The 52,580-nt window shown below is 30.3% G+C and carries 52 protein-coding genes, 1 tRNA gene, 1 rRNA gene, 1 riboswitch and 2 other annotated features (1 of these 57 running past the window's edge); of the genes, 11 read left to right on the forward strand and 43 right to left on the reverse strand.

Annotated elements, in window-relative coordinates:
• From CRN98_RS06580 to murI, 7 genes are all read right to left on the reverse strand, one after another.
• Nucleotides 1-397 carry the 5' portion of an AAA domain-containing protein gene (locus tag CRN98_RS06580; protein WP_179631992.1) on the reverse strand. Its footprint begins 3,692 nt before the window's first position, so only the first 397 of its 4,089 coding nucleotides appear in the window; its start codon is at nt 395-397; the stop codon falls past the left edge of the window.
• Between the two features lie 248 nt (nt 398-645).
• A complete protein-coding gene (locus CRN98_RS06585; RefSeq protein WP_097026626.1) occupies nt 646-1,644 on the reverse strand; it encodes a LacI family DNA-binding transcriptional regulator in 999 nt (332 codons plus the stop codon).
• A gap of 73 nt (nt 1,645-1,717) precedes the next feature.
• Nucleotides 1,718-4,828, reverse strand: coding sequence for an isoleucine--tRNA ligase (gene ileS, locus CRN98_RS06590; RefSeq protein WP_097026627.1), 3,111 nt, complete (start codon nt 4,826-4,828; stop codon nt 1,718-1,720).
• Between the two features lie 84 nt (nt 4,829-4,912).
• Nucleotides 4,913-5,129 (reverse strand) — a binding site (T-box leader).
• 71 nt (nt 5,130-5,200) lie between these two features.
• A complete protein-coding gene (locus CRN98_RS06595; RefSeq protein ID WP_097026628.1) occupies nt 5,201-6,979 on the reverse strand; it encodes an N-acetylmuramoyl-L-alanine amidase in 1,779 nt (592 codons plus the stop codon).
• A 133-nt stretch (nt 6,980-7,112) separates the two neighbouring features.
• Nucleotides 7,113-8,459: a Na+/H+ antiporter NhaC family protein gene (locus CRN98_RS06600; protein ID WP_097026629.1), complete on the reverse strand. Its 1,347-nt coding sequence runs from the start codon at nt 8,457-8,459 to the stop codon at nt 7,113-7,115.
• A gap of 32 nt (nt 8,460-8,491) precedes the next feature.
• Nucleotides 8,492-8,824, reverse strand: a complete 333-nt coding sequence (locus tag CRN98_RS06605; RefSeq protein ID WP_097026630.1) for a DUF3870 domain-containing protein — start codon at nt 8,822-8,824, stop codon at nt 8,492-8,494.
• 137 nt (nt 8,825-8,961) lie between these two features.
• Nucleotides 8,962-9,765, reverse strand: a complete 804-nt coding sequence (murI, locus tag CRN98_RS06610) for a glutamate racemase (protein WP_097026631.1) — start codon at nt 9,763-9,765, stop codon at nt 8,962-8,964.
• A 307-nt stretch (nt 9,766-10,072) separates the two neighbouring features.
• Here murI and CRN98_RS06615 point away from each other — a divergent pair, with 307 nt between their 5' ends.
• Nucleotides 10,073-10,714 (forward strand): MBL fold metallo-hydrolase, encoded by a 642-nt coding sequence (locus tag CRN98_RS06615; protein WP_097026632.1) that lies wholly within the window; start codon nt 10,073-10,075, stop codon nt 10,712-10,714.
• A 28-nt stretch (nt 10,715-10,742) separates the two neighbouring features.
• Here CRN98_RS06615 and CRN98_RS06620 read toward each other — a convergent pair whose 3' ends face one another.
• From CRN98_RS06620 to nrdD, 3 genes are read right to left on the reverse strand one after another with little or no spacing between them, the layout of a single operon-like run.
• Entirely contained in the window at nt 10,743-11,108 is a 366-nt protein-coding gene (locus tag CRN98_RS06620; RefSeq protein WP_097026633.1) for an ArsR/SmtB family transcription factor, read from the reverse strand.
• A gap of 60 nt (nt 11,109-11,168) precedes the next feature.
• Entirely contained in the window at nt 11,169-11,678 is a 510-nt protein-coding gene (nrdG, locus tag CRN98_RS06625; protein ID WP_097026634.1) for an anaerobic ribonucleoside-triphosphate reductase activating protein, read from the reverse strand.
• Entirely contained in the window at nt 11,678-13,798 is a 2,121-nt protein-coding gene (nrdD, locus tag CRN98_RS06630) for an anaerobic ribonucleoside-triphosphate reductase (RefSeq protein ID WP_097026635.1), read from the reverse strand. The genes nrdG and nrdD overlap by 1 nt, the downstream gene beginning before the upstream one ends.
• Nucleotides 13,799-14,112: 314 nt before the next feature.
• Here nrdD and CRN98_RS06635 point away from each other — a divergent pair, with 314 nt between their 5' ends.
• From CRN98_RS06635 to thiT, 3 genes are all read left to right on the forward strand, one after another.
• A complete protein-coding gene (locus CRN98_RS06635; protein ID WP_097026636.1) occupies nt 14,113-15,111 on the forward strand; it encodes a DUF3048 domain-containing protein in 999 nt (332 codons plus the stop codon).
• 45 nt (nt 15,112-15,156) lie between these two features.
• Nucleotides 15,157-15,333 carry a hypothetical protein gene (locus tag CRN98_RS17700; protein ID WP_179631994.1) on the forward strand — a complete coding sequence of 59 codons (177 nt, stop codon included), beginning with the start codon at nt 15,157-15,159 and terminating at the stop codon, nt 15,331-15,333.
• 61 nt (nt 15,334-15,394) lie between these two features.
• Nucleotides 15,395-15,498: riboswitch (TPP riboswitch) on the forward strand.
• Nucleotides 15,499-15,563: 65 nt separating this feature from the next.
• A complete protein-coding gene (thiT, locus tag CRN98_RS06640; protein WP_097026637.1) occupies nt 15,564-16,202 on the forward strand; it encodes an energy-coupled thiamine transporter ThiT in 639 nt (212 codons plus the stop codon).
• Nucleotides 16,203-16,249: 47 nt separating this feature from the next.
• Here the strand turns inward: thiT and CRN98_RS06645 are convergent, their stop codons facing one another.
• The 11 genes from CRN98_RS06645 to metG form a co-directional block, all read right to left on the reverse strand.
• The gene (locus tag CRN98_RS06645) at nt 16,250-16,441 is read right to left on the reverse strand and encodes a ferredoxin (RefSeq protein WP_097026638.1); all 192 of its coding nucleotides are present in this window, start codon (nt 16,439-16,441) and stop codon (nt 16,250-16,252) included.
• 114 nt (nt 16,442-16,555) lie between these two features.
• Nucleotides 16,556-17,401, reverse strand: a complete 846-nt coding sequence (locus CRN98_RS06650) for an Mrp/NBP35 family ATP-binding protein (RefSeq protein WP_097026639.1) — start codon at nt 17,399-17,401, stop codon at nt 16,556-16,558.
• A 91-nt stretch (nt 17,402-17,492) separates the two neighbouring features.
• Nucleotides 17,493-18,335 carry a YhfM domain-containing protein gene (locus CRN98_RS06655; protein ID WP_242960848.1) on the reverse strand — a complete coding sequence of 281 codons (843 nt, stop codon included), beginning with the start codon at nt 18,333-18,335 and terminating at the stop codon, nt 17,493-17,495.
• 17 nt (nt 18,336-18,352) lie between these two features.
• Nucleotides 18,353-19,114: a prolipoprotein diacylglyceryl transferase gene (locus tag CRN98_RS06660; RefSeq protein ID WP_097026640.1), complete on the reverse strand. Its 762-nt coding sequence runs from the start codon at nt 19,112-19,114 to the stop codon at nt 18,353-18,355.
• 84 nt (nt 19,115-19,198) lie between these two features.
• Entirely contained in the window at nt 19,199-19,783 is a 585-nt protein-coding gene (locus CRN98_RS06665; protein WP_179631996.1) for a hypothetical protein, read from the reverse strand.
• A 131-nt stretch (nt 19,784-19,914) separates the two neighbouring features.
• Complete coding sequence (locus tag CRN98_RS06670) at nt 19,915-21,120, reverse strand: hypothetical protein (RefSeq protein ID WP_097026641.1); 1,206 nt, start codon at nt 21,118-21,120, stop codon at nt 19,915-19,917.
• 88 nt (nt 21,121-21,208) lie between these two features.
• Nucleotides 21,209-22,042: a 16S rRNA (adenine(1518)-N(6)/adenine(1519)-N(6))-dimethyltransferase RsmA gene (rsmA, locus tag CRN98_RS06675; RefSeq protein ID WP_097026642.1), complete on the reverse strand. Its 834-nt coding sequence runs from the start codon at nt 22,040-22,042 to the stop codon at nt 21,209-21,211.
• Complete coding sequence (gene rnmV / locus CRN98_RS06680; protein ID WP_097026643.1) at nt 22,035-22,586, reverse strand: ribonuclease M5; 552 nt, start codon at nt 22,584-22,586, stop codon at nt 22,035-22,037. Before rnmV ends, rsmA begins: the two co-directional genes overlap by 8 nt.
• A gap of 43 nt (nt 22,587-22,629) precedes the next feature.
• Entirely contained in the window at nt 22,630-23,667 is a 1,038-nt protein-coding gene (locus CRN98_RS06685) for a G5 domain-containing protein (protein WP_097026644.1), read from the reverse strand.
• 291 nt (nt 23,668-23,958) lie between these two features.
• Entirely contained in the window at nt 23,959-24,723 is a 765-nt protein-coding gene (locus tag CRN98_RS06690) for a TatD family hydrolase (RefSeq protein WP_097026645.1), read from the reverse strand.
• Between the two features lie 132 nt (nt 24,724-24,855).
• Complete coding sequence (gene metG / locus CRN98_RS06695) at nt 24,856-26,799, reverse strand: methionine--tRNA ligase (protein ID WP_097026646.1); 1,944 nt, start codon at nt 26,797-26,799, stop codon at nt 24,856-24,858.
• Nucleotides 26,800-26,863: 64 nt separating this feature from the next.
• Nucleotides 26,864-27,103: a binding site (T-box leader), on the reverse strand.
• Nucleotides 27,104-27,354: 251 nt separating this feature from the next.
• Between metG and CRN98_RS06700 the strand changes: the two genes are divergently transcribed.
• Nucleotides 27,355-28,704, forward strand: a complete 1,350-nt coding sequence (locus CRN98_RS06700) for an MATE family efflux transporter (protein ID WP_097026647.1) — start codon at nt 27,355-27,357, stop codon at nt 28,702-28,704.
• Nucleotides 28,705-28,726: 22 nt separating this feature from the next.
• Here CRN98_RS06700 and CRN98_RS06705 read toward each other — a convergent pair whose 3' ends face one another.
• Together CRN98_RS06705 and CRN98_RS06710 are read right to left on the reverse strand one after the other, a co-directional pair.
• A complete protein-coding gene (locus CRN98_RS06705) occupies nt 28,727-29,245 on the reverse strand; it encodes a spore maturation protein (RefSeq protein WP_097026648.1) in 519 nt (172 codons plus the stop codon).
• A 9-nt stretch (nt 29,246-29,254) separates the two neighbouring features.
• Entirely contained in the window at nt 29,255-29,830 is a 576-nt protein-coding gene (locus tag CRN98_RS06710; RefSeq protein ID WP_097026649.1) for a nucleoside recognition domain-containing protein, read from the reverse strand.
• Nucleotides 29,831-29,952: 122 nt separating this feature from the next.
• On the opposite strand from CRN98_RS06710, the gene CRN98_RS06715 reads away from it, so the two are divergent.
• Complete coding sequence (locus CRN98_RS06715) at nt 29,953-30,195, forward strand: metal-binding protein (protein WP_097026650.1); 243 nt, start codon at nt 29,953-29,955, stop codon at nt 30,193-30,195.
• Nucleotides 30,196-30,224: 29 nt separating this feature from the next.
• Here CRN98_RS06715 and CRN98_RS06720 read toward each other — a convergent pair whose 3' ends face one another.
• The gene (locus CRN98_RS06720; RefSeq protein ID WP_097026651.1) at nt 30,225-31,718 is read right to left on the reverse strand and encodes an N-acetylglucosaminidase; all 1,494 of its coding nucleotides are present in this window, start codon (nt 31,716-31,718) and stop codon (nt 30,225-30,227) included.
• A 139-nt stretch (nt 31,719-31,857) separates the two neighbouring features.
• Between CRN98_RS06720 and rluF the strand changes: the two genes are divergently transcribed.
• The gene (gene rluF / locus CRN98_RS06725; protein WP_179631998.1) at nt 31,858-32,619 is read left to right on the forward strand and encodes a 23S rRNA pseudouridine(2604) synthase RluF; all 762 of its coding nucleotides are present in this window, start codon (nt 31,858-31,860) and stop codon (nt 32,617-32,619) included.
• A gap of 50 nt (nt 32,620-32,669) precedes the next feature.
• Here the strand turns inward: rluF and ispF are convergent, their stop codons facing one another.
• Entirely contained in the window at nt 32,670-33,140 is a 471-nt protein-coding gene (gene ispF, locus CRN98_RS06730; RefSeq protein WP_097026653.1) for a 2-C-methyl-D-erythritol 2,4-cyclodiphosphate synthase, read from the reverse strand.
• Between the two features lie 836 nt (nt 33,141-33,976).
• On the opposite strand from ispF, the gene CRN98_RS06735 reads away from it, so the two are divergent.
• Nucleotides 33,977-34,942: a polysaccharide deacetylase family protein gene (locus CRN98_RS06735; protein WP_242960850.1), complete on the forward strand. Its 966-nt coding sequence runs from the start codon at nt 33,977-33,979 to the stop codon at nt 34,940-34,942.
• Between the two features lie 493 nt (nt 34,943-35,435).
• Here the strand turns inward: CRN98_RS06735 and CRN98_RS06740 are convergent, their stop codons facing one another.
• From CRN98_RS06740 to CRN98_RS06750, 3 genes are all read right to left on the reverse strand, one after another.
• On the reverse strand, nt 35,436-35,819 hold the full coding sequence (locus CRN98_RS06740) for a RidA family protein (protein ID WP_097026655.1): 384 nt from the start codon (nt 35,817-35,819) through the stop codon (nt 35,436-35,438).
• 47 nt (nt 35,820-35,866) lie between these two features.
• The gene (locus CRN98_RS06745; RefSeq protein ID WP_097026656.1) at nt 35,867-37,225 is read right to left on the reverse strand and encodes a sodium-dependent transporter; all 1,359 of its coding nucleotides are present in this window, start codon (nt 37,223-37,225) and stop codon (nt 35,867-35,869) included.
• Between the two features lie 496 nt (nt 37,226-37,721).
• Nucleotides 37,722-39,104 (reverse strand): tryptophanase, encoded by a 1,383-nt coding sequence (locus CRN98_RS06750; RefSeq protein ID WP_097026657.1) that lies wholly within the window; start codon nt 39,102-39,104, stop codon nt 37,722-37,724.
• 343 nt (nt 39,105-39,447) lie between these two features.
• On the opposite strand from CRN98_RS06750, the gene CRN98_RS06755 reads away from it, so the two are divergent.
• Entirely contained in the window at nt 39,448-40,131 is a 684-nt protein-coding gene (locus CRN98_RS06755; protein ID WP_097026658.1) for a helix-turn-helix transcriptional regulator, read from the forward strand.
• Nucleotides 40,132-40,223: 92 nt separating this feature from the next.
• On the opposite strand, the gene CRN98_RS06760 is transcribed toward CRN98_RS06755, so the two are convergent.
• The 11 genes from CRN98_RS06760 to CRN98_RS06810 all read right to left on the reverse strand — a co-directional run bounded on the left by CRN98_RS06760 (nt 40,224) and on the right by CRN98_RS06810 (nt 48,324).
• On the reverse strand, nt 40,224-41,378 hold the full coding sequence (locus CRN98_RS06760) for a C40 family peptidase (protein ID WP_097026659.1): 1,155 nt from the start codon (nt 41,376-41,378) through the stop codon (nt 40,224-40,226).
• A 174-nt stretch (nt 41,379-41,552) separates the two neighbouring features.
• Nucleotides 41,553-42,398 (reverse strand): 16S rRNA (cytidine(1402)-2'-O)-methyltransferase, encoded by an 846-nt coding sequence (gene rsmI, locus CRN98_RS06765; protein ID WP_097026681.1) that lies wholly within the window; start codon nt 42,396-42,398, stop codon nt 41,553-41,555.
• Complete coding sequence (locus tag CRN98_RS06770) at nt 42,391-43,152, reverse strand: tRNA1(Val) (adenine(37)-N6)-methyltransferase (RefSeq protein WP_097026660.1); 762 nt, start codon at nt 43,150-43,152, stop codon at nt 42,391-42,393. The genes rsmI and CRN98_RS06770 overlap by 8 nt, the downstream gene beginning before the upstream one ends.
• Nucleotides 43,153-43,263: 111 nt before the next feature.
• Entirely contained in the window at nt 43,264-43,434 is a 171-nt protein-coding gene (locus CRN98_RS06775) for a DUF362 domain-containing protein (protein WP_097026661.1), read from the reverse strand.
• A gap of 82 nt (nt 43,435-43,516) precedes the next feature.
• The gene (locus tag CRN98_RS06780; protein WP_097026662.1) at nt 43,517-43,720 is read right to left on the reverse strand and encodes a heavy-metal-associated domain-containing protein; all 204 of its coding nucleotides are present in this window, start codon (nt 43,718-43,720) and stop codon (nt 43,517-43,519) included.
• A gap of 9 nt (nt 43,721-43,729) precedes the next feature.
• Nucleotides 43,730-44,635 (reverse strand): PSP1 domain-containing protein, encoded by a 906-nt coding sequence (locus CRN98_RS06785; protein WP_097026663.1) that lies wholly within the window; start codon nt 44,633-44,635, stop codon nt 43,730-43,732.
• Between the two features lie 6 nt (nt 44,636-44,641).
• The gene (locus CRN98_RS06790) at nt 44,642-45,583 is read right to left on the reverse strand and encodes a DNA polymerase III subunit delta' (protein WP_097026664.1); all 942 of its coding nucleotides are present in this window, start codon (nt 45,581-45,583) and stop codon (nt 44,642-44,644) included.
• A 15-nt stretch (nt 45,584-45,598) separates the two neighbouring features.
• Complete coding sequence (locus CRN98_RS06795; RefSeq protein WP_097026665.1) at nt 45,599-45,928, reverse strand: cyclic-di-AMP receptor; 330 nt, start codon at nt 45,926-45,928, stop codon at nt 45,599-45,601.
• A gap of 71 nt (nt 45,929-45,999) precedes the next feature.
• Nucleotides 46,000-46,677 carry a dTMP kinase gene (locus tag CRN98_RS06800; protein WP_097026682.1) on the reverse strand — a complete coding sequence of 226 codons (678 nt, stop codon included), beginning with the start codon at nt 46,675-46,677 and terminating at the stop codon, nt 46,000-46,002.
• A gap of 34 nt (nt 46,678-46,711) precedes the next feature.
• Nucleotides 46,712-48,133: an aminotransferase class I/II-fold pyridoxal phosphate-dependent enzyme gene (locus tag CRN98_RS06805; RefSeq protein ID WP_097026666.1), complete on the reverse strand. Its 1,422-nt coding sequence runs from the start codon at nt 48,131-48,133 to the stop codon at nt 46,712-46,714.
• Nucleotides 48,112-48,324 (reverse strand): sigma factor G inhibitor Gin, encoded by a 213-nt coding sequence (locus CRN98_RS06810; RefSeq protein WP_097026667.1) that lies wholly within the window; start codon nt 48,322-48,324, stop codon nt 48,112-48,114. The genes CRN98_RS06805 and CRN98_RS06810 overlap by 22 nt, the downstream gene beginning before the upstream one ends.
• Before the next feature lie 151 nt (nt 48,325-48,475).
• On the opposite strand from CRN98_RS06810, the gene CRN98_RS06815 reads away from it, so the two are divergent.
• A complete protein-coding gene (locus CRN98_RS06815) occupies nt 48,476-49,645 on the forward strand; it encodes a zinc-binding metallopeptidase family protein (protein ID WP_097026668.1) in 1,170 nt (389 codons plus the stop codon).
• Between the two features lie 6 nt (nt 49,646-49,651).
• Here CRN98_RS06815 and CRN98_RS06820 read toward each other — a convergent pair whose 3' ends face one another.
• Nucleotides 49,652-50,134, reverse strand: coding sequence for a hypothetical protein (locus CRN98_RS06820; RefSeq protein WP_097026669.1), 483 nt, complete (start codon nt 50,132-50,134; stop codon nt 49,652-49,654).
• A gap of 321 nt (nt 50,135-50,455) precedes the next feature.
• Between CRN98_RS06820 and CRN98_RS06825 the strand changes: the two genes are divergently transcribed.
• Entirely contained in the window at nt 50,456-51,406 is a 951-nt protein-coding gene (locus CRN98_RS06825) for a magnesium transporter CorA family protein (RefSeq protein ID WP_097026670.1), read from the forward strand.
• Nucleotides 51,407-51,467: 61 nt separating this feature from the next.
• Here CRN98_RS06825 and CRN98_RS06830 read toward each other — a convergent pair.
• From CRN98_RS06830 to rrf, 3 genes are all read right to left on the reverse strand, one after another.
• Nucleotides 51,468-51,542, reverse strand: a tRNA-Cys gene (locus tag CRN98_RS06830).
• A gap of 78 nt (nt 51,543-51,620) precedes the next feature.
• Nucleotides 51,621-52,367 carry an NAD-dependent protein deacylase gene (locus CRN98_RS06835; protein WP_097026671.1) on the reverse strand — a complete coding sequence of 249 codons (747 nt, stop codon included), beginning with the start codon at nt 52,365-52,367 and terminating at the stop codon, nt 51,621-51,623.
• 96 nt (nt 52,368-52,463) lie between these two features.
• Nucleotides 52,464-52,580, reverse strand: a 5S ribosomal RNA gene (rrf, locus tag CRN98_RS06840).

Below are 52,580 nucleotides of genomic sequence, written 5' to 3' on the forward strand. Positions count from 1 at the left end.
TCTCCATATTACCCTTACTTTTTAAACAAAATATTGCTTTTTCTACTTTAAACTCCAATTCTAACGGTATAGAAAACATTGTATGAACTATGGTTTCTTTTTCTTTTATCCATGTAACAAGCCCCTTCCCTAAAACAATTTCCAAGTTCTTTGACTTATTTTCAATCTGCTGATGTAAATTAAAGAAATAATTATATAGTTCTTTATTCATTTTACTTATTTCTAACACACAATTTTCATCAGTAGTTATTTTGCATCCAGTATGACTAAAAAGCTCCTTTTCAAAGAATACCCTTTCATACTCCCCTATGTGCCTTACTCTTTTTTCTTGAGATTTTTTTAGATTTCCTAGGTAATTAAATACACTTCTTACCTTTTCTCTTGTGTTTAAACTCATAACTTTTACCCCCATAATTTATACTAGATGCTTGTCCTTATTATAAACTATAAGTATATTACTTGTATGTTAAATTATAGCACCCATGTAAATGTTTTTCAAAATTTTTATAATACAATATTTGTTGTGAATTTACAATAATATACACATTAAATACATACTTAAACACTTATCTTAATTATTAGCCATAAAATAATACATAAAAAATAAAACCATGTAGATTTTTCTACATGGTTTTATTTTTAATTTTATTTTTTAGTAGAGTTTCTTTCAATCATCTTATATGGTAGCACATAATGTTTTTCTTCTATTGATTGTTTATTTATTATTTTTATAAGCATTCTCATGCCTACGGATCCCATATCATACATTGGCTGAGCTACAGTTGTAAGTTTAGGATAAAATATTTCTGATGCATATATATTATCAAAACCTACTACCTCTATATCATTTGGCACATCTATTCCCTTTTCCCTTAGTGCATTTATAACGCCCATGGCAATTTCATCTCCAGCACAAAATACTGCATCTACTTCTGCCTCATTTAATATACTTAATATGCCTTCATATCCATCATTAGGTTTCATTCCACCAAAATGTACAAGATGAGGATTTAAATTTATATCTTTTTCTCTTAGTGCTCTTTTATAACCAACATATCTAAGTGCTGCTGCGTTAAAATTTTCTTCATCTGAACCAATATAGGCAATCTTATTATTTCCTTTATCTATTAAATATTTAACTGCATCATAAGCTGCCTGCTCATTATCTATTACCACACTTGGAAAACTATTATCTTTATCTATAGTTTCTACCAGTACTGTAGGAATTTCTAATTTATTTATAAGCTCAATTGTATTTTTTCCAAGGGAATTACTCATATAAAGAACTCCGTCCACCATCTTTTCCCTTAATACCTTTAAATACTCCATTTCCTTTTCTACATCCATATCTGTATTGCACAGAATTATGTTATAGTCATATATGTTCGCTACATCTTCTGCTCCTCTTACTATCTCAGGATAAAACTGATTTGATATATCTGGAATTATTATGCCAATAGTGCTAGTTTTCTGTGTCTTTAAACTTCTCGCCACTATATTAGGTCTATACCCTAATTTTTTTATTGCATCTACTACCTTTTTCTTTGTATCATCGTTTACAACGTCCACGTCATTTAAAACTCTTGAAACTGTTGCAATGGAAACTCCTGCTTCTTTTGCAACGTCCTTTATAGATGCTGCCATAATATCACCCCTAAAAATTTTTTTATATAAATAGCATGTAGATAAGATAATTTATCCACATGCTATATTTAAATTACTTTACTACTTCTACTTGTAGTTTAAAGTCTTCTCCATTTATCTTAGTGTCTGCATATTCTACTTCTTTATTATACTTTATTTCCACTGATAAAGTTTCTTTCTTTATGGTATCTTCAAACTTTTTAACTACAGCCTCAAGTTTTTCATTACCATCTACATAGAGTACTATCTTATCAGATACTTCAAAATTCTTTTCTTTTCTCATATTTTGAACTTTACTTAATACTTCTCTTAAGTGGCCTTCTTCTCTTAATTCTTCTGTTAAAGTAGTATCAAGTACAACGCCCATAGTTCCTTCTCCTGCAAATGCAAAACCTTCTAATCCCTGCATTGTAATAAGTAAGCTATCTTGGTTTAACTCTATTTCTGCATCATTAGCTTTTATTACTATACTTTCTCCAGCTTGAATCTTTTGAGCTAATTCCATTTGATTCATAGCTGCTAGCTCTTTTCTTATTACAGGTATATATCTACCATAGGCTTTACCTAGTACAGGTAAGTTTGGTTTAATATCAAAATTAACATAACTTGAAAGATCCGCTCCAAATATTACTTCTTTTATATTAAGTTCATCCCTTATAATATCTCCATAATATTCTTGAAGTGATTTAGAACTTACAAGCATCTTTGAAAGTGGCTGTCTATTCTTTATATTAGCTCCGTTTCTAGCACTTCTGCCAAGCTTAACCATTTTATAAGCCTCTTCCATTTCTCCTTCAAGCTCGCTATCTATTAGTTCTTCAGCATACTTTGGCCATGGACATAAATGTACACTTTCTTTAGCTGTCTTGTCTAATTCTAATACTAAATTTTGATATATTTCCTCGGTTATAAATGGTACAAATGGAGCTGCCACTAGTGTTAATGTAGTAAGAACTTTATATAATGTTACATAAGCTCCTATCTTATCATCTGTTAAAGTTTCACTCCAGAATCTTGACCTATTTCTTCTTACATACCAATTGGATAATTCATCTACAAACTCTTCAATAGCAAGAGCTGCTTGAGTTATTCCATAACCATCCATGTTATTTTCTACGGTTTTTATTAATGTGTTTAACTTAGAAATTATCCACTTATCCATTACATTTTCACTTACAAAATCCTTGTACTGTAATGGATTAAATTGATCTATCTCTGCGTACAATACATAAAATGAATACACATTCCATAAAGTACTTATAAACTTTCTCTGAGTTTCTTCTACATCTTCTACAGAAAATCTAGTTGGAAGCCATGGTGCACTTGCAGTATAGAAATGCCATCTACAAGCATCTGCTCCAACATTATCTAATATCTCAAATGGATCCACTACATTTCCCTTATGCTTTGACATTTTAAGTCCATGTTTATCAAGTACGTGTCCAAGTACTATACAATTTTCAAATGGATTTGTATCAAATAAGGATGTAGATATAGCCATTAAAGTATAGAACCATCCTCTTGTCTGGTCTACAGCTTCTGAAATAAACTGTGCTGGAAAATTACTTTCAAATATTTCCTTATTCTCAAAAGGATAGTGATGTTGTGCAAAAGGCATAGAACCTGAGTCAAACCAGCAATCTATAACTTCTCCTGTTCTCTTCATTTCCTTTTCACAATGAGGACATCTTAATTTAACTTCATCTATGTATGGTTTATGAAGCTCTATGTTTTCTGGTACATTTATTCCCTTTTCTTTAAGTTCTGCTACACTTCCTATACATTCTCTATGTCCACATTCACATTCCCAAATAGGTAGTGGAGTTCCCCAGTATCTATCTCTTGAAATACCCCAATCTATTACATTTTCTAAGAACTTTCCAAATCTTCCTGTTCTTACGTTATCAGGATACCAGTTCACCTTGTTATTATTTTCCAAAAGCTTATCTCTTAAGGATGTCATTCTTACAAACCAGCTATCCTTTGGATAGTATAAAAGAGTTGTGTCACATCTCCAGCAATGTGGATATGAGTGAGTAAACTTTTCTGATTTATAAAGTAGTCCTCTTGCTTCTAATTCTTCAAGAATTTTAGGATCAGCCTTTTTTACAAATATACCTTTCCATGGTTCTACAGCTTCTACAAATTTACCTTCTCCGTCAACAAGATTTATAAGAGGTAAGTTATATTTCTTTCCTGTTTGATTATCATCTTCACCATATGCTGGTGCAGTATGTACAACTCCTGTACCATCTGATAATGTTACGTAATCTGCATGCACTACATAAAATGCCTTTTCTTTTGGAGTTACAAACTTAAAGAGCTGCTCGTATTCTGTTCCAAGTAGTTCTTCGCCCTTAAATTCTCGTACTATTTCGTATTCTCCTTCTATAACTTTAGAAACCAGTTCCTTAGCAAGTATTAGATGTTCATCATTATTTAAGACTTCCACATAATCATAAGCTTTGTTTATAGCTAATGCTACATTACTTGGTAAAGTCCACGGAGTAGTGGTCCAAGCTAATATGTATTTATTTTCTTCTCCCTTTACCTTAAATTTTGCTATAGCTGTAGCATCTTTTACATCTTTATATCCTTGTGCAACTTCATGAGATGAAAGAGATGTTCCACATCTTGGGCAATAAGGTATAACCTTATGTCCTTTGTAAAGAAGATCTTTTTCCCACATCTGTTTTAATGCCCACCATACAGATTCTATATAATTATTATGATATGTTACATAAGGATCATCCATGTCAACCCAAAAGGCTAACTTTTCGGACATATCCTTCCACATAGTTGAATATGTAAATACAGATTCTTTACACTGTTCTATGAATTTCTCTACTCCATAGTCTTCTATTTGCTGTTTTCCTGAAATACCAAGCTTCTTTTCTATTTCAAGTTCTACAGGAAGACCATGTGTATCCCATCCTGCTTTTCTTAAAACTCTATATCCCTTCATTACCTTGTATCTTGGTACTAAGTCCTTTATTACTCTTGTTAATACATGACCTACATGTGGCTTTCCATTAGCAGTTGGTGGGCCATCATAAAAAGTAAAGTATTTACCTTCTTTATTTAGATCAAAGTTTTTATTAATTATCTTTTCATTTTCCCAAAAACTTAATACATCACGTTCTACTTGTACAAAGCCCTTAGAGTTATCAATTTTCTTATACATTAAGCAATCCCTCCTGTTATTATTGTTGACCTTCATTTTGTATAATAAACAATTTATATACTAAAAAAATAAAAAACTTCGCCCAAATAGGGCGAAGTTAAACTCGCTATACCACCTATGGATATAAAATTCAAGCACTCTCATGCCCTATCTCTTAACGCGAGATTACGGATAAGCTTACTATAATTTCAGCACTCAACTCCAAGGTGATTTTCTTTAAACTATAAACTGTGGATTTTCACCAATCTCCACTCTCTGCAAGTTATAGATTTTAAATACTTTTCCTTTTCACTGCTTTTAATTCTTGATATCAATTCAAGTAAAATTTTATTATATTATAGTATATTAAAATTTTATTGTCAATTGATTTTACTACATTCCTAATGCCTTAAATATTCCATTTGCCAAAGCCTGAGCAGACTTGTCCTGAAATGCTTCACTTCTTAAATTTTTTTCTCCTGTAGGATTACTTATAAATTCAAGTTCTGCAAGTATTGCAGGCGCATCTGTATACTTAATAACATAAAATCCTGCGGTTTTAACCTTTCTATCGGTAGTTCCAAGTTTGCTTATAAGCTCTTGCTGAACATAAGTAGCTAACCTTTGACTTGCGGCGCTTCCTCCATTCCACCAATAGGTTTCCGTTCCGTTAGCGTCAGGTACGGCTGAATTACAATGAATGGATACATAGTAATTTGCATTTGCCTGATTTGATATTAGTACTCTTTTTTGTAAATCTTGAGAAACATTAGATGGCCAGGATACAACATCACTACTTCTTGTATATACCACTCTTATTCCCTTAGCTTCAAGTAGCTTTCCAAGTTTTAACCCAACTGATAAGGCTACATCCTTTTCCTTAAGTCCTGTAGGTCCTACAGCACCCGGATCATATCCTCCGTGTCCTGGGTCTACAACTACAGTATATTTACCACTCTTGGTTACTAAAATAGTCCATACAATTTTTCCTGAATATCCATCTACAGTTCCTATATGAGTATATGTACCTGCAGTACTAGTATTTACTGAAGGCTTGTCCCATTTTACAGGAACTTGTTCTTTAGATCCATTATTTCTTGTTGCAGTAACGGTAGTTGGAAGCGCAATTGCTCCTCCTTCAGTTACTGACTTTATAACATCCTTTTCTGCAACATCAACAATAGATGCTTGAGATGCTTGTGAATTTTTAACTTGGATTATAGCATTTGCTATTCCTTCTGCATATTTATACTGAGTATCTAAATCAGAGAGCCTATCTTCCTCATCTGGATTACTTAAAAATCCTAAAAATACCTTAGCAGTAGGTATATGAGGAAGTGTGGTAAACTCTGGCATTGAACCTGTTTTAATTCCTCTATCTGCAGCTCCTGTCTTCGAGACTATATTACTTTGTAATAAGTTTGCTAATGCCTGAGATTTACTGTTTCCTGACATATAAAACGTTTCAAGTCCAGAAGCATCCATGTTTCCTGCTAAATTTGCATGTATACTCACTACGTAGCTAGCACCAGATGTACTAAGCTCTGCAAAACGTGAATTCATATCATCAGCTTCCCAACTTATATCATCATTTATTCTAGTATAACTTACATCAATGCCCTTTTGCTCTAAAATTTCTCCAGCTTTTAATGCTACACTTAACGCTAAATCCTTTTCTTTTAATCCGTTGAGTCCTGTTAAACCATCATCTTGTCCACCATGACCTGCATCTAACACTATCTTGAAATCCTTACTTACTGGTGGATCTACTGGTGAAGACTTTACACTAAAATTCACTTTTACATCTTTCTTTAGAGTATCTCCTGAAGTTTTTTGCACATTTTTACTTATTGTTAAAGTATAGCTTTTTCCAACTTCATATTTTACCCCTGATTTTAAAGCTACTGTTACAGATCTATTATCAGAATTTAAAACAGGACTTATCTCAATATTTTGTCCTACATCGTCTACCAATTTAAAATTACTTGTATTTACTGAATCTCTTTTTATAGGATAGTTAAATTTTACATTCCAACTTTTACTTAGATCTGAAATAGTGTAAGTATCTTTCCATTGTATATAGTCTTCCGCTGCATATACAACAGAGTTACTTAAAAACAAAAAACTTAACATAAATGATATTATCAAAAACATCATTTTGTTTTTTCTCAACTCGCCACCCCCAAAATTTGTACTAAGATTTATATGTAGCAAGTTTATTATCTTAAGCTACAATATATATTATAATTATGATTACTTCAATTTTCCATATAAAATTTAAAATATATTAAAAATTCATCTAAATCTATAATTTGGTAGTTATATTTGTACTTTTATTTAACTTTGAACTGGTGATTTTATAAAAAATATAATTTACTAATGGTATGAAATACAAATAGCTGGCATAAAGTTCAGAACTCACACTTACATCAAGGGTGGTAAGCGGTACTAGCAGTGCTATATTCCAAGGTATAAAAGCTGAAATAACTATAGCTGTATTTTCTAAATCTATAGCTAAATCATACTTATTTATAAAATTTTTCTCATAAGCATCTTTTACTAACATATGAGTTAATATAACCGCTAATGTTTGACTACATCCAAAAGCTGCAGTTATTGTGCTTGTAGCAATGGTTGCTAAAAATAATTGATGCCTATTTTTCGCTTTATTAATTAAGCTCTCTACAGATTTTAACATTTCAGTTCCCTCAAAGATTCCTGTGAAAGATGAAGACACAAATACGGCTAAAGATGCTTTTATCATAGATATTACCCCTCCGCCTTTCATTATGGCTTTAAGAGGATTATCATTTTCCATAACATATCCTAAAAATACATATTTAAGAGAATTAATAATACTATTATGTTGCACTAACACACTTATAAATATTGCTACAATTATGCTTATAAACATAGATATCTTAACATTAACCTTGCAAAGTGAGAGTACCAAAATAAAAAATGCTGGCAACAGTACTATACTTCCAACATCAAAAACCTTTACAATTTCATCTACTATAGTAGATCCCATAGTATTTAAAGGGTATTTATAAGAATAAAATGTGTAAAATACTGCTGCTAACACAAATGGTACAATGGATGTTTTAAACATATTTTTTATATTGGTATAAAGTTCAGTTTGTGTTAAAGTAGCAACCAAACTAGCACTAGAGGACATAGGTGAACATCTATCACCAAAATATATTCCAGAAATAATTGCACCTGCTGTAATTACTTCATTTACGCCTCCGCCTCTTGCAACTACAATTAGGGCAAGACCTGCGGTGCTAACAGTTCCAAGAGATGTACCTATAAGAAAGGATACAAAAGAGCTTATTAAAAATGCAAATAATATAAAAAGTTCTGGCTTTAAAAACTTCATCCCATAGTAAACAAGCGATGGTACAGTACCAGCAGCCATCCAAATTCCTGTTATTCCACCTATAATCAAGAATATTTTTACCACTACCGAGGACTTCTTGCCACCTTTGTATGCCATCCTTACCACTTCCCCTAAAGGAAAACCTTTTCTTACTGAAATAAATATAAATAGCATTAAACTTAGTATAAGAGGATATCCTATATATATTCCTTTAAGTACACTCCCAATAAGAAATATAAAGCAAATTATAAAAGTTACTATAACATCCACCCATGCTCTCCCCTTTTATATCTATTATACTATTACCTTTTATTCTTTTTTAATTCTATTAAGTACTTATTATGTACATCCTTAAGAGCCACAATAAGAGCCTTTTGTGACGTTCCAAAAAATCTCTCTTGTATTTCCTTAATAATTTCTTGAATATCATTTACTATGTTGTGACCAGCTATTATGCATTTAATGAATTCTACAGTTGTTTGACTTATGGCATTACATGCAATATCTACTATCTCTGAAGTATCTCTATTTATTACCACCCCTAAGAAAAAAATATTGTATTTTACTGTAATTGGATCACTACTATTAGAATGGGCAATTCCTGTAATGTATATTGTGTTTTTTTCATATGTCATGATGCTTCCCCCTCTTAAATATTATGCACAAGTCTTATATTAAAATTATACAATAAACTATTATGGAATTGTTAAAAAATTAAGTATTTTACACAAAAATTCAGACTGTTATTTCAATAACAGTCTGAATTCTAAAATTAAAGTAAAGCTAATTCTTTTTCATATTTAATTATTTCTTCAGGCATACTCATATTTAGCATATTCATTATTACATTATATGGATCTGATGCTCCTGTAGTATATACATTAAAGCTTCCTGTACCTTCATCTTTTAAAATAGATTTTTCATTTAAATAATTTATAACAGCTACAGCTTGTTCATATGCAGGATTTATAAAATTTATTTCTGGATAACATTCTTGAAATATATCCTTTATTATAGGATAATGAGTACATCCAAGTATTACATGTTTAATGTCTCCACCGGCTCTTAATACATCTTCCATATGAATTCTTATAACTCTTTTAGCTTCTTCTCTATCTATCTTCCCACTATCAACCATAGCAGCAAGCTCTGGTGACCCTTTTCCATACACCTTTATGTTTCCTAACATTTTATCATAATATCCACTTTTTACAGTGAAGTTAGTAGCTATTAATCCTACCTTATCTACATTTAAACTGTTTTTAATGTAATCTACCACTGGATCTATGACTTTTATTATTTTTACATCATAATCTGCTGCTATCTTATCTATGATAGTTGATATTGTATTACATGCTACGGCTATTACCTTAGCCCCTTCACTAATTAAAAACTCTATAGCTCCTCTTGTAAGGTGTATTATTTCTTCTTCTGTTTTATTTCCATAGGGTACATTTTTATTATCTCCAAAGTATATTAAGTTTTCTGTTGATATTAGTTTTTGAAGTTCCTTTACTGTAGTAAGTCCACCTACTCCTGAATCCATTACTCCAATAGGGTTATTTTTCGTTAACATATAACCATCCTCCTCAAAAAATATAAGCCGGTCCTCTTAATATTTAAGAAAACCGGCTTCATCATACTTATGTATACAAATTTTTAATATTGGTCTGCATACCGATATAATGAACAGTAATTATTTAGTTCGTTTTATGAGAATATTATAACAATGGATTTCAAGTTTGTCAATTAAAAGTTTTTTTGTTATTTTCAGAAAATGCTCCTCATATACACGGTTCCCTAAAATTTCTTAAAATATATAAAATAAACAATCATAAATAGAGTTATAATATAACTATTATAATATTAAAGAGGTGCTATACATGAAAATTACTTGGCTAGGTCATTCTTCATTTTTAATTGAAGATTCTAAAGGAAGGAGGATTCTTACAGATCCCTTTGATGAAAGTTTAGGTTATAAAACTTTCAGTGGAGATGTAGATATTACAACAATAAGTCATCATCATTTTGATCATGATTATATAAAAAACCTAAATTCCTCAAAAACTCATATATTAGACAAAGTTGGAATATTTAATTTATATGATATTCCAATTATGGGTTTTCCATCCTTTCATGATGAAGTGAGGGGTACTAAGCGTGGAGAAAATACTATATATGTAATTACCGTAGATGGTTATACAATATGCCATTTAGGAGATTTAGGTCATATTCTAAGCAAGGATGAAGTTAGTTCCCTAGGAAATATCGATATCCTTCTAATACCTGTGGGCGGGAATTACACCATTGATGCTAAGGAAGCTTATGAACTTACAAAAATTTTAAAGAGCCATATAATCATACCTATGCATTATAAAACCCCTGCACTCTCTTTTCCACTAGATGGTGTGGAAAACTTTTTAACATTTATGAAAAATGTTAAAAAATCAAATGACAATTTTATAAATATAACTGGAGACATCTCTGATATGACCAATGAAGTCTTTATATTAAATTACAAATAAGGGCCTGTAAAAACTTACAGGCTCCTTTTTAATTATGTTCTACATGTTCTAAAGAAGCATTTAATATATGCTCTATATGTTCATCATCAAGGGAATAATAAACAACCTTACCCTCTTTTCTAAACTTGACAAGCCTTGCAGCTTTTAACGTTCTAAGTTGATGAGATATAGAGGACTGACTCATATCTAAAAGCTCTGCTATATCACAAACACATAACTCCTTTTTTAAAAGAGCATATATGATCTTTATTCTAGTATAATCTCCTAAAACCTTAAATAACTCTGCAAGCCCTATGAATGTATTATTATCAAGCATATCCCTTTTCACACACTGTACACAATCATTATGTATTTCACAGCATCCGCAAACTTCTATATCTCTTGTGTCTTTCATTTTTTCACCCCTACACATGAAATTCATTCATATGTATTATATATGTTTTATATTAATACTTCAAGGAATGAATAATACAACTTCACTTTTTTCAAGTGATCTTTTAACATCTATTATTCGCTGATTTGAAGATCCTTTGTATCTTAATTTACTATCCTTCTTACTTTCTTCAAACTTCCCATCTACCAAGATATCTATTTGATTTAATAATTTCATCCATTGCTTATTATAAGATATATTATTTATAATTTCCTCAAAAGTAAATCCAGTATAACACCAAATATTTAAATTAAATTTTTTTGTATCACTGGCTAATTTGGATAAGTCCTGTGCTTGCTCAAAGGGTTCTCCTCCTGAAAAAGTAACTCCCTTAATAACTGGAATATTACTTTTAATTCTTTCGAGAACTTCTTCAATTAAAACTTTATCTCCATAGGCAAAATCTTGCATAATTTCATTATGACATCCATCACACCTATGATTACATCCTGAGACGAATACTACTGATCTTAAACCTTGTCCATTAGTAAGTGAATTATCTAAAAAACCAGCTACTTGTAAATAGTTCATTACAAATTACCTTTGTTGTAAAATGCCATATGGTTAGTATGAGATAACCTATCATTTCTTTCAGCTGCTTTCCCTGCCCCAAATCTTTCATCTAAACTTAAATATCCTGTGACTCTAGAAATTCCTTGAATATTTTCACTGCCACATTTAGGACAATCATCCTCTTGATTACTTAAGTAAGTTCCACATTCCTTGCAATACTTAATGTGAAAGTTTATACCTAGATAATTTATATTTGTATAATTATAAGCATAATTTAAAATGTCCATTATTACATCTTCTGTTGGATAGTCATCTAACTCTATATATGTTATATGCCCACCATTGCATATTGCATGATAAGGGGCTTCTATATCTATTTTATTTTTTATAGATATAGGGAATCCAACTGGTATATGATAACTATTTGTATAATAATTTTTATCCGTAACTCCCTTTATTTCTCCAAATATTTTCTTATCTTGTAATATAAACTTTCCACTTAATCCCTCTGCTGGAGTTGCATAGGCACTCCAATTTAATTTTGTTTCTTCTGTAGCCTTATCTGTAAAGTTTCTTATATATGATACTATTTTTATTCCTAGCTCTCTTGCATATTCACTTTCACCATGATGATGTGAAGTTAAAGCAATTAATGTTTCTGCAAGTCCTATAAATCCTATTCCCCAAGTACCTTGCTTTAATATTGGTTCTATATAATCATCAGGAAGTAATCCTTCTGCTCCCTTCATAAGTCCTTGTCCTGCTACAAATGGAAGATCCTTAACCTTTAATCTCTTAAGTATTTTATATCTATGGATTAATGATTCTTTAGCTAATTCTAATCTGCCTTGTAAAAGTTCAAAGAACTTATCTAAATCTCCCTTTGCAAGTATTCCTACTCTAGGTAAATTTATAGTTGTTGGTGCAATATTCCCTCTTCCCTTTACTTCTGGTTCTCCATTTATATTTGATTGAACTCGAGTTCTACATCCCATAGTTGCTGGAATATATCCTTGATTATAGTATTCAAGATTAAAGTCTGCATCTATATTCATAAAGGTTGGATTCATTCTTTTGCTTGCTACTTTACATGCAAGTTTAAATAAGTAATAGTATGGATCTTCCTGCTTTTTATTTACTCCATCCTTTACTCTAAATATTATATTAGGGAATACTGGTTGCTCACCATTACCTAACCCCTTTTCATATTCTAAAAGGAATATCTCACATACTAATGCAGCATCCTCATTTTCTGGTATCCCTATATTAATTGAACTGAATGGCACCTGAGATCCTGCACGGGAATGCATAGTATTTAAGTTATATACTATGCCCTGCATAGCCTGTTCTATGGTTTTCTTAAGTTTTTTATGTACTATAGAATTAATCTTATCTTCTTCTATATCATATTCTTTTAATTCCTTCACTATTTCCTGTCTAGTGTACTCTACAAATACTCCCATATCATTATCGAAATTAGGATGGGATTGTCCACCAAACATATCATTTTGAGTTGATTGTAATAATATACATGAAAGTTCCGCTGCTGATTCTATTCTTCTAGGAGGTCTTATAGTTCCATATCCAGTGTTAAATCCCCTCTCTAAAATTTCTCTAGTAGGTATATGTAAACAATTTGTTGTCAAATTGTAACTATCAAGATCATGGTAATACACATCTCCATTTTCATGTGCCTTAGCTAAATGTTTAGGCATACTGGCAAGATTATGCCATTTATTCGATTCACTAGCTATTCTTAAAAGCTTAGATGAAAAATTATTTCCTACATTAGCATTATCTCTGTCTGTTTCCACTCCTATTTTTTCTATAGCTTTCATTAAATCTGATTTTATTTCGCGTATATTTGTTCTTTCTCTTCTATAACTTGAATATACGAAACCTATTTCTTTATATTCACTTTCAACTAAAACCTTTTCTACTATGTTTTGTATTTCTTCTACAGTAACTTCTTGAATTTCTTTTTGTTCTAAACTAGAAATTATCTTTTGAGTTAAATCTATAAACTCACTTTCTCTTATTTTATATCCTGTTTCCTCTGCCGCTCTCTTTATGGCATTTGTAACTTTCATTGAATTGAAAGGAACCTTTCTTCCGTCTCTTTTTACAACATGTAGCATACAAATAATCCTCCCCTACTATATATTGCGTAAATACTAACCTATTATACTATGTAAAGTACTTTTATACCAATTTATAAAATCAGTTTATAAAAGGCTATCTCCATGTTTAACCCCTTCTTCTTATATTTTTTACTATTATTATAATAATAAGCTTCTTGTTTTTTAAAATAGAGTTATTTGTAGTAAAATCACTTAAAAGTAAATAATTTACACTAAATACGCCTAAATATCAAGTTTATGAGTTTGATTATAAAATCCATTAAATGTAAAATTATTCTAAAACTAATTTATTATATGATGGGGATGATATTATGAAAAAACTTATATCTTTTATTTCAATAATTCTTATATTTTTATTATCAGGATGCAGCCAAAGCACTAAAAATGTTGAAGACAAACCAAAAGATAACATAATTCAAAAGGAAGAAAAATATATATCGCCTTATACTGGAGAACAAATTTCTAAGGATACCCTAAATAATATTCCCTTTATGGTTATAGTAGAAAATTCTAAAGATGCTCGTCCACAATCAGGTCTTGTGGATGCTGATATTGTATATGAAACCATGGCTGAAGGAGGAATCCCAAGATTTATTGCCTTATTTCATAAAAATAGTCCTGAAAAAATTGGTCCAGTTAGAAGTGCTCGTCCTTATTTTTTAGATTTATCTAAGCTTTATAAATTACCTTTTGGACATTGCGGGTATAGTGAAGAAGCTAAAAATCAAATTGAGACTGAAAATTTACCAAGCTTAAATGAATTTATATATGAAAAATATTATTGGCGAGATAAATCTAGAAAGTATGAACATAGCTTATATACATCTACAGCAAATATGAGAAAATTAATTTCAGAAAAAAATCTTATAATTAACCCTGCATCAATTTATAATTTTGATAAATCCTATTGGGAAAATTCTAATCTTAATAGCTCTAATTCAGTTACTATAAAAGTAAATAAATATTACAATACTTCTTATGCACTTAAAGATAGCTTGTACGTTAAACAAATGGACGGGTCTGCTTCTATAAATAGAGATGATAATAGACCCATACAAGCAAAAAATATCGTTATTCAACTTACAGATATAACACTTCAAAATGATAATTTACATGTAGATATAAGGCTGCTTGGTGAAGGTGATTGTTTAGTTATAAGCAATGGTAAAGTAGTTAAAGGAAGGTGGAAACAATCTAGCCTAGATTCAAATATAGAGCTTATAGATAGCTTAGGAAATCCTATACCTTTAAATACAGGAAATACATGGTGGCATATATTAGATAAAAAAGTACCCATAGAAATAAAATAATTTACTTAATTAAGGGCAATACTAACTAAAAAGGAGGTATTGCCCATGAAAGGTAGAATAATAGATTTAATAGGCTCAGATGCTCTAGTTGCTTTAGAAGATGGTACTACTATGGAGATTAACAGACTTACGTTATCTGGGCACTTAAAGCTTGGAGATATGGTAAACGTAGATCCTAGTCCACTTCATCCTGGAAATGATAAACTTGTGGATTTCTTTTAGTTAGTATAATATCATTGAAAGTACATATATAATGCTATATAATAAGTTATATAAAATTAATAAATCGTGCTAGAGGTGCCGAGCTCGGCTGAGAAATGATTTAGTCATTAACTCTTATCACCTGATCTGGATAATACCAGCGTAGGGAAGCAGTCTTGACTCGCTTTATAAGGTATTCCAGTACTGGAATACCTTTATTTTTTATATCCTTTAGCACAAAGGAGGTTATTATGAAAACTTTACAAAATGGACTCTTAGAATTATCTAAGTATCCTTTAACCTTATTAACTCTTGCAGGAGTAATGTTAATAATACTGGCATTTATAAGGCTTAAAAAGGTTACTTTAACCGTAAAAATAATTTCTCAAGTAAGTATTGCTCTTGCATTATCTGTAATACTTAACTTATTTAAAATTGTAGAATTGCCTAGTGGAGGAGCTATTACATTAGGTGGAATGGTTCCTATTATTCTTTTATCATTATTTTACGGACCTGAAATAGGATTTCTAACTGGTTTCATGTATGGTATATTAAGCTTGATTTTAGGCCCTTATATACTCCATCCTGTACAGGTATTATTTGATTATCCTCTACCATTTATGGCACTGGGGCTTGCAGGCTTTTTTAGAGACAAAAAATTAATTGCTACTATTATAGCTGTATTTGGAAGATTCATATTCCACTTTATTTCAGGTGTAGTATTTTGGGGAAGTACTGCTCCAGAGGGAATGTCCCCTTATTTATATTCACTTATATATAACGCTTCTTATTTGTCAATGGATGGATTAATTTGCATTATAATACTTGCACTAATTCCTGTTAATCAGATATATTCTATTTTAAATAAAAACTCAATTCATAGCCATTAAATCAAAAGCATGTAATGATTTTCCATTACATGCTTTTATTATTTTTATTATTCTACTTTTATTGCGTTAGTTGGACAACTTCCTTCTGCTTCTTTTGCAGCATCCTCTGAACCTGATGGAACTTCATCTACTACAACTGTTGCTTTTCCAGTACTATCATCCATTTCAAATACATCCCCAGCTATTGCCGGACATAGTCCACATGCTATACAAAGCTCTTTATCAACATATGCTTGCATAATACAATTCCTCCTTTTAATTTGAACTATATATATTTTACCCCACTCATCATTCTTTATTACTATTTTATTAAATTTTAAAATTTAAATTTTAGCTCATATTCTAGTATTTAGTTACTTACTCAACTTTATAAAATTATCTAATAAATTTTGATAATCTTCACTTAATAATACAAATCTTTCTGCTTGACCGCCCTCTAAGCTCTCAGCTAAGTCTAAATTTATAGGCATCTCTGCCATTAAAGGTACTCCTAAGTATTTGGCTTGTTCTTCAGCAGATTTCTTGCTAAACACTCTAATTTTTTCACTACATTTATTGCATTGCACATAAGACATATTTTCTACTACGCCAAATACCTTTACATCCATTTTTTCTGCCATTATTACGACTTTTTTAACTATCATGGATACCATATCTTGAGGTGTAGATACAACCACCATTCCTTCTACAGGCATACTTTGCATTATAGTTAATGCTATATCCCCTGTTCCTGGAGGCATATCAATTAAAAGATAATCTAAATCTCCCCAAACTGTATCTGAGTACATTTGTTTTAATACGCCAGTTATTACAGGTCCTCTCCATATAACAGGCTGCTCTTCTTCTTCAGTTAAAAGATTTAGTGATATTACCTTTATACCCAAAGATGTTTGAACAGGTATAAATTTTACTTCTTCACTATTTTCTACCTGATGTATTTCTGCTCGTTCTTCATTTATACCAAAAAATCTTGGCATAGAAGGGCCTGTTATATCTCCATCAAGTACCCCAACTTTAAATCCGGCCTTTTGCAGTTGTACCGCTAAGATGCCAGTTACTGTTGACTTACCTACTCCACCTTTACCACTTATTACTCCTATAATATGTTTTATATTTCCGTGCTTTGGTACATCCTTAGAACATGTAGATGAATTACTATTACAGCTTCCTTTGCTAGGGCAACTATTACAATCACTCATTTCTATTCCTCCTTAATATGCATTATAAAACTTTATTTATTATAGCACTAAAAAAATGTTATAAAAACCCTTATATAAATTATATTAATACCTAAAAGTTATTAGGTTTATCTTTAGTTACATTCAAATGCCAACTTCTATTTTCATAGTTTGCCACTACATAATACTCTTCTGTATTTTTTTCTTCCCTATTATAAAAAGTAATTATACTCTTATACAGTAACCTGTTATACCCCTGTGTTTTAACTGTCATAAGCACATCATACTCCGTAGGATTGCCTTTTACCAGTTCTCCATTTATATTTTTATCATTTAATTTGTTTTTAAAGTCTTCTAAATCTGTAGATAAAATAAATTTTGCAATTTCTCTATCTTCGTCTAAATTCACTCCTATTTTTTTTGTTGTTCCTGTATCCTTTATATAACTATTTAAGGTTTTTATAAGTGAACCGTAATATATATCTGTAAAATCCTTAGGAATTCTTATATTCCAAAAACTTTTTATGATATCATTATCTATTCTTTTTGATACAATATAAATCTTATCATCACTATAAAGATTACCACCGCTTTTTTTATCTAATCCTGCAACATAATTAAATTTATGTACTTTATCATGCGCCTCATGCATTTCAAATATATAATCTGGCTGAAGAGTAGACTTTTCTTTCACTTCCTTTGCAGAAGATAGTATATCATATAATTCATTTATTACATTTTTATCTGTTACTACAAATCTATATCCTTGGTCTCGAGTATTTTGTATTACTATTTTTTGCACTTTATTTTGTTTTATATATTCAAAATCCGTATTTTTCACTCCTAATTTTACCTTCGTATTTTCTAATGTATTACATCCTGAAAAAAGAGTACTTATTAAGATACACGTAATAATCATAGCTTTAAATCGAAAAAACTTTTTTAACTTTATCAACTTCTTAACCTCCTAGGTTAATTATTAAAACTTACTTTAGGCTTTCTTATATTAAATAAAACTATACCAAGTATCAATGTAAAAATACTTATGAATTGTGATGTAGATAATATTGAAACTGTGCCTCTTGGGTCTCCTCTAAACATCTCTACTATTATTCTTCCTATACTATAAATTATTATATATAACGCAAAGGTATTTCCCTTCTTATTTTTTCTTTTATCATACCAAAGTAAAAATATTACTAATAAAAAATCAAATATAGATGAATAAATTTGTGTAGGATGAATATGTACTCCTGAAGGTGCAAACGGCGAATTGTTAAATACAATCCCTATAGGAAGGTCTGTAGGTCTTCCATAACAACACCCTGCAAGCAAGCATCCTATTCTTCCAAAACCTTGTGCTAAAGGTATTGAAGGTATTATTAAATCAAAAGTATCTAGAGTATCCCACTTTTTTCTTTTACAATAAAAAAATATTGATATAGCCCCTCCAATTATAGAACCATATATAACAAAGCCGCTTCCCACATCCTTTAACAAAGAAGGGTCTTCTATAATATTTCTCATTTCAGTTATTATGTATAAAAGCTTACCTCCAGCTATTCCTGAAGCTATAGCTATTAAAGACATGTTATAGATATCATCTTCATTATACTTACTATTCTTTTTTACTCTTGAACTTAAAAGTAGCAAAGCAGCTAATATACCTATAGCTATCATTGTACCATATCCATAAATTGGCCTTGAAAATAATTCAAATAATACTGGCCTCACTTTTTATCACCTCCATTAAGCATTATTATAGCATATAAATATATTTATAAAAAATAAGCTGGTCTATAAAATAATAGACCAGCTCTACCCTGTTTTTAATGTTTCCACTATAGCTTTAAATATAGTGGGCATATTTTCCTTGAAGTTATCTTCTCTTGTAAAGAAAGAAAATCTTATAAATTTACTCTTATCCGGAATAAAATATTCAAATGCCCTATATTTTGTATCTTGTGAATTTATCAAAGAATACTCAACATAATATGCATCCTTACCATTAATTTTTACATTAGATAACTTATATCCTTCTATAACATTTTGTTTAGAAGATATATCCTTACTTCTTTCTATAAAAGTTTTCAGGTCTTGATTTAAATTCCATATTTCTGCAAAACCATATACTTTAAAATCCTTAGCTTGAAAATCGTTATGATATATTATCTCTTCTCCTCCAAAATCCCTTTTTTCTGAAATCCAATCATAAGGAAGCTTATATGTTACCTTACCATTTAAAGCAGAATACTCCTTTAAAGAATTTATATTACTTTGCATAAGGGAGGTTAGCTTTATACTATCTTTAAATATACTTTGAATACCAAACATTGTTATCATAAGTCCTATTATAATTACGGTGACGCCTAATCTTTTTTTATTTACTATTATAAGTCTCATACCTTCAAACCTTAAAAGGTTATCACTCACCTCCACATACTTTACTAATAATAAAATATATGTGAAGAAAGCTATATTTATTAATTTTTATGAAAAATATTTAATATAAAAAGGTATGCAAATTTGCATACCTACTTTACAGGAATAAGAATAGTTGATTTTCTAAAATCATAAAACATTAACCAATATCCTTCATCTTCTTTTCCCTTACATGGAACCCAAGTAACAAATCCAGATTTACCTCCATAAGGCTGATCACATTTATTTCTTCTTCCCGGAATAGCATAAACTAAGCACTTTAACTTTCCATCCCTATCGCATTTATATCCCAATGAGAAATACCCATGTCTTCTAATGTAAGGATAATAATTCATCATAGGATAGTATATAACTGCATACTTATTATAATCCTTCAATCCACGCATATTATTAATATCTTTTATAGGAATTCTATACCATTTACATCTTTTTATTTCTGATATATCCTTTATCTCATTATAATCTCTAACTAAATTTTTGAAAAACTCTCCTGTTCTTCCTTTTGGTAAATCATCTTTATCCCTAAACAATTCCTCATCTATATGTTCATTTATAACTTCTATATCTTCGATTACCTTTTGTTCTGCTTCTTCCTCTAATCTAACCTTTACATCATCATCTGTATCTTCTGATTTAAGCTCTTTATTATCTTCTATAACTTCAGGTTCATTTTTTACACATTCATCTGTCCTAACCTTTTCCTCATCTTTTATAACTTCTTCCGTAACATTTGATTCTTCTGCTAAGTTTTCTCTACTGTCCTCTTCCTTAACTATTATATTTTCTTCTCTTTTAGCCGTTTCAATATTTTCCTCATATTTGTCAAATATATTCTTTTCTTCTGAAACATCCTCATCCACTCTTGTTTTTCCTTCTAACAACAAAAATTCCTTCCATTTTGGAACATCAGTGGTTAAGAATCCGCTAAGTACAGGCACTATGTTTTTATCAGGAAGTTTAACTATTGCTGCTCCTATTACGTTTTCTACATTTAATCCTACATATGCTATATCTTCTATAGGATATTCATGGGAAACATCGGTTCTTCCATAATCATCTATGTTTAATTCTCCTACCTTAATTATTTTGTTTCCATTTTTCTTTCCTGAAACTAGTGCCATAAAGTAAGGTGTGGTTTCCTTTTTTAAATTTTGTACATAATAAGAAACCTTACATTTATTATTTTTCACTTCAAGTTTTACATAACCTGTAGGAGGTTTATCGGAAGCTATAGCAAAACCCTTTTCGTCTTCCTGAAGTATTATAAAGTATCTACTATAATTCTTTTTCTGTACCAATTAACGTACCCCCATATATTATATTCATTATAATATATGAGGTACTATTCAAAAAGTGACCATTTAACATAAAACTTATAATTTTTTTTTACTTATATCTATGTATGCAGTTGGAAAGATTGGCAAATTCATATATTGAGAGCGTCTCTCCTCTTCTTTTAGGATCTATATCACATTCCTGTAACGCATTTTCTAATAAGTCTTTACTAAATCCTAAGCTTTTAAGAGCATTCCAAAGTGTTTTTCTTCTCATATTAAACGAAGCTCTTATAATTTTAAAAAATAATTTCTCATCATCTACCTTCACTCTTGGACCATCTAATTTGTTAAGTCTTATTACTGATGAATCCACTTTAGGCCTTGGTATAAAAGAGGATGGTGATACTTTTCTAACCAACTCAGTGTCACAATAATATTGAACTAACAATGATAATGCTCCATATTCCTTGGTGCTTGGCTTTGCATCAATTCTCTCTGCCACTTCCTTTTGAATCATTATTGTTAAGGACTTAAATTTATATCCCTCTGTAAGAAGCTTTACAATTATAGGTGTAGTTACATAGTATGGCAAATTTGCCACAAGCTTTACAGACTTTTCTTCTCCAATTATTTCATCAAAATTTACCTTTAATGCATCTTTATTTACTAACTCAAAATTTTCAAATTCCTTTAATTCTTCATTTAATATTGGTATTAAATCCTTATCTAATTCTATTGCACATACCTTTTTTGCTACTTGAAGTAGTTCCTTTGTAAGAGTTCCAACTCCAGGTCCTATTTCTATTATAAAATCATCATTATTTACTTCTGCACCTGTCACTATATCTCTTAAAACTTGATCATCTATTAAAAAATTTTGGCCTAAACTTTTTGAAAACTTAAAGTTATACTTATTTACTATTTGTTGTGTGGTATTATCCATTATTATTCTCCCTTTCCATTTGTTTAATTGCCTCTATAAATTCTTCCTTTGTTATTCCATAATTATTTAATCTAATAACAAATTGACTAGTATTACAATACCCTATTCTTAATATCTTGCCAAGCTTATCTCTTCTGTCTTTAGCATTATTATTTCCAGTTAGCTTAAAGAAAATTAAATCTTGTAACGTAAATTCTTCTCTCTTCTCTTTAATTTCACATTTAACTGAATTTAACGCTTTTATTATAACCTCTGGAGTTGCATTTTCTACTCCTATATCCCCATTCTTTGTTCCCTCATCTTCTGATATGTAAGCATGCTTTACACCTGGAACTTTTCTTGATATTAAATTTCTTATCTTTTGACCAGCATAATCTGGATCTGTAAGAACTATTACTCCCTGTCTTCTCTGAGCTTCTTTTATTCTCTCTATAACCCTTGCGTTTATACCAAATCCACCCACAGCAATTATTTCTGCGTCCACTGCCTTTTTCACTGCAGTAATATCATCTCTTCCTTCTACCACTATTACTTCTTTAATCATTTTTTCCTCCTAAAAGTATAAAAATAGGAGCCATAGGCTCCCTTTAATTAATTATATAAATATTTACGTATCTAGCTCCCCAATTTCTAGCTTCATCAAGCGTATTAAAGAAAAGATCTACCTTGTTTCCTTTAATTGCAAGTCCAGTGTCTGCAGCAATTGCATACCCATAGCCTTCTATATATAACTTAGTACCTAGCGGAATTACTCTTGGATCCACCGCTACAGTACTTGTTCCATTAGCATCTCTTACCGCAACCATACCAGATGCAGTAATAGCCGTTCCATGGTCTTTTCTAGGTGAATATGCTGTAGATCTAACACTTATTATCCTTTTAGCACCTTCACTACTTGCTCCACGAGAAGCAGAATGCTGAGATACTGGTTGTACCTTAGGCTTTGTTCCCATAGCCACTACCTTTTGAACAGGCTTTTTAGTTACTGCTTCACTTATAACCTTTCTTGAAACTTCTTTTCCATTTTCATAAGTAACCTTAGTAGTTACTGACTTTTCTCCAGCCTTTCCAGACTGAACTAACTTTTGCTTACCTTTTTCTAAACCACCGTCATTTTTTGTAACTGTTGAATAAGCTAAAGGTTTTGCTTCTTTAATGGTCTTAGTTTCAACTCTGATTATGGTAACTTTTAAGTCCTCTTCTAGTGGCTGGTCATTTGATGGCAATACCTTATCAGTTTCATTAACTTTTATTCCCTCTGCCTTAAGCATAGATTCCACATCACTTTCTGCAGAGTTCATAGTTAATGTCTTTCCATCTACTTCAACCTGTACATCCATTGATTTTTTAATATATATCTTATCTTGATTTTTCACTTTACTGTCAACACCAATTGACGTCTTATCCTTTGGTCCTAATATTATGTTATTGGATATTAAAACATCATTTACAGTATGTCTAAAAGTAGTTATCTTGTTCTCTTTCCCGTCAATATAAACATAAACTGTTTTCCTTGTATTACCTACAAATATAGTTATGCCTATTACTACTAATAATACAAGAAATGCTGCCTTAGGACCATTGGAAAAATAATTTTTTAGATACTTTTTTACCTTTTCCATCACCAAAACCCCCCTTTGGCAAAATACACAAACATTTGACTATTATAATTTACTTGGTTCATTTTGTCAAATTAATGTGCCTTGACCGTCTAAAATGCAACATTGTGCATAAAAACTTTATAAAAATTAATGATAGCGTTTTAACTTAATAAAGACAGTCACCTTGATGGATATGATGGATTTCATGGTAAAATATGTTGATATCATTATATTATATATATCTTTAAATTATTACCATTCCCTGTAGGTATTGAAAGTTATCTAATTTTTCTATAAACAAATTTTACACTATTATTATATTTTTAGCAACTTCCTCACATTGGAAATAACCTGATTTCCAATTTCTTCCTCACTCATATTTCTTATTTCTGCCATTTTTTCTATTATGTGTTTTATGTAATCTGATCTGTTCCTCTCTCCTCTAAAAGGAGTCGGTGCCATATACGGACAGTCTGTTTCAACTAATATTTTATCATCTGGAACTACCTTAGCTACATCTAAGATTTTCTTTGCGTTTTTAAATGTTACTACTCCAGTAAATCCTATATAATAACCTAAGCTTAGGCATTCCCTTGCAAATTCTACACTTCCTGAAAAGCAGTGTACTACCCCTATTACCTCTGGAAACATTTTCATTATGTCTAGAGTATCCTTATGTGCATCCCTATCATGTATTACCACGGGTAAATTTAATTCTTTAGCTAATTTCATTTGTTTTATAAAAGTTTCTTTCTGTACTTCCTTTGGTGGATTTTGATCCCAATAATAATCTAATCCTATTTCTCCTATAGCTTTAACCTTTGGTGACTTAGCCAATTCTCTTATTTTATATATAGTATTATCATTTACCTCATCTGCGTGTTCTGGATGAATTCCTACCGCTGCATAAAAAAAATCATAAGTTTCTGATAAATCAACCGAACTTACAGCTCCCTCTAATGAGGAGCCACAATTTAATACACCTATTACATTATTATTTTTAAGTTCCTCTATTAATTTTTCTCTATCTTCATCAAATGAACAGTCATCATAATGAGCATGAGAATCAAAAATGTACATATTCTATCTCCTTTAAAAATATTTATCTTAAAATTATACCATATTTTAATTCTTGTATACATTCTTACTAAAAGCTTTAAGTATTAAAAAGTCCAGAGTCAATTATAACTCTGAACCTTTTAATAACTAAAATTATCTCACTATACTTCCAGTTGGAAGCTCTTCTGGAATTGATACAGTAAACAGCTTGCTATCATCATCAGTAGCGGCTGCAAGTATCATCCCCTGGGAAAGTTCTCCTCTTAATTTTACAGGCTTTAGATTTGCAACTAGAACCACATATTTTCCTACAAGTTCTTCAGGCTTATAGAACTTAGCTATTCCTGATATTACCTGTCTCTCCTCTCCACCTAAATCAACTTTTAATTTTAAAAGCTTTTTAGCACCCTTAACAGGTTCGCATTCTATCACCTTAACTACTCTTAAATCTACCTTTTCAAAGTCTTCTATGGTTATTTCTTCCTTTAACGGCTGGATTTCAACTTTTGCTGGAGCTATGTTTTTCATTTGCTCTTCTTTTAATTTATTTAATTCATCTATCTTAGCATCAACATCTATTCTTGGGAACAAATTGTCTCCTTTTACAAGCTTTGTTCCTGCGCTTGTTCCATCAAAGGATGCAATACTATCCCAAGTGATAACTTCTACATTAAGCTGATTATTTATTCTTTTGCTTGTATCTGGTAAGAACGCGGAAACTAATACGGAAATTATTCTTAAGGACTCTGCTAAATTATATAATACTGTTCCAAGTCTTTCTTTCTTACTTTCATCCTTTGCAAGTATCCATGGAGTAGTTTCATCTATATATTTATTTGCTCTTCCTATAAGTGTCCAAACCTCATCTAAAGCTTCAGGTATTCTTAAGTCATCCATGTGCTTTTCAACCTTTAAGTATGCACCAGTTGCCATGGAAATAAGATCGTTATCTATATCTTCCTTTGCTATAGGACTTGGTATTACTCCATTAAAATACTTTTCTATCATAGCTGTAGTTCTAGATAATAAATTTCCTAAATCATTTGCTAAATCTGAATTAATTTTCTTTATAAATAATTCATTATTAAATATTCCATCTGAACCAAATGGGATTTCTCTTAAAAGATAGTATCTTACTGAATCTGTTCCAAAATGATTTACAAGTACTACAGGATCCACTACATTACCCTTAGATTTGGACATTTTTCCTCCATCCACTAAAAGCCATCCATGACCAAAAACTTGCTTAGGAAGAGGAACACCCAGTGCCATTAACATTATAGGCCAATAAATAGTATGGAATCTTAAAATATCCTTACCTACTAGATGAACATCTGCTGGCCAGTATTTATTAAGTAATTCTTCATTACCTGTATTATATCCCAGTGCTGTTATGTAGTTTGCTAAAGCATCTATCCAAACATATATAACATGCTTTTCATCAAAACTTACTGGAATTCCCCAATTAAAGGAAGTTCTTGAAACACATAAATCCTGAAGTCCTGGTTTTAAAAAGTTATTTATCATTTCATTTTTTCTAGACTCTGGTTGTATAAATTCCGGATGAGATTCTATATGTTCTATAAGCTTATCTGCATACTTTGACATTTTAAAGAAATACGCTTCTTCTTTTGCTTTTTCTACAGGTCTTCCACAATCTGGGCACTTTCCATCTGTTAATTGTGTTTCAGTCCAGAATGATTCACAAGGTGTACAATACCAACCTTCATATTCTGATTTATATATATCTCCCTGTTCATAAAGCTTCTTAAATATTTCCTGTACAGAATTTATATGATAATCATCTGTAGTTCTTATAAACTTATCATAGCTTATGTTCATCATATCCCAAAGGCTTTTAATACCTGCAACTATTTCATCTACATATTCTTTAGGTGTTACGTTTTTCGCTTCTGCAAGTCTTTGTATCTTTTGGCCATGTTCATCTGTACCAGTTAAAAACATTACATCATAACCTGTAAGTCGCTTAAATCTTGCCATTGCATCTGCTGCCACTGTTGTATAGGTATTTCCTATGTGTAACTTTGCTGAAGGGTAATAAATCGGGGTGGTAATATAATAGGTTTTTTTATTCAATTTCTATTCCTCCTTAAATGAACTTTTATATATAATAAAAAGCCTCTATAAAACTTAAAAGCTTTATAGAGGCGTACATTTTTACGCGTTACCACTCTAATTCTCCTTTTTTTCTCAAAAAAGGACTCTCTAAGTGAGAAAATACTCACTTTGCATTTTAACGGTTGCACCCGAAATACCTTACTTAACATTTCAGATATTTTGCTCTGGGGCCATGTTCATAAATCTTAATGCTATCGGCTTTCACCTTATCCGACTCTCTTTTCGCATTTCCTTTTATTACTCTTCCCATCATTGCATTTCAAACTTAATATTAATACATATATTTTCCCATGTCAACTAGTTGATTTTTTCTATTATTTCACTTATTTCTTTTAAATATACTATAAGTTTTTCTTTATCTTCTTTACTAAGTTCATCTACCTTTTCATAGAATAATATGTTTAATATATTATCTATTTAAATTCAATAAATGTATTATAATTAGTATGTATTGCTTTTTATTTCTTTAATAAACTTTGCTTAAAATATTATTACTTTAAAGGAGGTACTTATTTGATAAACAAAAATATAATAAAAGATGTTTTAAAACTAGCTCTTCCCGCAGTTGGAGAAATGATCTTGTACATGATGATATGGGTACTTGACACAATGATGGTTGGTAAGTATGGGGGAGAAACTGCTGTAAGTACTGTGGGACTTAGCTCTGAAATAATGTATAGCTTTGTAAATGTATTTATTTCCGTGGGAATATCCGTTGGAACTGTATCTCTTATTTCAAGAAAACTGGGTTCTAAAGATACTAATGCTTCAGAAGAGTTTACAACTTTAGGACTTGCCATAGGCTTTATGCTAGCACTTACTATTTCATCTGTAGCATTTATATTTGCACCCAAGATTTTATTTTATTGTGGGGCAAGAGATACGGTGCTAAGTAATGGAATAATATATATGAAAATCACTTCCATAGGGTTGTTTTTTAATATGCTTATGAATGTATTAAATTCAATTCTTAGAGCAGGTAAAAATACTAAAATTCCTCTTTTAGTATCTGGACTAATTAATATAATAAATTTATTTTTAGATTGGGTTTTAATATTTGGAAGACTTGGTTTCCCAGAACTGGGAATACGAGGTGCAGCTATAGCTACTGCTACGGCACATATAGTTGGATTTATATTTATAGCTTTTTATACGTTAAAAAAGTCTCCTATAAAACCTCATTTTAAATTTATAAAAAATATAAATTCTCATAGAGCTAAAGAACTTATTAAGCTTTCCATTCCTTCATCAATGCAAGAGGGCGTATTCTCCATGATACGACTATTAGGCACTATACTAATTATGTATTTAGGTAAAACAGCCTTTGCAGCTAATCAAATTACAACTACTATAGAATCTATATCATTTATGCCTGGAAATGGGGTTGCCATAGCTGCTACAACTTTAGTTGGACATAAAATTGGAGAAAAAGATTTGCATGGTGCAAAAGAATACGCTTATACTTGCACATTAATTGGAACAAGTATAATGCTTATGTGCTCTATAGCTTTTTTACTATTTCCTAGATTTTTAATAAGTTTGTTTATAAAGCCAAACGAACTTGAAGTAATAGGTCTTGGTACCCTTTGTCTTATGGTTGCTTCTATAGAACAACCCTTTATGGCAATTTCCATGATACTTGGCGGAGCTTTAAAAGGCATGGGTGATACCAAAACTCCATTTATAACATCCTTAATATCTAGCTGGGTTATAAGATTTCCACTACTACTTATTTTCATATACAAATTAAACCTATCAGTTGTGTATGTTTGGTGGATAACTGCAATACAATGGGCCTTTGAAGGTATAGTAATCTTTACACTCTTTAAAAAGAAATTCAAAAAACTTATAACCCCTGCTTAGCCAAAGCAGGGGTTTATGTTCTCTAATAGAAAAATAATTTTACTGTAATTACTGCCATTATAATAGCCGTTAAATCTGCAAATATTGCAGCCCACAAGGTATGTCTTATTTTTTTAACTCCTACTGCTCCAAAATAAATAGTAACTGTATAAAATATTGTTTCTGTAGAACCCATTATAGTTGATGCCACTCTTCCTATAAAACTATCTGGGCCATAGGTTGTTAAAACATCTGTAAAAACTCCTAAAGCTCCACTTCCCGATAAAGGTTTTATAAGTATAAGTGGTAAAAGTTCTCCTGGAATCCCTACATATTTTAATAAAGGATTACTAATTTGCGTTATAAAGTCTAATATTTTAGCTTCCCTCAGTACAGATACTGCAAGTATCATAGCAAGTAAATAAGGAAATATTCTTAAACATATCTTCAATCCATCTTTAGCTCCCTCCACAAAACAAGTATATACCTCTACTTTTTTAATTACTCCATAGGTTACTATAATTCCTATAATTCCTGGAATAAGCAAATTCCCTAAATTCATAATTCCCTCCTAAAAATATTTCTCAAGTATCTTACATGAAATTACCCCAACCATGGCTGCTGTAGCTGTAGTTATTATAGCTGTAATTATTATCTCTGCAGGGTTTTGTGAGCCTGTAGCTGCTCTTATAGAAATTACTGTAGTTGGTATAAATTGAATACATGCAGCATTTATAACTAAAAATAATGCCATATCATTAGAAGCTGTATCCTTATTTGGATTTAGCTTTTGCATATTTTCCATAGCCTTTATACCGAAGGGAGTAGCAGCATTGGATATTCCCATCATATTAGCAGTAATATTCATAACTATACTCCCTAAAGAATCCTTATCTCTTCCCTCTTTTTTAAATATAATTCTTAAGATAGGCCTTAAAAGCTTTGCTAGCATTTCTGTCATACCACTTCTTTCAGCAATTTTCATTACTCCACACCATAGGCACATAACTCCTGCAAGCTTTATAATTATTTCTACAGTACTATTTGCTGAAGCTAGTATTGCCTGTGTCATTATATCCGCTCTTCCTGTAATCATTCCCCAAATTATTCCTAATGTTAATATTCCAAACCAAATATAATTTATCATTTTACCCTCCGTGGATTATTTGTATATTAATTTATATGTTAATAGGCTCTATTGTATTGCAATTAAATTTTATTAATGTTACCATATATAATGTTTTTAAATATAAATTATGGAGGCTATAAATGACTTTAAAAGATATTATGAAGTATATAGAAAGTGAATACCATATTATAAATAGTACTCCCTGTGAAGTATGTGGCGGTGAATATTTAGCTGATGGTCTAGATATAGATATAATTGATGGAAATCCTTATGATGTGTGCGATTGTACATGCGCAAAATGTGGTCATGAAAAGACTTTTGAATTTTATGCTCCCTTTATAGATGAACTAACCAATAGTAAATGGAAACAGAACTTAAATTAAAAAGAAGCCCATATGTTAGGCTTCTTTTGTTATTTATATACAGGAATTTCAAATGTAATTTTAGGCTCCTTACATTGTAAAACTAAATTTTTTATATTTCTAATCTGTGCATATGGCCAATTGATATCCGTTGCATATTGATGAGTTGCTGGTGCACCCGGATTAAATTTCATTTTATAAAGTGTATCTTGATTATTAGTTGTATTATTTATATATCCTGAGCCAATAAACTTTGCTCCACCCTTTATAGCATCCTCTGGAGTAAACCAACCTTGCTCATATGCATATTCTGATCCAAACTTATCTGGATTGCTATCTAGGGCACGTATACCAAACATATTATAAACTACTTTCTTACCCTTATCTCCATCAACTTCTATTCCCTTAGCAAGTGTTGATGAACCATTTCCTGTTTCAAGTAAGGCATGAGACACAAGATAAATTGGGTTTATGTTATTTGCTTTAGCTGCATCAAAAAATGCTTGTCCCTTTCCTTCTAATATTCCTTTGCCCTTTAAAATATTATCTAAATCTTGAACAGTTATACTATCATTTGTATAGCTTAATTTCATAAACATATATCTTCCATCTTGATCCATAAAATTCTTAGGATTAAGATTATATTTTATCTGATTATAACTTGCCCCTACCCAACCTGAACCACCTTCGCTTGTAGTTGAAACACCAGGCTTTGCTTGTTTACTTATTGCATCTGCAAAGGTAGTGGTATAACTTTTATTAACTATATCAGTACTTGATATACTGTTTATGCATCTTAAATAATCTATATAATAATTGTCATAATCCGTGTTTATATCCTTATAATTCCCTTTAGCATTTGCTCTTTTCACATAAATAAGAATTTTATATTTATCTCCATTCTCATCACTAGTAAATTTTTTATTTATAGTAATTTTACCTGAAGAAGTAGCTGTATATCCATTAGTCCATTCCTGAAAATCCTCGTATTTCCAAAGTTTCTTATTATATCTACTTACATATATTTTATACTGAGCATTGTTAACATTTGAAGATACATTAAAAGTTTGATATTGATTACTCATTATAGGTTCATATTGCATTTTAAGTGACTTAACTTCAGCTCCATTTACATACGTAGAACCATCTGAAAATTTAGGTGTTATTGTAAATTTCATTTTCACAGGTTGATTTAACTTTTTCCCACCTAAGGACTCCACTTCTGTACTTACATTTACATAATAAGACTTTGCTGCGGTATAACCCTCTATCTTAGGAAGTACTTTTATAGTATTAGCTGTATCGCCTGGCATTACAGTAGCTTGTACAGCATTGCCTTTATCATCTGTTACTGTTATATTAGAATTATTTATAGTTTCTTGATTAAGATTAAAATTAAACTTTACTGTCCATACTTTATCTTGAGAAATAGATGTTTGACTTTGAAATTCTTTTACACTTGTTGCTGCATGTGCTATGTTATAATTACTAGTTGTAAATGTAAAAAAAGTTGCAAGCATAAGTGCCGCAAAAGACTTCTTCAAAATAATCCCCTCACTTTATCTGTTGTTTACTATAATTAGATTATATAAAATTTTAACACTTTTTTCTACGCAAAAAGTTAATTTATTTTAATATTTTGTTATAATTTTAACTGTATATTAATAAAAGAGAGGTATAACAATGAAAAAAATTAACCTTACCGATAATTTTAAAGTTGAAGAAATTAGAATAAATAAGTTTATAAGTGAAAAAGGCGTATGTTCAAGAAGAGAAGCAGATAAACTTATTTCTTTAGGTAAAGTTACAATAAATGGTGAAGTAGCCACCATGGGGTCTAAAGTAACTTCTACAGATGAGGTAAAACTTGAAGGTAAAATTCTTTCCGAAAAACCTAAATCAGTATACATAGCTTTAAATAAACCCAAAGGCATAGTAAGCACCACAGATCCAAAAGAAAAAAATAATATAGTAAACTTTATTAATTATCCTGAGAGAATTTTTCATATAGGTCGATTGGATAAGGATTCAGAAGGCCTTATATTTTTAACTAACGACGGCGATATTGTAAACAAGATACTTAGAGCTGGTAATAATCACGAAAAGGAATATATTGTTACAGTAGATAAACCATTAACTCAAGACTTTCTCCAAAGAATGTGTTCTGGTGTAAGAATACTTGGTACTATAACAAAACCTTGCAAAATATATAAAGAGGGTTCTAATGTATTTAGAATAATACTTACCCAAGGATTAAATAGGCAAATTAGACGAATGTGCGAAGTCCTTGGTTACACTGTAACAAAGCTTAAACGAATTAGAATAATGAATGTTAAATTAGATGACTTGCCTCTTGGGAAATGGAGATACCTTACTAAGGATGAAGTTAGCACCATAAATGGACTGGTAAAAAACTCAACTAAAACTGAAGAATCATCTAAGTAAAAAGAGAGCCTTTTATGAAGGACTCTCTTTATTTTATCATGGTACAGAAATTATCTCATTATCATGCAAATGCTTTGTGCTGCAATTCCCTCTTTTCTTCCTGTAAAACCTAATCCTTCTTCAGTTGTGGCTTTTATATTTATTTGATCCTTATGTATCTCTAATGCATTGCTTATATTTTCTATCATAGTTTCAATATATGGTGCCATTTTAGGTGACTGAGCAATGATTATAGAATCTATATTTACTATTTTAAAGTTTTTTCCCTTTACTAATTTATTTACTTCTTTTAATAATTTTAAACTGTCAATCCCTTTATACTCCTCCTTTGTATCCGGGAAATGCTTTCCTATATCACCTAAAGCTGCAGCCCCTAATATACTATCCATAATAGCATGTATCAATACATCTGCATCAGAATGTCCTAAAAGTCCTTTTTCATATGGTATATGAACTCCACCTAGTATAAGTTTTCTTTCATTTACAAACTTATGTACATCATATCCTATTCCTACTCTCATTATATTACCTCCTATACATCCTTTATAATATTTTATAATAATATCTCTTTTAATAAAACCCAAAAAAATAAAGCCTGGTATACCAGGCATATTATACTATATAATTTATGATATGTTTTTTCTGTAATTGATTACATTTTCTTTATGACCTTTTTTATTTAAATGAAAAAATCTTTTTATACTATTAATAATTCTTATATACAAGGGCTCCATACTTTTTTTATTTTTGTGCCTTTTGGAAAAATCAATATATACAACATTATCTTTCATCCATGTCACACCCTTTATAATTTATTTATATTAATATAATACCATAAAATAGACAAATTGTTAAGAAAATTCTAAATATATTTTATGTCTAAAAGTTCCTTTTAACAGAAACCTTTAGACATAGGATTTTGAGGAGAAATTATTTTATAAAATAGGATCTGCTAGTAACATATATTATATTATATTCACATACTTATAATTTGCTATTTCATTTTATATTATTTACTTAATATTAAAAACAATTCAAATAAAATATGTTAAAATATTTATTGTGTAATATATTCCAAAATAATTATCAACAATTTGTCCACATTTCTGTGGATAATGTTAGTATAACAGCTTCTTTAATTGAAATATTTGTAATATTTTACGTTTAATAACTATAATTAAAAATGTAACCTTTTGTATATAGTTGACGATATATAGAAATCAACAGAAATTTCACAAGTTATACACAGGCAAAATGTGGACAATGTTTATAACTATTAAATTATTTAATTATTTTAATACAATCAAATCCATGGAACCTTTAAAATACAGGGATTTTGTAAATTTTAATATATAATTTGAAAGGAGTAAAAATGATGCAGAAATCCAAAGTCTTTAAATGGTCATTATATTTAATTATACTCGTATTCCTTACAATTCCTTTGTTTTATTTAATAATTAACAAATATTTATACATTACTAATTCAACAAATAATCAACAGTTTATCCACAAAGATAACGACAAGCCTCTTAATAACCCTCATAATACCACATTCCCTTCAACAGATGCAAAAAATACTTATTTAAAGAGAAGTTTCTCTGGACCTAATTTAAAATATAATAATGAAGGGATACCGGTTCTTATGTATCATTCCATTTCTAATAAAAAGGGTAATGAACTTCAATTATCTAAAGACTTATTTGAAGCTCAGCTGAAGTTTTTAAAGGATAAAAATTATACTACCTTGTCTTTAGATGAACTTTATGATTTTATAGCTTTTAATAAACCTATCCCAAAAAAATCTGTTGCGATAACTTTTGATGATGGCTATGTTGATAATTATTTAAATGCCTATCCAATACTAAAAAAATATAATTTTAGAGCAACCATATTTGTTATTACCGATAATGTAGATAAATATAGTCATACTATAAATTCCTCCCAAATTAAAGAAATGTCTATAAATGGAATAGATATTATGAGTCATACTGAAAAACACGAAGATCTTTCAACACTTACTTATGATAAACAACTATATACTATGAATACCTCAAGGAAATTTTTAGAGAAAATTTTAGAGAAGAAAGTAAATTATATTGCTTATCCATATGGGCGTTGGAACAAAGATACTTTAAAGGCCGCTAAAAATTCTGATTATACTATGGCCTTTTCTACAAGTGGAACTTGGACAGATAAATCAGATGACATATATAAATTAGACAGAGTATATATAAGTTCTAACTTTGACTTAAGCGAATTTGAAAGAAGATTAACAAACAGAAATTACAACAATATTCATTCTAAAAATATACTATCTCAATAACAAAAATAGACATAGAACTTATTTATTCTATGTCTATCTTTTAACATTTTATATAAATTAAATTTACGCTTTTAACACTTAATAACGCCTCTTATGGGTTGTTTTATTGTATCTTTCATATTTGTCCACAATTCTTTATAGCTTATCCACAATTTTTGTGCATAATTTTTGTTTTTTTAACACCCACACTTTCAATTATATAGGCACTTGTGAACATTGTCCACATTTACCCTGTTGATAACCTGGACAAGATACTGTGGAATACTTAGACATTTTCTTGTTTATTTCATGCAATTTTTTATTTTGTTTTGCAACTTTTTTTACATTTTATAACAAATAATACATCATAATAATTATATCATTTCTTATTCATATCATTACAATCTTACATCTATTTATTGCAAAACTAAGGATGCCCTCAGACAAAGGCATCCTTAGTTTTTAACTAAAAAATTTATATAATACTTACGCTACAACATATATACTTAACTTATTATTTGTGTGCAATTACTTCAATTTCTACTAACGCACCTTTTGGCAGCTTAGCTACCTGAACACAGGAACGTGCTGGATAAGTTTCTTCAAAATACTGTGCATATACTTCATTTACCTTTGGAAAATCATTCATATCTGTTATAAAAACTGTACTCTTTATAACATTATTAAAATTTAATCCTTGAGATTCTAATATGCTCCTTACATTTTTCATTGATTGGTGAGTTTGAGAAACAATTGGATCTTCACCTGTAACTATTTCTCCTGTTTTTGGGTCTACTGGTATTTGTCCTGATAAAAATACTAGGTCTCCAACTATTATTCCCTGTGAATATGGACCTATAGCTTTAGGTGCTAAATCTGTTGAAATAACTTTTTTCATTTTTTCTTCCTCCTTTAAACTATTCATATTCTATGATATACTAAATTTTAGCCAATTCCACCATAGAATATGCCCATTATATAAACTATTATTGTAAGCCCACAGAATATATACCTTGTCATTGGTTCAAACCAAGAACCTAATTCCTTTTTTGAACCTGATTGCACTTGTTCTCTTGCAAATTTTGGTCCACAAACCCAGAAAAACATAATTCCAGCAAGAAGTGCTCCTAGAGGAACAACATAAACAGATATTACATCCATCCAAACACCAAGTTTATTTCCATCTTCAAGCATTATTCCAGCACCAGCTCCAATTAATGCAATAACAGCAACTGAAACCTTTCTAGAAAGATTAAATCTCGCCTGCAATGCTTCTATTGGAGTTTCAAATAGGTTTACCAAAGATGTAACTCCAGCAAATAAAACAGCTATAAAGAAGATAACTGAAAATAATTGTCCCATTGGCATTTGCTTAAATACACTTGGCATTGTAATAAACATAAGTGGAGGGCCTGCGGCTGGATCCATTTTAAACGCAAACACTGATGGTATGATTACAAGTGCTGCTAACATTGCTGCAATTGTATCAAATACAGCTACATACTTTGCACTTTCCACAATATCTTCGCTTTTCTTTAGATAACTTCCATACACTACAGTTCCCGATCCAGCTAATGAAAGCGAAAAGAATGCTTGCCCTAGAGCGTATACCCAAGTTTTAGGATTTCCGAGAAATTCCCATCTTGGAATAAATAAATACTTATATCCTTCCATAGCTCCCGGTAGTGTTGCTACACGGATAGCAAGTATTAAAAATAATATAAAGAATGCAGGCATCATTACTTTATTAACTTTTTCTATTCCATTGGAAACTCCTGCAAGCATAATGATAAATGTTAAAGCCAATCCCATCATATGCCAACTAAGACTTCCCATATTCCCAGCTATAGCTCCAAAATATGCTCCGCTATCCTGTGATTTTACTAAAGATCCAGTAATAGATCCTACAGTAAATCTAAGTATCCAGCCTACAACTACTGAATACCCTATGGCAATACCTAATGAACCTATTACTGGAATAAGTCCAATAAGGTCTCCATGTTTCTTTCCTCTTCTCTCTAATGCCTTTTGAAAGGCCCCCAGTGGTCCTGTTCCCATTGCACGACCAAAGGACATCTCTCCAATAACTCCTGTAAACCCAAGAACTATAACAAATATAAAATATGGTATTAGAAATGCGGCTCCCCCAAGCTGTCCTACACGATAAGGAAACATCCAGATATTGCCCATACCTACTGCTGAGCCAATACATGCTAAAATAAATCCAATTTTTGAATCAAAGGTTTCACGATTAATCTCATTGTTCAATTGCGTGGAAAGGTTGCTTTGGTTGTTATTCCCCATAATTTCACTCCTTTATAATATAATTATAATATTTAATAGAAAGCCTGTTAATTTATCATTAACATTCATTCTTTTTATAACTTTATACTTTTCCATGTAATATATGATTGTGAGATAATACCCTTTGACGTCATTATGAAAAGTTTTTTAGATCAGAACTAATTAAGACTTTTTAATTATTTAGTTACATAAATATAGAAAGTAAAAAAGAGTTTCACATGAAAACTAAATTTTTCATGATGGATACTGATTGTATCTCTTATCTCTTTTCCACTTTCTACAAAACAAAGCTGATAATTTTTTTGTTATCAATCTACTTATTGCCAATGACAATACAAGTAGTGATATGAAAAAGTGAAAAATATGTAAAACTTATATAGATCCTTTACATATTTAATATTTTTTAATACTTTTATTTTCAAATTACTATCTAACTATATAATTTAAATATTACCCGTAAAATATATAGCATTACTATTTTACGGGTATATTTTTTTTATTTTACTGGTTCAAGACTTGCTTGGAAGTGACGAAGAATTGGTGGCTCCCATGTAATTCTATAACCATTAACAGTATTGGCTCTTTCTTTAATTGCAATAAGAGCATCTGCCATAATATCAATATGTGCTTGAGTATATACACGACGTGGAATTGCAAGTCTTGTAAACTCAAATTCTGAATGAAGTTGTTTTCCAGTATCAGGGTCATTACCTAACATATAAGATCCAATATCACATGTACGAATTCCTGCTTCTTTGTAAAGTTCTACTGCTAGAGCCTGTCCAGGGAATTCATTATATGGAATATGTGGGAACATAGCTTTTGCATCTACAAATACTCCGTGTCCTCCTACTGGTGATTGATAAGCTATACCTGCTTCATCAAGACGTCCTGCAAGATATTCCATCTGTCCTATTCTATATCTTAAGTAGTTTTCATCCAGTCCTTCATAAAGACCAATTGCTAAAGCTTCAAGGTCACGGCCTGCAAGTCCTCCATAAGTTATAAATCCTTCAAATGAAATTGTACGACCTTTGCATAATTGATATAATTCTGCATCTTCTTTGATTCCAATTAAGCCACCCATGTTCACAATAGTATCTTTCTTAGCACTCATTGTAAACATATCTGCATAGCTAAATACTTCTTTAATTATTTCCTTTATAGATTTGTTTTCATATCCAGGTTCACGTTGTTTTATAAAATAAGCATTTTCTGCATAACGTGCCGCATCTATGCAAAATTTTATATTATATTTTTTACAAATTTCAGAGGTTTCTCTTACATTTTGAACAGATACAGGTTGTCCTCCTGCTGAGTTATTTGTTATAGTCATAATAACAAGTCTAACGTTATCTGCTCCATATTCTTTTATTAATTCTTCAAGCTTTACAACATCCATGTTTCCTTTAAATGGTACTCTAAGTGTTGGATCTGCAGCTTCAGGAACAACACAATCAACTGCTCTTGCACCTGCTAGCTCAACATGTGCCCTTGTTGTATCAAAATGCATATTAGATATAGAATATTGTCCTTTACCCATCATTAATCCAAAAAGAACTTTTTCCGCTGCACGACCTTGATGTACTGGTTGAATGTATTTATATCCAAATATATCTTGTGCTGATTCAACTAATTTAAAGTAACTTGAAGCTCCTGCATAGGCTTCATCACCTCTCATTACTCCAGCCCATTGTTCTTGGCTCATTGCATTTGTTCCACTATCTGTTAATAAGTCAATATATACATCTTCCCCTCTAAGATTAAATAAGTTATACTTTGCCTCAGCAATTTTTTCTTCCCTTTCTTCACGACTAAGCATCTTAATTGTTTCTACCATCTTAATTCTAAATGGTTCTGGTACATATTTAATCCCCATATTAACAAACCCTCCATCATCTAATTTTTATTATTCATATTAAGATAAATAATTTGTTTAGTTGAAATTTTCAAATTATTTTTTCTATAATAAAATTATATCATCATTATAATTTTCAGTCAACAATGTAATTTACTTTTTTATTATTTTTTTCCAATTAGGAACGATTTATTCGATATTTTACCTTGTTTCGATGCTGTAACTGTGACTTATTACAAAATATTTTTATCTCATTAATAATATTTTATTATAATAATAATATTTTTATTTATTTTATTGAAATATATTAATCTTCATGATATTGTATAATATAATACATAAAGTCATAAAGTAGGTGGATAAAATGAAGAAAACTACCTTAAATCAATATATTAAACTTGTTGAGTTTTTAGGGAAAGTATTAGGTCCTGATTATGAAATTGTGCTTCATGATTTAACTGATGAGAAGTATTCTATTATAGCCATTGCAAACGGACATGTTAGCGGCCGCAGTGTAGGTGCCCCTTTAACAAATCTTGGACTGAAAATTATGGCAATGGGAAGTTACAAAAATAGTGATTATGTTATTAATTATAATGGCGCTTCAAAGACCAATAGAGTTTTGCGCTCATCTACTATGTTTATAAAAGATGATACTGGCGAAATTGTTGCAATGCTATGTATTAACTTTGATGATAGCAAGTATGTCTCTCTCAGTGAAGAAATTTTAAAGCTCTGCCATCCTAATGAATTAATTCTTCAAAATAAGGCTTATGATTCAGTTAATTCAGTTTTAAACGATGTTCCTGAAAATTTCTCTGAGTCTATCGGAGAAGTTACAGAAACTGTTTTAAATGAGGTTTTATCTGATAAAAATATTCCTGCTAATCGTCTGACTCAAGATGAACGTCTTAATATAGTGGATGTGTTAAATCAAAAGGGAGTATTTATGTTAAAGGGAGCCGTTAGTGAAGTTGCTAAACAACTTCACTGTTCAGAGCCAAGTATTTATCGCTATTTAAATATTCTTAATAAAGATAAAAGTTAATAGGATAGCTACCCTGTCATCACCCTAAAATATACTCCTTATTATAAACTTAAACAAGAAAATCCAGCTCTCAAAGAGCTGGATTTTTTATATTAACGTATAATTCTTCTACCGCCACTGAAATCGCTTCTAGTAAGTGGAGATATTTTAACTACATCACCTGTTCTTGGTGCATGCAAATAAGAATTATTACCCACGTATATTCCAACATGATGTGCTGGATATCCAAAGAATACTAAATCACCTGGTTCCAACTGATCTTTTGAAACAGCTATTCCTACTGTCTGTTGAGCTGATGCAACTCTTGGAAGGTTTATTCCATACTGTGCATATACATGCTTAACTAATCCAGAACAATCAAATGTATCTGGACCATTTCCTCCCCATTGATATTGTTTTCCTAAAAAGTTGGATGCATATACTACTATAGAGCTTCCAGACGCATTTGATGGGATTTCCATATTTGACTGAGAATCATTATTAACATTCCAATCATTTGAATTCCCTCTTGATGGTTTAGATTTAGCTAATTGCTGTTGTCTTTGCATTTCAGCAATTTGAGCCATTGCTCTATTGATATAACTTTGAGATTCGGTTATTGTGGATGCATAGGTTCTTTCTTGTTTTGTTAAGTCAGCTAAAAGTTTATTTTGTTCCTTCTTTTTATTATTTACTTCACTTAGCTTCTTTTCATTATTAGCTTTTAACGTCACTAATTTACTTTTATCATTATCTAAGCGCTCCTTTTTTTCAACAATAACTTCTTTCTTTTCCTTAAGCTCAGCCGCTATTTTCTTATCAAATTCCATTACTTTTTTAACAGTTTCCGCTCTTGAAATAAAGTCTCCTATTCCATCAGCTTCTACTAAAATATCTAAATAGCTTCCCACGCCTTTTACATACATGGCTCTAATTCTTTTCTCAAATAAATCATTTTGGTCTTTTATTTCTTCTTCTGCCTTTGTGATTTCTTTTTTCGTTGTTTTTATATCCTTCTCTGTACTCACAATTTTAGTTTTTACGTCATTTATTTGATGCATTAATCCTTCTATCTGGTTGTCCATCTTTTCAATATCAACTTCTAAGTCTTCTCTTTTTTTCTTAACATCTTCTAACGCTTTTTTACTTTTCTGAACTTTAGCCTTGTGGCTTTCTACTTGAGTAGATAATGGCTCTGCCAATACAGAACTACTTAAAGTAAAAATTAATCCCATTGCCGTAATAATTGAAACTATCTTATTTTTCACATAAGCACCCCCAAAACTTTATCCTAAGTTTACAAAAATTTTATCCATTTTTTATAAAATTATATCATTATTTAACACACTTCCCATTATACCATTAACTTTAATAAAAACTCAACGAGAAATTAGATAATTTTGCCTATTTACTAATTTCTCGTTATATATTTATTTAGTATATTAAACCTCCAAAGAATATTTATATACTTCTGATTTTGGCATTTTTCTATCCCTAGCTACCATTTTTATCGCTTCTTTTTTTATATACCCCTGATCCATGTAACTTTTTATATGTTCTTCTATACTCATATTTTCCCACAAGGCTTTTTCTTCTCTATCTATTTCTTCTATGGTCTTTCCTTCTATCACTAATACATATTCTCCTCGTGGTGATACTTTTTCATAGTGACATATAGCTTCCTCTAATGTTAATCTTAGCACTTCCTCATGTAATTTTGTAAGTTCCCTACATAAAGCAATTTTTCTGCTACCTAAGTTTTCTCTTAAAAAGGTTAAAGTATTTAAAAGCCTATGTGGAGCTTCATACAGTATAAGTGTTTCAGTTCTGCTTTTTAAATCTTCAATTATAACTTTTCTATCTTTATTTTCCCTTGGCAAAAAACCTCTAAATAAAAATTTTGTAGTATCCATTCCTGATGAAACCAATGCCGTTGTAATAGCTGTAGCCCCTGGAAGTACTTCAAAAGGTATTTTTTCTTCTATACATTTACTAATTATTACACTGCCAGGGTCTGAAATTCCCGGAGTACCTGCATCACTTACCAAGGCTATAATATTTCCTTCATTTAAGCGTTCTATAATACTACCGCTTCTATCTTCTTCATTATGCATATGATAGCTTATAAGTGACTTTTTTATATTATAATGATTTAATAGTTTTAAAGTTTGTCTTGTATCCTCTGCAGCTATTATATCCGCTTCTTTTAAGGCTTCTAGGGCTCTTAAAGTTATATCTTTTAAATTTCCTATAGGTGTAGGGACTATAAATAATTTACCTTTACTCATTTCTATCATTCTCTCTTCCATATATTTCATTAATTTCCTCTGTATAATCACCATTTTCATCATAAACATAAAGGGTATTTTCAAACTTCAAGAATTTACCCCCATTTTTTTGTCCTTCAATAAGAACAAGATTTGGTGCTTTATTTACTGATGGTTGAATCATCCTGATAGCTTTAGGCTCTAACTTATACTTTCTCATAAGTACCATTATATCAGCAATTCTTTCTGGCCTATGTATCATATATAATCTTCCTCTATCCTTAAGTACTATTTCCGAAGCCTTAATAACATCTTCTAATGTACAACATATTTCATGCCTAGCAATAGCATTTTTATTACTTATATTTATAATACCTGTATTTAAAATCTTATATGGAGGATTTACTGTCACTACATCTACCTTTTCTAAAGCACTTAGCATTACCTCATTCTTTAAATCTCCACATAAGAAAGATATCTTATCTTGTAAGTTATTATACTCTACACTTCTTAAAGCCATATCTACCATTTCTTCCTGTATTTCTATACCTTTAATAGACTTTAATTCATTTTTACCTGTTATTACAAATGGAATTATCCCTGTTCCACTACAAAAATCAATTATTTTATCATTTCTTTTTATCTTTGCAAAATTAGCTAAAAGTACTGCATCAATTCCAAATCTAAAGTCATGTTTTTTTTGTATCACACATATATCTTTTAAATCAAGATCATCTAATGTTTCATCATCTTTTATTAAATTATAATTTTTCATCTTTAATTCCTTTCCATAGAAAAGTTTCTCTAAATAATTATTTATTAAGAAGACTTAAATGTCAAATATATTATGCATAAAAAAAAGACCACTTAAAAGTGGCCCTTTTTATTATTCTACTACTGGAGCTCCTACTGGACAAACATTAGCACAGTTTCCGCAGTCGATGCAAGTGTTAGCATCTACAACGAATATTGAATCTCCTTGGCTTATAGCGTTAACTGGACATTCTGGTGCACATGCTCCACAGCTTATACAAGTATCATTAATTACGTATGCCATTATGTAAACACCTCCTTAATAATTTGGACAAGTATATCCGAATTCTATTTTACCACGTTCCTCAAAATTTTTAAAGTGATTTTTATAAAATAGTATATCCCAAATCTTCCACTGATTCCAATATATTGTCTAAAGATAAAAAATATTCATCGTAGACTACATTAACTTCCTTACTTTCTAAATTTATTTGGCAAGCTATAACTCCCTCATTATTAGAAATTCCATTTCTAATCTTATTTACGTCTACCATGCTTTTCATATTACATATCTTTAAATCAGTCTTCATAATTGCCTCCTAGTTTTCCTTGAATAATTCCTTAAGTATATCTTTATCTTCTTCCGCTACTTCTATTTTTATATCTTCTTCACTTACAGTTCCCTCATACGCACCTGATATTAAAGTAACTTCATCTATTGAGATGTCTTTTATAAATTCTTCGCCATTTTGAGGTTTTATCCTTACCCTTACACTTTCTTTAACTGTATTATTTCCAATAACCTCTCCTTGACCATATTCACTACTAACTATGGATCCTATTTTAGGAAGTCTTTTCCTAATCCCTTCATAGGTTTCCTGTTCAAAATTTAAGCAACACATAAGTCTTCCACATATACCAGATATTTTAGTAGGATTTAATGATAAATTTTGCTCCTTAGCCATCTTTATAGATACTGGAACAAAATCGCCCAAATATGATGAACAACACATAGTTCTTCCACAAGGTCCTAGTCCGCCTATCATTTTTGCTTCATCTCTTACCCCTATTTGTCTCAGTTCTATTCTAGTTCTAAATATAGATGCTAACTCCTTTACAAGTTCTCTAAAATCTACTCTTCCATCTGCAGTAAAGTAAAATATCACTTTATTATTATCAAAAGTATATTCTACATCTATAAGCTTCATTTGAAGATTATGTCCTTGTATCTTTTCAGCACATATATTAAATGCTTCTGAGGCCTTGGTCTTGTTTTCTGAGTGCCTTAATTCATCTTCTTCTGTAGCCTTTCTTATAACACTCTTTAATGGACTTACTATCTCATCTTCACCTATTTGTTTTTCTCCTATAACACACTCTCCAAATTCTATTCCTCGTGCAGTTTCTACTATTACATTTTCTCCTTGATTTATCTTAAGTTCTCCCGGCGAAAAATAATATATTTTCCCAGCCTTTTTAAAACGTATTCCTACAACCTTTACCATATATAATTATACCTCCTGCATATCAAGTAGCATTGATTCAAATACTAACCCTGCATTTACATTTTTCTCAATCTTAACCCTTGTAGATTTTATTATATCTATAATATCACTTAACTCATTAAAAGAAAACATTTCAGATAACTTCTTTATACCCTCTATTTTATCTATATTAATAACCATATCTGTATTATTTACTTCTTTATATATTAAAGAGTCCCTTATAAAGGAAAAAAAACAAGTGAGTACTTCATTCCACTGTGCTTTATACTTCACAAGTATATCCTCATAGTGCCATATATTAAAATCCATAACTTTTATATTTAATAGTATATCTAAGGCCAAACTTCTTATTTCTTTTAAAGATTTATCTTCAATGTACTTTTCTGCCCTTCCTGGAATACAATCGCTAAATGCCATCATAGAATATATTTCTTCTTTATTTAGGTCTGAATACTTATCAGTTATAAATTTTTCCATTTCCTCATATGTTAAATGATGTAATTTATAAACTTGACACCTAGAACGTATTGTATCAAGCAATGAATCTAAATGCTCACACAGAAGTATAATATACACACCACTTGGTGGCTCTTCTATAGTCTTTAAAAAGGCATTTTGAGCTTGATTTGTCATCTTATCTGATTCATATACTATTATTACTTTTTTATCTCCTTCATAAGGCTTTGAATTAATTTCTTCTATTAACTTTTCTACCTCATCTACTCCTATGGATTTTTTGTTTTTAGTCACTCTTGCCTCTATAATATCTACACATTGCCTATTTTTATCCTTCTTTAATAATTCATATGCTATATCTCTCGCAATTAAACTCTTTCCTAATCCATCTTCTCCAGTAATAATGGATGCATGTGAAAATCGCTCATTATCTATCGAGTGCATTATTTGCCTCTTTACAGCCTCATGTCCTATAATATCTTTAAATAACAAATATATATTCCTCCATTAGATTTTTTCAAATCTATCTACATCTATAACAAATACTGTAGCCCCGCCTACTTGAACTTCTATAGGATAAGGTACATATACGCCTGTAGAACCTGCAACAGGTGATGGAGAAGTCACAACCTGCTTTCTTGTCTTACAAACTTCCTCTATGATTTTTATTACTTCATCGACTCTTTCTTTTTCCACACCTATCATTAAAGTAGTATTTCCTGCCTTTAGAAACCCACCTGTTGTTGCAAGCTTTGTTACTCTATAATTAGCTTCAGTTAATACATCTACTAAATCTATTGCATCATCATCTTGTACCACTGCAATTACAAGTTTCATATACATCAACCCCCTCATAATAAAATTGTATATATACTTTATTATACCCCTTTAATATTATTATAGAAATATTAAATTATTTCTGTTAATGATTTATATATATTTTCATGAATTTCATCTATAGTCTTTATACTTTTATTTTCCACACATTTGATTTTATCCCAATTATACTTGTCTGCAATATAGCATGCATTATTATAAGAATGTATAAGATAACTATTATTTCTTTCATGTATATCCTTTTCTTTATTACCTGTAAATTTATTCTTTCTCTCCATCATAAGCTTAAAGCTATATTCAGGAGGCATATCTAAAAATAATACTTTATCTGGTACCGGTAGCCCCATTAATTTAAATTCTAGCTCCCATAACCAATCTAAAAACTTTTCCTTTTCATCTATATCACTTATTTTTGATGCTTGATGTACCATATTAGAGGTAGTATACCTGTCTGCTAATACTATGCCTCCCTCTTTGTAAAACTGTTCCCATTCCTTTTTAAATGATGCATATCTATCTACTGCATAAAAAGTAGATGCTGCATAGGCATTTATATCTTCTGGATTTTCACCAAACTCTCCATTTAAATACATCTTTATAAGAGCTGATGAATTGCTTTTATAATTAGGATATTCTATTTTTAACACCTTATATCCTTCTTTTAGTAATCTTTCATATAGTCTATTAGTTTGTGTAGCTTTACCGCTGCCATCTCCTGCCTCAAGCACTATTAACTTTCCCTTATATATATCACTTTTCAACCTATATTCCTCCAAATTAAATTTACATATGTATAATTTTTATATATTCATCTTCTATTCCAATTACTTCGATGTTATTTTCCATATAATATTTTATCACATCTATAGCTTCCTTATCTATTAATTCCCCTGCCATTAAAATCGGCACTCCTGGGGGATATGGTATGATACTTTCTCCACATATATGTCCTTCTGAATTCTCTATTTTTATTAATTCTTTATTTTTTTCTAAGGTTTCATATGGTGCTATATATGCTTTAGGAACTTTATATGATAATAACGGTACATTTTCCATATGAAACTCTTTATATGGCATTTTTGAAAACACCTCATAAAGATATTGAAACTCTTCTTCAGTATTAAATGGTGAAAATATAAGAACTATATTATATAAGTCACTCATTTCTGCTTGTATGTGATTCTTTCTCAAATAATTTAAAACTAAATTGGCACTTATATTATTTTTAAAGTTTATAACATAACGAGTTTTATCTAAATTGCACTCATATATACCTAAGTCTTTATCCTCTAATATACGCAAGTAATTTAACTTTTTTAATTTTTCCTTATACTTATTACATAAACTAATTAAATTACTATAAGATTCTTGTCCAAAATTTTCTATGTAATATCTAGCATAGTCCATAGATGCCATAAACATATAAGAAGGGCTTGTACTATTAAATATTTTAAAATAAAATTGAGCTTTATCTATCAATTTACTATTAGTTATATGTAAATATGAAGTTTGAGTAAAACTTGGTAACGTCTTGTGGCAACTCATAACCACCATATCTGCTCCTAAGGATACCGCATTATTGGGTAATTTTTCATGTACACCATAATGTGCTCCATGAGCTGAATCTACTAATACATACATATTGTTTTCTTTTGCCATAGAAGTTATTAATTTTAAATTACAGGCTATACCATAATAATTTGGATATGTTAGAATTATAGCTTTAGCATCTCTATTTTGTTCTATAGCTCTTTTTAATTCTTCCATATCCATACTTACTGGCAAATTAAATCTCTTATGAAATTTATTTCCTACATATATCGGATTTAGCTTTCTTAAAATAATTCCATTATAAATAGACTTATGACAATTTCTATCTACTATTACCTTATCACCTTCTTGAAGTGCAGAAAATATCATTATTAAATTTCCGCTAGTACTTCCATTAACTAAAAAATGAGATTTCTTGCTGTTATAAAATTGTGATAGGAGGCCTTCTGCCTCCTTTATAATTCCTTCAGCATTGTGAAGATTATCCAAACCGTCTACTTCGGTAATATCACAATTTATAATTAAACCTGCCAGTTCCTTACCTACATCAGTAGATAAAAATCCTCTGCCATGTTTATGTCCAGGCATGCAAAAAGAAGCATTATTTTCCTTTACGTAATTTAAAACCCCTTCTACAAGTGGTAATTTTGACAATTATTATCCTCTCCTCTTATCATAGGGTATATCATATATTTTTTTATACAGTTCTTATAATATCTATAAAAGTCTGTATTCATATCAGTACTAACTATTCTTTTCTCACAATCTAAACAAACACCGTTTCCATTTATCATTATACCATTACCTAGAGGCTTTCCGCATATTATACAATGTAATTTTTTCATAAATATCCTCCTTCAGATTTCTTGCCTTAATTATTGCCTCTCATAATATATTTTATTCACTACATTGCCAAAATTTATTTTGTCCACATAAATATATATAAATTTTTAGGAAATAATATATATTGAATTTTAAAGGGTGGTGTAATATATTATGAAACAAGAAATTATTGGTTACTTAGAATCTATAAAAGAAGATTTATTTAAAATTAGTTCCTATTTATATAACAATCCTGAAGAAAGTTTTAAAGAATACAATTCTTCTGAATACCTCTGCAATATTTATAAAAAATTTGGGTTTAAGGTTAAAAAAAACATTATGAACATGTCCACTGCTTTTTCAGCTGAAATTGGGAATGGTCACCCTAGAATTTGTTTTATATGCGAATATGATGCAGTGAAGGATCTTGGTCATGTAACTGGCCATAATTTATTATCTGCTATATCTACAGGGGCAGCACTAGGACTATCGAAAGTAATCTCAAAGCTTGGAGGAAGCATAATAGTTCTTGGGTGCCCTGGTGAATTTTTGGGTGGTTCTAAGGTTACAATGGCAAAGCAAGGATTATTTGAGGATATCGATGCCGTACTAGTTGCACATCCAGATATAATTACAGCTGAAAGTGGTACTTCTATGGCGCTTATGCCCCTAAAAATAAATTATAAAAGTGAATGTGGATTAAGTTATAGACGAAAAGGTACCTATTCTGCTTTAGACGCTTGTATGCTTACATTTAACTCACTAAATATATTGTCAAAGGGTTTTGGTCCTGCCTGCAGCATTGATGGGGTTATAGTTCAAGGTGGTAAAGATCCTCACTTACTTCCTAATGAAGCCGAATCAAAATTTTATATAAGAGCTACAAAAAAACACTATGCTGAAATTGTTGAATGTAAAATTCGCTCACTTTCTAAATGCCTAGGTGAAATCATGGATATAAATACTGAGTGCTCTATTTATGAAATACCTTATGATGAACTTATTACAAACTCCACATTATCAAGATTATTTTCCCATAATTTAAAAGAAGCAGGTATTATAGATATTGAAGGACCTAAAGATACTTATTCTGGCCTTAGCTTAGGCACTGTTAGTCATTTAATTCCATGTATACATCCCTATATATCTATAGTACAAGATAATAGCATTAAATATTCATCTAGGGAATTTGCTCTAGCAACTATATCTGATTTTGCTAAAAATATAGGATTAAAAGTATCCCATGCCCTAGCTTTTACTGCAATAGATATTATACAAAGGGAAACCTTACTTCAAGAATCTCGAGAAGAACTTATTAATTTTTTAAAAAAACAAAAAGATTAGCCTTCATTATGAGGCTAATCTTTTATTTCTATTAAACTTTAGTTTTTCAATTAAATTATTACTAGGCTCAAAGTAAAATTTCTTTAATTTATCTCCCTGCCTATAAACGCAACAATAAGGACTAAAATTTAATAGAGAACATATATATTTTTTATTATTTATAGTAGTTATATTAATAGTTTTCTGCTTTTTTATATATTCAATATCCTTAACTTTTATATTTTCCACAACCTTATCATCATTGCCCTTAATCTTATGAATTATGAATTGATCCGCTATTAATGAATAGGTATACCTAACTCTACATTTTGTTACTTCTAATACTAGCACTAGCGTAACTAAAGCACCGGTAAGTACAATCAATGTACTTTCTATATATGATCCTTTAATTACTTCAGTAAAGAACAATACTATTACTATTAAAGTAAACAATTTAATTAAAGAAGCAAGTTTTCTTCTACAAATTGTTTCTTTATGCATATTGCCCATAATAACCCTCCATATACTTTATCCTCTTAATTGATTTAACATACAGATTATACTAGGGATTCAAAGTTTAATCCATGTCCATATTACGCTATAATTATTCTTAAAATGCCATATAGGACAACTATATTAGCATGATATAGAGTTGTACATATTAACTTCAATATGCTAAGCTTATCTAAGAAACTCAAATTTTAATGAATTAAAAGAGTCTCATTAGTATTATTATGAATTAATTTATTCATTTTATTTATATATTATAGACATAGGTTAATTTTTAGTTATAATATAATTACTGACTGACTTCAACAAAGGAGGGATACTATGATATCAATATACAAAACTATTGAGGAAAACAATATGTGTACATTACACCAAATAGATAATATAGAACCAGGATGTTGGGTAAATATTGTTGCCCCATCGGATCAAGAATTACTTTTAATTTCTAAAAAGGCTAATATATCCATAGAATTTTTACGTGCAGCAATGGATGATGAGGAAACTTCTCGTATAGATAGTGATGAAAATAATAATATATTACTTCTCTTAGATATTCCATTTACTGAAATGGAAGAAAATTCATTAACTTATGATACTTATCCACTAGCTATAATACATACAGAAACTATGCTCATAACAATTTGCCTTAAAAATAGTAAAATACTACTTGATTTTATAGATGGCAAAGTAAGATCTTTCTTTACCTTTAAGAGATCACGATTTATACTTCAAATACTATATAAAATTGCAGGTTATTATCTAATTTATCTAAGACAAATAGATAAAAAAAGCTCAATGGTTGAGAAAAGACTTCATAAATCCATGAAGAATAAAGAATTAATTCAGTTGCTTTCTCTTGAAAAATCTCTAGTGTATTTTTCAACCTCATTAAAATCTAATGAAATAACTTTAGAAAAAATGTTAAAATTAGAGATAATGCAAAAATACCCAGAAGATCAAGATATATTAGAAGATGTTATTATAGAAAATAAACAGGCCATAGAAATGGCTAATATATATAGTAATATACTTACAGGAACCATGGATTTCTTTGCTTCGGTAATTTCTAATAACTTAAATATTGTGATGAAGTTATTAGCTTCTGTAACTATAGTAATGTCTATTCCAAATATGATTTCTGGTATGTTTGGTATGAATGTAGGTGGTGTTCCCTTCTTTCAACATCCTTACGGTTTTTGGGCAGTATTTGCAATAATGAGTTTTATATCACTAATTGCCATAATAATTCTTAATAAAAAAGATATGTTTTAATTTATTTAAAACATATCTTAAAATAAAAAAATCCCAATCATATTGATTGGGATTTTTCTTATGGAGGCGCCACCCGGATTTGAACCGGGGAATAAAGGTTTTGCAGACCTTTGCCTTACCACTTGGCCATAGCGCCATATGTCATTTTACGTTACTTATAAATAATACCATCTAAACAGTCCTTTGTCAACAACTTTTAGATGGTATTTATAAATTATACTTCTTCTACTGCTTCTCCCAATATCTTACCTATGCTATCATATATAACTAACGATGCTCTATTGTCATAGTCAGTTGTTGTCTTATTAATTAATATGAGATGCTTTCCATTAAAATATTGAACTAAACTAGCTGCTGGATATACAACTAAAGATGTTCCCCCTATTATAAGTACCTCTGCATTTCTTACATAAGATATGGCCTTATTTATAACATCCATATTTAAAGATTCTTCATATAAAACTACATCTGGCTTTACAATAGAACCACACTCATCGCAATGAGGAATTATTTTATTAGAGTTTATTATATAATCTAAATCAAAAAACTTTCTGCACTTAATACAATAATTTCTATGTACACTTCCATGAAGTTCTATGACATTTTTTGAACCTGCCTCTTGGTGTAGCCCATCTATATTTTGCGTAATCACAGCCTTTAATTTTCCTAACTTTTCTAATTTAGCTAAGCTATAATGTGCTTTATTAGGCTTAGCACCTTTATATATCATCTTTTCTTTGTAAAACTGAAAAAAATCCTCTGTATGCCCTTTAAAAAAGCTATGACTAAGCATTACCTCTGGAGAATACTTATAGTTATTCTTTATCTCATAAAGCCCCTGTGAAGATCTGAAGTCTGGTATATTACTTTCTGTAGAAACACCTGCTCCTCCAAAAAATACTATATTAGAACTATTTTTAATAATATCTTTTAATTTTTCATTACTATTCAATAAAATCACTCCCAGTGTATATTAGTATAAATATTATATACCTATCACCTTTAAAGTGACAATCAAAAAATTAAAAAACACATCAGATTAACTGATGTGTTTTCTACCTGGCAACGACCTACTCTCCCACCGGGCCTCCCCGGCAGTACCATTGGCGCTTTGAAGCTTAACCTTCGTGTTCGGAATGGGTACGGGTGTTACCTTCAAGCCATAATCACCAGA

The sequence above is a fragment of the Clostridium peptidivorans genome, assembly GCF_900205925.1.
Classification (GTDB): Bacteria; Bacillota; Clostridia; order Clostridiales; family Clostridiaceae; genus Clostridium_AK; species Clostridium_AK peptidivorans.

Excerpts from the sequence above, each read along its gene's own strand:
- nrdD (WP_097026635.1), bottom strand. The coding sequence starts at position 13,798 with ATGCTACATGTTGTAAAAAGAGACGGAAGAAAGGTTCCTTTCAATTCA.
- CRN98_RS06770 (WP_097026660.1), bottom strand. The coding sequence starts at position 43,152 with ATGAAAAATTATAATTTAATAAAAGATGATGAAACATTAGATGATCTT.
- CRN98_RS06585 (WP_097026626.1), bottom strand. The coding sequence starts at position 1,644 with ATGGCAGCATCTATAAAGGACGTTGCAAAAGAAGCAGGAGTTTCCATT.
- murI (WP_097026631.1), bottom strand. The coding sequence starts at position 9,765 with ATGTTAACGAAAAATAACCCTATTGGAGTAATGGATTCAGGAGTAGGT.
- CRN98_RS06690 (WP_097026645.1), bottom strand. The coding sequence starts at position 24,723 with ATGTACATTTTTGATTCTCATGCTCATTATGATGACTGTTCATTTGAT.
- CRN98_RS06825 (WP_097026670.1), top strand. The coding sequence starts at position 50,456 with ATGATATCAATATACAAAACTATTGAGGAAAACAATATGTGTACATTA.
- CRN98_RS06645 (WP_097026638.1), bottom strand. The coding sequence starts at position 16,441 with ATGCAAGCATATGTTGATAAAGAGCTTTGTATAGCATGTGGACTATGT.
- CRN98_RS06705 (WP_097026648.1), bottom strand. The coding sequence starts at position 29,245 with ATGAATTTAGGGAATTTGCTTATTCCAGGAATTATAGGAATTATAGTA.
- CRN98_RS06745 (WP_097026656.1), bottom strand. The coding sequence starts at position 37,225 with ATGGGGAATAACAACCAAAGCAACCTTTCCACGCAATTGAACAATGAG.
- rluF (WP_179631998.1), top strand. The coding sequence starts at position 31,858 with ATGAAAAAAATTAACCTTACCGATAATTTTAAAGTTGAAGAAATTAGA.
- thiT (WP_097026637.1), top strand. The coding sequence starts at position 15,564 with ATGAAAACTTTACAAAATGGACTCTTAGAATTATCTAAGTATCCTTTA.
- CRN98_RS06615 (WP_097026632.1), top strand. The coding sequence starts at position 10,073 with ATGAAAATTACTTGGCTAGGTCATTCTTCATTTTTAATTGAAGATTCT.
- nrdG (WP_097026634.1), bottom strand. The coding sequence starts at position 11,678 with ATGAACTATTTACAAGTAGCTGGTTTTTTAGATAATTCACTTACTAAT.
- CRN98_RS06635 (WP_097026636.1), top strand. The coding sequence starts at position 14,113 with ATGAAAAAACTTATATCTTTTATTTCAATAATTCTTATATTTTTATTA.
- CRN98_RS06780 (WP_097026662.1), bottom strand. The coding sequence starts at position 43,720 with ATGAAGACTGATTTAAAGATATGTAATATGAAAAGCATGGTAGACGTA.
- ileS (WP_097026627.1), bottom strand. The coding sequence starts at position 4,828 with ATGTATAAGAAAATTGATAACTCTAAGGGCTTTGTACAAGTAGAACGT.
- CRN98_RS06775 (WP_097026661.1), bottom strand. The coding sequence starts at position 43,434 with ATGGCATACGTAATTAATGATACTTGTATAAGCTGTGGAGCATGTGCA.
- CRN98_RS06820 (WP_097026669.1), bottom strand. The coding sequence starts at position 50,134 with ATGGGCAATATGCATAAAGAAACAATTTGTAGAAGAAAACTTGCTTCT.
- CRN98_RS06750 (WP_097026657.1), bottom strand. The coding sequence starts at position 39,104 with ATGGGGATTAAATATGTACCAGAACCATTTAGAATTAAGATGGTAGAA.
- CRN98_RS17700 (WP_179631994.1), top strand. The coding sequence starts at position 15,157 with ATGAAAGGTAGAATAATAGATTTAATAGGCTCAGATGCTCTAGTTGCT.
- CRN98_RS06785 (WP_097026663.1), bottom strand. The coding sequence starts at position 44,635 with ATGGTAAAGGTTGTAGGAATACGTTTTAAAAAGGCTGGGAAAATATAT.
- CRN98_RS06755 (WP_097026658.1), top strand. The coding sequence starts at position 39,448 with ATGAAGAAAACTACCTTAAATCAATATATTAAACTTGTTGAGTTTTTA.
- ispF (WP_097026653.1), bottom strand. The coding sequence starts at position 33,140 with ATGAGAGTAGGAATAGGATATGATGTACATAAGTTTGTAAATGAAAGA.
- CRN98_RS06665 (WP_179631996.1), bottom strand. The coding sequence starts at position 19,783 with ATGAGACTTATAATAGTAAATAAAAAAAGATTAGGCGTCACCGTAATT.
- CRN98_RS06715 (WP_097026650.1), top strand. The coding sequence starts at position 29,953 with ATGACTTTAAAAGATATTATGAAGTATATAGAAAGTGAATACCATATT.
- rsmI (WP_097026681.1), bottom strand. The coding sequence starts at position 42,398 with ATGAGTAAAGGTAAATTATTTATAGTCCCTACACCTATAGGAAATTTA.
- rnmV (WP_097026643.1), bottom strand. The coding sequence starts at position 22,586 with ATGATTAAAGAAGTAATAGTGGTAGAAGGAAGAGATGATATTACTGCA.
- CRN98_RS06710 (WP_097026649.1), bottom strand. The coding sequence starts at position 29,830 with ATGATAAATTATATTTGGTTTGGAATATTAACATTAGGAATAATTTGG.
- rsmA (WP_097026642.1), bottom strand. The coding sequence starts at position 22,042 with ATGGATAATACCACACAACAAATAGTAAATAAGTATAACTTTAAGTTT.
- CRN98_RS06740 (WP_097026655.1), bottom strand. The coding sequence starts at position 35,819 with ATGAAAAAAGTTATTTCAACAGATTTAGCACCTAAAGCTATAGGTCCA.
- CRN98_RS06795 (WP_097026665.1), bottom strand. The coding sequence starts at position 45,928 with ATGAAACTTGTAATTGCAGTGGTACAAGATGATGATGCAATAGATTTA.
- CRN98_RS06810 (WP_097026667.1), bottom strand. The coding sequence starts at position 48,324 with ATGAAAAAATTACATTGTATAATATGCGGAAAGCCTCTAGGTAATGGT.
- CRN98_RS06815 (WP_097026668.1), top strand. The coding sequence starts at position 48,476 with ATGAAACAAGAAATTATTGGTTACTTAGAATCTATAAAAGAAGATTTA.
- CRN98_RS06605 (WP_097026630.1), bottom strand. The coding sequence starts at position 8,824 with ATGACATATGAAAAAAACACAATATACATTACAGGAATTGCCCATTCT.
- CRN98_RS06620 (WP_097026633.1), bottom strand. The coding sequence starts at position 11,108 with ATGAAAGACACAAGAGATATAGAAGTTTGCGGATGCTGTGAAATACAT.
- CRN98_RS06650 (WP_097026639.1), bottom strand. The coding sequence starts at position 17,401 with ATGAGTGATTGTAATAGTTGCCCTAGCAAAGGAAGCTGTAATAGTAAT.